Below are 57,671 nucleotides of genomic sequence, written 5' to 3'. Positions count from 1 at the left end.
GTCCCCGGCCGCCGCCCCCGCACCCGGATGGTGATCTGCGTGCCCTCCGGGGTGACCCCGGTCGAACGGCGGGCCATCGTCCAGGCCGCCACCCGGGCCGGCGCCAAGGCGGTCCACCTGATCGAGGAGCCGATGGCGGCGGCCATCGGCGCGGGACTGCCCGTCGCGGAGGCCCGGGGCTCGATGGTCGTCGACATCGGCGGCGGCACCAGCGAGGTCGCCGTCATCTCCCTCGGCGGGATCGTCACCTCGCGGTCCCTGCGGGTCGGCGGCGACCGGCTGGACACGGCCGTCGCGGACCACGTGCGCAAGGAACACGGGCTGCTCATCGGCGAGCGCACCGCCGAGGACGTCAAGATCGGCATCGGCTCGGCGTGGCCCGTCCCGGAGCGGCCCGAGCTGGAGACCCGTACGTTCACCGTGCGCGGCCGCGAGCGGGTCGGCGGCATGCCGAAGACGCTGGAGCTGACCGCCCGGGACGTGCGCTCCGCCCTCGACGAGCCGGTCGAGGCGATCATCGCCGCCGTCCGCTCCACCCTGGAGGAGTGCCCGCCCGAACTGTCCGGCGACGTGATGCAGCACGGCATCGTCCTCACCGGCGGCGGCGCCCTCCTGCCCGGCCTCGACCTGCGCATCGCCTCCGCCACGGGCATCCCGGTCTTCGTCGCGGACGCCCCGCTGGACTGCGTGGCGCTGGGCTCGGGCCAGTGCGTGGAGGATCTCGACTCGCTGGACGGGCTGCTGCGCGGTCAGACCGTCAAGGGTTAACCCCGCGGCAGCGTGGCCACCACCTCGTACGTGTCCCGCGTGCGGGTCGCCGTCAGGGTGCCGCCCAGGCTGCTGACGCGTTCGGCCATGCTCGCCGTGCCCGAGCCCGCCGAGACGGGGGCGCGGCCCGGGGTGCGGGCCGGGAGGCCGTTGCGGACGGCGATCCGCAGCTGGGGGCCGTCCACCCGGATCGCCACGTCGATGGTCTCGCCGTGCGCGTGCTTGGCGGCGTTGGTCAGGCACTCCTGCACCACCCGGTAGACCGCCGCCTGCCGCAGCGGCGACAGCGCGTGCGCGTCCGGGTCCATCGCGAGCCGGACCGGCGAACCGGCCTGCCCGCTCTCGCGCGCCAGCGCCGCCAGCCCCTCGACGCCCGGGGTCGCGGCCCGCTCCCCGCGCTGCACGATGATCTCGTTGAGCACCAGGTGGGCCCGGCGCGCGGTGTCGGCCAGCTCCTCGAAATCCTTCGCGTACGCCGTCTCGCGCGCCCGCACGGAGAGCACCTCGGAGCGCACCGTGAGCAGGGTGAGCTCCCGCCCGACGAAGTCGTGGACGTCGCGGGCGACGGAGGTCCGCTCCTGCTGGACGGCGTTCAGCACCGCCGACTCGGCGCGCCGGGCCTCCAGCTCGCGGACCAGGTCGTGCCGGTAGGCGGCGATCCCGACCGCCGAGGCGAGCACCCCGATCGGCACCACCAGGCTGAGGAAGGCGCTGAGGGTCTCCGCCCGCGGCTCGGGCCAGCCCGGCAGGCTGAACACCGCGAGCGCGAAGGCCACGTAACCGAGGGTGGCGAGGACGCCGGCCCGCCGGCCCCGGTAGCGCCCGACGGAGTACAGGGCGAACTGGATCAGGGTCAGCTCGTGCAGCCAGCCGATGAACAGCAGCGAGGTCGCGAACGCCAGCCACGGCATCCGGCGCCGCACCAGCAGGGTCGAGCAGCCCAGGGTGAGCACGGCGGCGGCCTGGAACCCGGTCAGCGAGTTGTCGGCGGCGGCCAGGCCCGGCAGGTCCAGCGCCATCAGGCCCAGGCAGACCGCGGCGGCGAGGGCGTCCTGCGCCCGCGGCGAGCCGGCCCAGTCCTCCGTGAGCCGACGGCCGCAGGCCACGACCCGGTGGAACACCGAGAGGGCGGGCTTGAGGGGCATGCCCCCATCATCCGTGCTCGGCGGCCGGGATCGGATCCACGAGACGGACATATGACGTGATATGCGGCACTCGGCAGGGGTCTGGACGGAGCCGCCGGCCCCGCCCGCTCCGGGGACGGCTGAGGCCCCCTTCCCCCGGCCGGCGGCAGGGGGAAGGGGGCCTCGTCGAACGGGTTACGCGGCGGGCAGCGCGTCCAGCTGGGCCTGGATGCGGGCGATGTCCGCCTCGGCCTTGGCCAGCCGGCCCTTGATCTTGTCCACGACGTTGTCGGGGGCCTTGGCCAGGAAGGCCTCGTTCCCGAGCTTCGCCTCGGCCTGCTGCTTCTCCTTCTCGGCGGCCGCCAGGTCCTTGCCCAGGCGCTTGCGCTCCGCGGGCACGTCGATGGTCCCCGACAGGTCGAGGGCGACGGTGGCCCCGGCGACCGGCAGGGTCGCGGTGGCGCTGAAGTCCGCGCCCTCCGGCTGGAGGCGCAGCAGCTGGCGGATGGCGGCCTCGTGCGCGGCCAGCGGCGTACCGGCCAGGTCCAGGCGGGCCGGGACCTTCTGGCCGTCCTGGAGGCCCTGCTCCTTGCGGAAGCGGCGGACCTCGGTGACCACGGCCTGGACGCTGAGGACCTCGGCCTCGGCGGCCTCGTCGCGGAAGCCGCTGTCCTTCGGCCACTCGGCGATGACGAGGGACTCGCCGCCGGTCAGCGTGGTCCACAGGGTCTCGGTGACGAAGGGGACCACGGGGTGCAGCAGGCGCAGCATGACGTCGAGGACCTCGCCCAGGACCCGGCCCGAGACCTTGGCCTGCTCGCCGCCCGCGAAGAAGGTCGTCTTCGACAGCTCGACGTACCAGCTGAAGACCTCGTCCCACGCGAAGTGGTAGAGCGAGTCCGACAGCTTCGAGAACTGGTAGTCCTCGTAGTACGCGTCGACCTCGGCCACGGTCTTGTTGAGGCGCGAGAGGATCCACCGGTCGGTGGCCGACATCTGCTCGGGGGCCGGCAGCTCGCCCTCGACGGTGGCGCCGTTCATCAGCGCGAAGCGCGTGGCGTTCCAGATCTTGTTGGCGAAGTTGCGGGAGGCCTGGACCCAGTCCTCGCCGATCGGCACGTCGACGCCGGGGTTGGCGCCGCGGGCCAGGGTGAAGCGGACGGCGTCGGAGCCGTACTCGTCCATCCAGTCCAGCGGGTTGACGGCGTTGCCGAAGGACTTCGACATCTTCTTGCCGAACTGGTCGCGGACCATGCCGTGCAGGGCGATGGTGTGGAACGGCGGGGTGCCGTCCATCGCGTACAGGCCGAACATCATCATCCGGGCGACCCAGAAGAAGAGGATGTCGTACCCGGTGACCAGGACGGAGTTCGGGTAGAACTTCGCGAGGCTCTCCGTCTGCCGCGGCCAGCCCAGGGTGGAGAAGGGCCACAGGCCGGAGGAGAACCAGGTGTCCAGGACGTCCGTGTCCTGGCGCCAGCCCTCGCCCGCCGGCGGCTGCTCGTCCGGTCCGACGCAGACGATCTCGCCGTTGGGGCCGTACCAGACCGGGATGCGGTGGCCCCACCACAGCTGGCGCGAGATGCACCAGTCGTGGAGGTTGTCGACCCAGTCGAAGTAGCGCTTCTCCATCTCCTGCGGGTGGATCGTGACGCGGCCGTCGCGGACCGCGTCACCGGCGGCCTGGGCCAGCGGGGCGACCTTGACCCACCACTGCATCGACAGGCGCGGCTCGACCGTGGTCTTGCAGCGGGAGCAGTGGCCCACGGAGTGGGTGTACGGGCGCTTCTCCGCGACGATCCGGCCCTCGGCCCGCAGGGCGGCGACGATGGCGGAGCGGGCCTCCATGCGGTCCAGGCCCAGGAAGGGGCCGTGGACGGTGATGACGGCGTGCTCGTCCATGACCGCGAGGTTGGGCAGGCCGTGGCGCTGGCCGATCTCGAAGTCGTTCGGGTCGTGCGCCGGAGTCACCTTGACGGCGCCGGTGCCGAACTCGGGGTCGACGTGGCTGTCGGCGACCACGGGGATGGAGCGGTCGGTCAGCGGCAGCTTGACGAGCGTGCCCACCAGGTGCCGGTAGCGCTCGTCGTCCGGGTGGACCGCGACGGCGGTGTCGCCGAGCATCGTCTCGGCGCGGGTCGTCGCGACGACGAGGCTGTCGGCGCCCTCGCCGTAGCGGATCGAGACGAGCTCGCCCTCGTCGTCCTGGTACTCGACCTCGATGTCGGAGATCGCGGTGAGGCAGCGCGGGCACCAGTTGATGATGCGCTCGGCGCGGTAGATCAGCTCGTCGTCGTAGAGCTTCTTGAAGATCGTCTGGACGGCCTCGGACAGCCCCTCGTCCATGGTGAACCGCTCGCGGGACCAGTCGACGCCGTCGCCGAGGCGGCGCATCTGCCCGGAGATCTGGCCGCCGGACTCGTCCTTCCACTGCCAGACGCGATCGACGAACGCCTCACGGCCGAGGTCGTGACGGGACTTGCCCTCCTTGGCCAGCTCGCGCTCCACGACGTTCTGCGTCGCGATGCCGGCGTGGTCCATGCCGGGCTGCCAGAGCGTCTCGTGGCCCTGCATGCGCTTGCGGCGGGTGAGGGCGTCGATCAGCGTGTGCTCGAAGGCGTGGCCCAGGTGCAGGCTGCCCGTGACGTTCGGCGGCGGGATGACGACGGTGTACGCGGGCTTGTCGCTCTTCGCGTCGGCCGTGAAGTAGCCACGCTCTACCCAGCGCTCGTAGAGCATCCCCTCTACCTCGGCCGGCGCGTACTGGGTCGGCAGTTCGGAGCTGGGGGCACTGGGTGTCTGCGTGTTCTCGGTCACGGGGCACAGGATACGGGGGGCGCCACCCCCGTCACGAATCGATACCCGTGGACGGGGAGATGTGCCGCGGGGTGCCGCGGGGGTCCCGGCGGCGTCGTGGTTCGGTAACGCCTGGGGCCCCGGTCCCCCGGGCCGGGCCCGCTTCCGCCAGGATGTGAGGAACAGATAAGCAACCTCACAGGGGGACGCGGGATGAGTTACCACCAGCCAGGTCCGTACGGGCAGCCGCAGCAGCCGGGGCCGTACGGCCAGCAGCCCCCGCCGCCGCCGAACCCGTACGGCCAGCCCGCCCCGCAGCCGGGCTACGGCTACCCCCAGGCCCCGCCGCCGCCCCCGCCGGCGTACCCCCAGCAGGGCGGCTACGCGCAGCCGCCGCAGCCGCCCCAGCCCGCGTACGGCTACCAGCAGCCCCCGTACGGCGGCGGCATACCCCCGCAGCAGCCCCCGAAGAAGTCGAAGGCCGGCGTCGTCATCGGCGTGATCGTGGCGGTGGCGGTCGTCGCGGGCGGCGGCTGGTGGTTCCTGAAGGGCGACGGCGGCTCCGGCACGGCCTCGGCCGGCACCAAGGGCTACAAGCTGGTCTTCCCCGAGGCCGTGGACCAGTACAAGAAGACACCGGCCAAACCCGGCGCGCCCGGCAGCAACCCGGTCCTCAGCCCGGAGGAGAAGGCCAAGGTCGAAGCGGTGGGTGTGCGCAACGCCCAGAGCGCCGGCGCCCAGTACCAGCTCAACGGGGACGCGAAGGGGAAGACGGTCACCACCAAGGGCTACTGGGGCGACATCGCCGACCCCGAGAAGGCCGTCGACGGCTACTTCGCGAGCGTCGGCCAGCCCAACAAGGAAGCCGACGCGGCCGGTCTCAAGTACGAGCTGGTCGGCACGCCGAAGGCGTTCGCTCCGGCCGGCTTCAAGGGCGCCGTCATGAAGTGCGCCACCGTCAAGATGAGCAGCAGCAAGCCCGGTACGAGCAAGACGCCCGGCAGCGTCCAGGTCCCCACCTGCGCCTGGAGCGACCGCTCGACCCTGGTCCCGGTCAACATGGTCGACCCGGCCACGGTCCTGATCGGCGGAGGCGGCTCGCTCGACGAGGTCGCCGCGGTGGCCGCGAAGCTCTACGACACCTCGCGCACCAAGGCCTGATCCGGCCGCGGCACGGGAACACGGAGAAGGGGCGCCCCGGCGGGGGCGCCCCTTCTCCATGTGCGCTTCGGTCAGGCCGACTTCTCGTGCGGGCCCTGGTCCTTCGGGACGATGCGCGGGACCAGCGTCGGATTGACGTTGGAGCGGACCACGTCCGGGGTGATGACCACGCGGGCCACGTCCTTGCGGGACGGGACCTCGTACATCACCGACATCAGGACCTCTTCCATGATGGCGCGCAGGCCGCGCGCGCCGGTCTGGCGGAGGATCGCCTGGTCCGCGATGGCTTCGAGGGCCTCGCGCTCGAAGTCCAGCTCGACGCCGTCGAGTTCGAACAGCCGCTGGTACTGCTTCACCAGCGCGTTGCGCGGCTCGATGAGGATCTGCAGCAGCGCCTCGCGGTCGAGGTTGTGCACCGAGGTCAGGACGGGCAGGCGGCCGATGAACTCGGGGATCATCCCGAACTTCACCAGGTCCTCCGGCATGACCTCCTGGAACTGGTTGCTCTCCTCGATCTCCCGCTTGGAGCGGATCGTGGCGGCGAACCCGATGCCCTTGGCGCCCGCACGCGACTCGATGATCTTCTCCAGGCCGGCGAAGGCGCCGCCGACGATGAAGAGCACGTTCGTCGTGTCGATCTGGATGAACTCCTGGTGCGGGTGCTTGCGGCCGCCCTGCGGCGGCACCGAAGCCGTCGTGCCTTCCAGGATCTTCAGGAGGGCCTGCTGGACGCCCTCGCCCGAAACGTCGCGCGTGATCGAAGGGTTCTCGCTCTTGCGGGCGACCTTGTCGATCTCGTCGATGTAGATGATGCCGGTCTCGGCCTTCTTGACGTCGTAGTCAGCGGCCTGGATCAGCTTCAGCAGGATGTTCTCGACGTCCTCGCCGACGTACCCGGCCTCCGTCAGCGCCGTCGCGTCGGCGATGGCGAACGGGACGTTCAGCATGCGGGCGAGGGTCTGGGCCAGCAGGGTCTTGCCGGAGCCCGTCGGGCCGAGCAGCAGGATGTTGGACTTCGCGAGCTCGATCGCGTCGTCCCGGCCCTGCGCGCCGCCGTTCTCGCCGGCCTGGACCCGCTTGTAGTGGTTGTAGACCGCTACCGAGAGCGCCTTCTTCGCCGGCTCCTGGCCGACGACGTAGCTCTCCAGGAACTCGTAGATCTCACGGGGCTTGGGGAGTTCCTCCCACCGGACCTCGGAGGTCTCCGCGAGTTCCTCTTCGATGATCTCGTTGCAGAGGTCGATGCACTCGTCGCAGATGTACACACCGGGTCCTGCGATGAGCTTCTTCACCTGCTTCTGGCTCTTTCCGCAGAACGAGCACTTGAGCAGGTCGCCGCCGTCACCGATGCGTGCCACGAGGTGCTTCCCCTTCGCCTGGGAGACGCTTGGTTCAGCGACTCCTGGTGCCTCATATCCGACGGTACCTTGCCGGGGGCCCCGAGCGGGGCCCCCTTGACGTGGTTCACATCGCCGAATCCGACGAGGTGTCCACGCCAATTGGCGGCAAGGATCAGGCCGCGTTCATCTTGCGGGTGGAGACGACCTGGTCGATCAGGCCGTATGCCAGCGCGTCCTCGGCCGTGAGGATCTTGTCGCGCTCGATGTCCTCGCGGATCTTGTCGATCGGCGTGGTCGAGTGCTTGGCCAGCATGCTCTCCAGCTGGTCGCGCATGCGCAGGATCTCGTTGGCCGCGATCTCCAGGTCGGAGAGCTGCTCGCGGCCGGTGCCGCCCGAGGGCTGGTGGATCAGCACACGGGCGTTCGGCAGCGCCAGGCGCTTGCCGGGGGTGCCGGCGGCGAGCAGGACGGCGGCGGCCGAGGCCGCCTGGCCCATGCAGACCGTCGAGATGTCCGGCTTCACGAACTGCATCGTGTCGTAGATCGCGGTCAGCGCGGTGAAGGAACCACCGGGGCTGTTGATGTAGATCGAGATGTCGCGGTCCGGGTCCATCGACTCCAGGCACAGCAGCTGCGCCATGACGTCGTTGGCGGAGGCGTCGTCGATCTGCACTCCGAGGAAGATGATGCGCTCCTCGAAGAGCTTCGCGTACGGGTCGTACTCGCGCACGCCCTGCGAGGTGCGCTCGACGAAGCGCGGGATGACGTAGCGGTTGTCCACCTGCGGGCCGGAGTAGAGGCCGCTCGCGGAGAAGCTCGCGGAGAAGTTGTTCTGCATCTGGGTGTTCACCATCCTGGTGGCGTTCTGCGGGCTGAGGTTGCCTGGGCCGTGGGGCCGGCGGGGCCGGCGTACGGGGCTTCGTGCGCCGGGGCCGGGATCAGGCGCCGGTGCCGCCGCCGCCGGGGACCAGGGACGCGGCGGAGATGATCTCGTCGATCAGGCCGTACGCCTTGGCCTCCTCGGCCGTGAACCAGCGGTCGCGGTCGCCGTCGCGGATGATCGCCTCCACGGTCTGGCCCGAGTGGTGCGCGGTGATCTCAGCCATGCGCTGCTTGGTGCGCAGCAGGTACTGGGCCTGGATCTTGATGTCCGAGGCGGTGCCGCCGATGCCGGCGGAGCCCTGGTGCATCAGGATGTCGGTGTTCGGCAGCGAGAAGCGCTTGCCGGCGGTGCCGCCGGTGAGCAGGAACTGGCCCATGGAGGCGGCCATGCCCATGCCGATGGTGACGACGTCGTTCGGGATGTACTGCATGGTGTCGTAGACCGCCATGCCCGCCGTCACGGAGCCACCGGGGCTGTTGATGTACAGGTAGATGTCCTTCTCCGGCTCGGCGGCCAGGAGCAGGAGCTGCGCCGTGATCTTGTTCGCGATGTCGTCGTCGACCTGCTGGCCGAGGAAGATGATGCGCTCGCCGAGCAGCCGGTTGTAGACATGGTCGCCGAGGCCGCCACCGATGGACGGCTCACCCGCGGCGTAAGGCTTCAGATTCGTCACGTATCCACCTGCTCGTCTCCGACGGCCACATGCCGTCTCAGCGTCTCGTTCTGGGGCGCGGACCAACCGGGGGGACGATGCCCGCCGGTGTCGGGTACTCCCGTGCCCTCGTATTCATGGACCCTAACGCGCAGGTGGGACAACGCCATCCCGCTTCCCGAACTGTTCGCTCGGAGCGCAAGGTAACCGGGCCCTTCGAGGAGCGTCACGGGGGCACGGGGAAGGGCCCGGACGCGGCTGCGTCCGGGCCCTCACAGGCACTGCTCCGGGGCCTGGGCCCAGGGGGTGTTACTTGGCCTCGTCGCCCTCGGTCTGCGCGGCCTCGGTCTCGCCGGCCTCGGTCTCGGCGGCGGCCTCCACGGCGGCCTCGTCCTCGTCCTCGTCGGACAGGTCGATGACCTCACCGTTGGTGTCGACGACCTTGGCCTTCTCGACGACGACCGCGAGGGCCTTGCCGCGGGCGACCTCGCCGACGAGCATCGGGACCTGGCCGCCCTCGACGACGGCCTGGGCGAACTGGTCCGGGGACATGCCCGAGGACTGCGCGCGGCGCATGAGGTGCTCGGTGAGCTCCTCCTGGTTGACGCCCAGCTTCTCCTTGTTGACCAGGGCGTCCAGCAGGAACTGGGTCTTGATGCCCTTGACGGCCTGCTCGGTGGTCTCGGCGTCGAACTCCTCGGCCGTCTTGCCCTGGATCTCGAGGAACTTCTCCAGGTTCAGACCCATCTGGCCGAGCTGGTGGTGCTCCAGGTTGTGCTTGCGGGTCTGCACCTCGTCCGCGAGCAGCTTCTCGGGGACCGGGATCTCCACGAGCTCCAGGAACTTCTCCAGGACGCGCTCCTGGGCCTGGGTGGCCTGGTCGTACTGCTTCATGTTCTCAAGGCGCTTGCGGCTGTCCGCCTTGAGCTCTTCGAGGGTGTCGAACTCGCTCGCCATCTGCGCGAACTCGTCGTCCAGCTCCGGCAGCTCGCGGGCGGAGACCTTGGTGACCTTGACGGTGACCTCGGCGTCCTTGCCCTCGGCGGAGCCACCCTTCAGCTGGGAGGTGAAGGTGGCCTCGCCACCGGCCTCCAGGCCCTTGACGGCCTCGTCGATGCCGTCGAGGAGCTCGCCCGAGCCGATGGTGTAGGAGACGTCGCCGGCGACACCGTCCTCCAGCACCTCACCGTCGACCTTGGCCTCCAGGTCGATGGTGACGACGTCGCCGTCCTGGGCGGCGCGCTCGACGTCCTTCGTGGAGGCGAAGCGGCCGCGCAGCTGCTCGACCGACTTCTCGACGTCCTCGTCGGAGACCTCGATGGCGTCGACCTCGACCTCGATGCCGGAGTAGTCCGGGATCTCGATCTCCGGGCGGACGTCCACCTCGGCGGTGAAGGACAGCAGCTCGCCGTCCTTCAGCTCCTTGATGTCGACCTCGGGCTGGCCCAGCGGGTTCAGGTCGGCTTCGTTGACCGCCTCGGTGTAGAACTTCGGGAGGGCGTCGTTGACGGCCTCCTCCAGCACCGCACCGCGGCCGAAGCGCTGGTCGATGACGCGGGCCGGGATCTTGCCCTTGCGGAAGCCCTTCACCGTGACCTGCTGGTTGATCTTCTTGTACGCCGCGTCGAGGCTGTCCTTGAGCTCCTCGAAGGGCACCTCAACAGTGAGCCGAACCCGAGTCGGGTTCAGGGTCTCCACGGCGCTCTTCACGGTTCGGTCTCCTTGTGGCTGACTGCTGGGGGTTCTGCCGTAACGCTGCGATTCAGCGGTTCGACGGATTCGGCCCGGTACATCAGACACACGGGCACGCAGCTTGCATAGTAACCGCAAGCGGCAATCAGCCCACAACGCGATCTTCGAGACGCGATCCCGGTGCGGGCGGTACTGGTGGTCGGGGTGGCCGGATTCGAACCGACGACCTTCCGCTCCCAAAGCGGACGCGCTACCAAGCTGCGCCACACCCCGTCGGTGCGACACGTAGGGTACATGCCCGGAGACCCTCCGACGCGCCCGCTTCCCGCCGGCCGCACGCGCGCGCGGTCCGCGCGGGACGATGCGGGCACCAAAGGGGTGTGCGCTCCACCCGCGCGACCCGCTAGGATGCTGTCCGTGCCACGGTCCCCGGACCTGCGGCGCGCGTACTGCGGGTGTAGCTCAATGGTAGAGCCCTAGTCTTCCAAACTAGCTACGCGGGTTCGATTCCCGTCACCCGCTCTCAGTGCCTCAGGGCCAGGTCGGAGGGTTTTCCCTCGGTCTGGCCCTGCTGTCGTTCCCGGGGGCTTCGCCTAGAGCTTGATGCCCGCGATGGTGTCGGCGAGGGAGTTCAGGAAGCGGTTGACGTCCGGGGCGATGGAGCTGGACGCGAGGAAGAAGCCGAAGAGGACCGCGACGATCGCGGGGCCGGTCTTCATGTGCTTGCCGCGGATCATGATCACCAGAATGACCGCCAACAGAACCACCACTGACAGCGAAATGGCCACTACTGATCACACCTTCGGTCGTCCCCTGGCCGGCCCCGGGGCGTGCGGCCGCGCACACCCCCACACGCACCATCCTCCCACCAACGGGCCCCGGCTATCCGTCCCGTGACGAATCGCCAGTGGTTCTTTCCCGCCAAGGGCATCCGTACTGGGCATATTTCGGGCAAGAGGTACGTGTCAGGGGGCGGTGACGCCGAGGAGGGAGCGGACGTACGCGTACTTCGCGGTCAGCCGTTCGCGGGTGGGGGTGTCCAGGACGGACAGGCGGGCGGGGTCGGCGTTGTGCGCGAGGTCGGCTTCCTTGACGAGGAGGGCGCCGGGGGTGGCGAGGATGCGGGCCGCGTACTCCTCCAGTGGTTCGCCGGGGCGCTTGGTCAGGGCCAGGACCATGGCCTTGACCTCCTCGGGGAGGGCCGCGGAGGCCAGCCGGGCGGGGCTGATCGCCTCGTCCTCGACGGCGTCGTGGAGCCAGGCCGCGGCCTGCTGGGCCGGGGTGCCGCCGCGCAGGCGGACGCCCTCGGCGACGGCCGCGAGGTGCTCGGCGTAGGGCCGGCCGGCCTTGTCGGTCTGGCCCTCGTGCGCCTCGCGGGCCAGGGCCTCCACTTCCTGGAGGGTGAGCGGCTGCCCCGTCATGCGATCTCCTTCGCTGCCGCGCCCAGGGCCTGGGCGGCCCGGCGTACGTCCGCGCGCGTGGTGCGCCAGTTGGAGAACGCGGCGCGCAGGGCGGGGGTTCCCCCGTACACGGTGGGCGTGACGAACACCTCGGCGCCGGCGGCCACGCGCAGGGCGGTGAGGCGCTCGGGGGTGGGGTCGGTGGCGAGGGTGAAGCAGACGACGTTGAGGCGGACGGGGGCGAGCAGGCGCAGGGCCGGGTCCCGGTCCAGTTCCGCGCCGAGGGCGCGGGCGCAGTCGATGTCGCGTTCGACGATCTCGCGGTGTCCGGCGCGGCCGTAGGCGCGGAGCGTGAACCAGGCGGCGAGGGCGCGCAGGCGGTGGGAGTTCTCGGGGGTGAGGTGGACGAGGTCGGGTTCGTCGCCGAGCGGGCCGAGGTAGGCGGCGGCGTTGGCGAAGACGCGGGTCTGGAGGTCGCGGCGGCGGGTGAACTGGACGGCGCTGTCGTAGGGGACGTTGAGCCACTTGTGCAGGTCGACGCAGACGGAGTCGGAGGCGTCGAGTCCGGCGGTGAGGTGGGCGTGCTCCGGGGAGAGGGCGGCGAAGGCGCCGAAGGCGGCGTCGGTGTGCAGCCAGAAGGAGTGCCGTTCCCTGAGGGCGGCGAGGGCCGTCAGGTCGTCGAAGTCGACGGTGTTGACGGTGCCGGCGTTGGCGACGACGACGGCCGGGCCGGGGGTGTCGGCGAGGGCCCGGTCCAGGGCGGCGGGGTCGACGGCTTCCCGGCCGGGAAGGGTGGGGACGCGGACGAGGGAGTTCCGGCCGAGGCCGAGGACGGAGAGGGCCTTGGCGATGGAGGAGTGCGGGGCGCCGGACAGGACGCGGACGGGGCCGAGGGCCGCCGCGCCGTCCTCGGCCGGGGAGACCCCGAGGCGTTCGCCGAGCCATTCGCGGGCGATGGCGAGGCCGACGGTGTTGGACATCGTGGCGCCGCTGACGAAGGTGCCGGTGTGGGCGTCGGAGAGGCCGAAGAGGCCGCGCAGCCAGCCGGTGGTCTCGCGCTCCAGGTGCTGGCCGGCGCCGTCGTAGGCGGAGTTGGAGTTCTGGTCGTGGGCGGCGGTGAGCCAGTCGCCGGCCAGGGCGGCGGGGGTGGCGCCGCCGGTGACGAAGCCGAGGTAGCGGGGGCCCGCGGAGGCCGAGAACCGGGGCGCCCAGCGGGCCTGGAAGGCCGCCAGGGCCGCTTCGGTGCCGACGCCGTGCTCGGGCAGCGGCTCGGGCGAAGGCGGCGCGGCGTCGGCGGGGGCCGGTACGACGGGCCGCGCCTCCAGGGCCGCGAGGGTGTCGGTGGCGGCGCGGCGGGTGGCGTCGAGCAGTGCGGGCAGCCGCGCGAGATCGGCGGCGAGGATGCGGTCCATACCGCGCACGCTAGGCGGCCGCGCCCCTGACGGAACGTGCCAATCCCTGACGGGTGGCCCACCGGCGACCCCCGACGCCCCGCGCGGCGCCCCGGCCCGCCCCGAGCCGGGCCGCGGCCCGCCCGGGACGCCCGGGACGCCCGGGACGCACCGCCACCGCCACGCGCCGGGCCGGCGGTGGCCAGGCCTCTCAGGCCGGGGGGCCGGTTGGGCCGGGGCCCGGGGCGGGTTCCGGGCCAGGGCCCGGACAGGGCCGGGCCGGGCCAGGTGGGGCCGGGGCCCCAGAGCCCGGACAGGCCCCCGGGCCGGTTACGGGGAGCGGCGGATGAGGAGGAGGGCTCTGTCGTCGTTGACGTCCTTGGCGACCTTTTCGATCAGGTGCCAGGCCGCGCCCTCCCAGCCGGCGGCGACGTAGCGGTCGGCTTCGCCGGTGAGGCGGTCCATGCCCTCGCTGATCTCGCGCTCGGCGGTCTCGACGAGGCCGTCGGTGAAGAGCATCAGGACGTCGCCGCGCCGCAGGTTCCCGCGTGCCGGGGTGAACTCCGCGCCGTCGTAGACGCCGAGGAGCGGGCCCTCGCCGGTGACCTCCTGCCAGCGGCCGGTGCCGGCCGACAGCTGGAGGGCGGGGAGGTGCCCGGCGGAGAGCAGTTCGTAGTCTCCGCTCTCCAGGTCCAGGACGAGGTGGATGGAGGTGGCGAAGCCCTCGTCCCAGTCCTGGCGGAGCAGATAGCCGTTGGCCGCGGGCAGGAAGCCGTGCGGGGGCAGGGCCCCGAGCAGTCCGCCGAAGGCGCCGGACAGGAGCAGCGCGCGCGAGCCGGCCTCCATGCCCTTGCCGGAGACGTCGGTGAGGACGATCTCCAGGGTCCGGCCGCCGTTCGTCCGGGCGGCCACCACGAAGTCGCCGGAGAAGGACTGGCCGCCGGCCGGCCGCAGGGCCATCTCCCGGTGCCAGCCGCGCGGCAGGGCGGGCAGCTTGCTCTGTACCCGGATCCGTTCGCGCAGGTCGAAGAGCATGGTGCCGCCGCGCCGCCAGGGCACGCCGACGCGGCTGCGGAACTGGGCGATGACCAGCCCGAAGAACCCGCAGGCCGCCACCACGAGCACGGTCCCGGGAGTGACCCGGCCCGGCCCGCCGCTGTACGGGCCCAGTACCAGGGCCTCCACGATCAGGGCGGTCGCGGCGGCGGCGTACAGGCCGAGCAGGCTCGCGGGCCGCAGCAGCAGGCCCCCGGCCACGATGGGCAGGACCAGCGCCGACGACGAGAACCAGACGGGCATCAGCAGCGTGCCGCAGGCGATCGCGGGTACGGTCAGCAGCAGGCCGGCGAAGGCGAGCCAGTCGGAGGCGTCGCCGCGGAAGTAGTCGACGGCGGATTTGCGCAGGGCGGTGCGGGCCCGGTGCCAGGACAGGCGGGTCCGGGCCACGAGCGTCTCCACGCGTGCCGAGGCCATTGCACCGGGACCCTATCCATCCCGGCTGTGTGCGCGCAGGGGTACCCCCGGACGTAGGTCATCTCCGGGGGTCGAAAACAGTTCGACCGGGACGGATTGCCCTGGTAGGGATGGCCCCATGGCTCTTGATACGCGCGTATTGCAGGCTGATGAGTGGGATGTCTGGTACGACCATCTGGAACTGGCATTCGGTGGCGTGCCGGAGACCCTGGGCGAGCGGGCGCTCTTCCGGGACCTCACCGAGCTGGAACGTTCCCTCGGCGTCTGGGACGAGGAGACCTGCGTCGGCTCGGCCGGCGCCTTCAGCTTCCGGCTCTCGGTACCGGGCGGGGCGCTGGTCCCGGCGGCGGGCGTGACCATGGTCGGCGTCGCGCCGACCCACCGCAGGCGCGGGGTGCTGACCTCGCTGATGCGCCGCCAGCTGGACGACGTCCGGGAGGGTGGCGAACCGCTCGCGGTGCTGACGGCCTCCGAACCGGAGATCTACGGCCGCTTCGGCTACGGCACCGCCGCCTACGACCTGTCCGTGGACGCCGACACCACCCGGGTACGCCTGACCGTGCCGCCGGGTACGGACGAGGTGCGGCTGCGGCTGGTGGACCCGGAGAAGGCGCTGGCGGACTGCGAGCGGGTGTACGCGGCCCTGGTCGCGGACCGGCCGGGGATGCCGGCCCGGCAGCCGGGCTGGGAGCGGCTGGGGCTGCTGGATCCGCAGTCGCGCCGGGAAGGGGCCTCGCCGCTGAAGTGCGTGGTGGCGCAGAACGCGGAGGGCGAGGTCACCGGGTACGCCCGCTACCGGGTCAAGCCGGACTGGGAGCAGAGCGGCTCGGACGGCAAGGTGCTGGTCGAGGACGTGGACGCGCTGCACCCGGCGGCGTACGCGGCGCTGTGGCGCTACCTGTTCGAGATCGACCTGACCTGGAGCGTACGGGCGTACGGGCGGCCCGTGGACGAGCCCCTGCTGCACCTGGCCAGCGACGTCCGCCGGCTGCGGACCCGGCAGCGGGACGCGCTGCACCTGCGGCTGGTGGACCTGCCGGCGGCGCTGGAGGCGCGGACGTACGGGGCCCCGCTGGACCTGGTCCTGGAGGTCGACGACGCGTTCTGCCCGTGGAACACCGGCCGGTGGCGGCTGACGGCGCAGGCGGACGGCCCCGCGCGCTGCGTGCGGACCGCGGACGCGGCGGAGCTGGCGCTGTCGGTGCGCGAGCTGGGCTCGGCGTACCTGGGCGGGATCACCCTGACCTCGCTGGCGGCGGCGGGCCGGGTGAGCGAGCTGCGTCCGGGCGCGCTGGCGACGGCCTCGCGGGCCTTCGCGGGCGAGGTCGCGCCGTGGCTGCCGCACGGCTTCTGAGGCGCTGGCGCCCGTCGTCAGAGTGCGCCTGGTTCTAGCGCCGCTGGCAGGCCGGGCACCAGAAGAGGTTGCGGGCGGCGAGGTCCGCGGTGCGGATCTCGCCGCCGCAGACGTGGCAGGGCAGGTGCGCCCGGCGGTAGACGTAGACCTCGCCGCCGTGGTCGTCGACCCGGGGCGGGCGGCCCATGGCCTCGGGGAGGTGCTCGTCGCGCACGGTGTCGATCCGGTTGAGGCGTACGCCCTCGCGCATGAGCAGCACCAGGTCGGCCCACAGCGCGTCCCACTCGGCGCGGGTGAGGTCCTTGCCCGCGCGGTAGGGGTCGATGCCGTGGCGGAAGAGGACCTCGGCCCGGTAGACGTTGCCGACGCCCGCAACGACCTTCTGGTCCATGAGGAGTGCGGCGATGGTGGTGCGGGAGCGGGAGATCCGCTTCCAGGCCCGGTCGGGGTCGTCGGCGGGCCGCAGCGGGTCGGGGCCGAGCCGCTCGTGTATCGCCTTCTTGGCGCCCTCGCCGAGGAGCGCGCAGGCGGTGGGTCCGCGCAGGTCGGCGTAGTGGTCCGCGTTACGCAGCCGCAGCCGGACCGTGTCGGTGGCGGGCGGGGCGGGGGCGGGGCCGAAGCCCAGCTTGCCGAAGAGGCCGAGGTGGATGTGGATCCAGGCGTCACCGAGTTCCAGGAAGAGGTGCTTGCCGTGGGCCTCGGCGCCCTCCAGCGTGCGCCCGTCGAGCAGGGCCGCGCTGTCGGCGAACCGGCCCTGGGGGCTGCTGACCCGGACCGGGCGGCCGGCGAAGCGCTCGGTGTGGTCCGCCGCGAGGCGGTGGATCGTATGCCCTTCGGGCACGGCACTGCTCCTACGTCCGGACGTGCCCGCGCCGCCGGAGCGGGTCCGGCGGCGCGGGCGCGTACTGCTGCTGTACCGGTCTGCTCCTGGTGCCGCTACCGGTCCTGGGGGTGGTGGGCCGGGATCGGGGGGAGCTCGCCGGTCCGCTCGTACGCGGTGAGCATGTCGATGCGGCGCGTGTGGCGCTCGGCGCCCGAGTACGGGGTCTTCAGGAAGGTGTCGACGAAGCTGACGACCTCGTCCTCGGTGTGCATGCGGCCGCCGACGGAGATCACGTTGGCGTTGTTGTGCTCCCGGCCCAGCTCGGCGGTCTGGACGCTCCACGCGAGGATGGCGCGGATGCCCTTGACCTTGTTGGCGGCGATCTGCTCGCCGTTGCCGGAGCCGCCGATCACGATGCCGAGGCTGCCCTCGTCCGCGGCGGTCCGCTCGGCGGCGCGCAGGCAGAACGGCGGGTAGTCGTCCACCTCGTCGTAGATGTGGGGCCCGCAGTCGACGGGCTCGTGGCCGTTGTTCTTGAGCCAGTCCACCAGGTGGTTCTTGAGCTCAAAGCCGGCATGGTCGGATCCGAGATACACGCGCATGGGTCGAGTGTGGCATGCGGGCGCTCGGAGCCGGCCAGAGGGTGTCGCGTATGTCACGTCTAAACCTCAAGTAAACCCAAAGAGGCCAGACGGGAGGGGCCGGGACCTTGGTCCCGGGGTAGAGGCCCGAGGCAACGATCGGAACAGGGTCTTCCGTACTTCGAGGATGTCGGGATTGAATGCCGGAACTCGAAACCCGAGAACCTAAGGAATCGTCCATGAGCACCACGACGACCCTGAAGAAGGCAGGCGACCCCTCCGGTGAACCCGGTTCGGCGCAGCCCTCCGACGGTCTGAAGGCCGGTCTCAAGAACCGCCACCTGTCCATGATCGCCATCGGCGGCGTCATCGGCGCCGGCCTGTTCGTCGGCTCCGGTGGCGGCATCGCCAAGACCGGCCCGGCCATCCTGCTCTCGTACGCACTCGTCGGCGCCCTGGTCGTCTTCGTGATGCGGATGCTCGGCGAGATGGCGGCCGCCAGCCCGAACTCCGGCTCCTTCTCCGCCTACGCCGACCGCGCGCTCGGCCGCTGGGCCGGCTTCTCCATCGGCTGGCTCTACTGGTTCTTCTGGGTCGTCGTCCTCGCCGTGGAGGCCACCGCCGGGGCGAAGATCCTCGAAGGCTGGATCCCGGCCGTCCCGCAGTGGGGCTGGGCGCTGATCGTCATGGTCGTCCTGACCGCCACCAACCTCGGCTCGGTCGCCTCCTACGGCGAGTTCGAGTTCTGGTTCGCGGGCATCAAGGTCGTCGCCATCGGCGCCTTCGTGATCGTCGGCCTGCTCGCCGTCTTCGGCGTGCTGCCGGGCTCGGACAACCCGGGCGCGGGACTGGCGCACCTCACCGACACCGGCGGGTTCATGCCGAACGGCTGGGGCTCCGTCCTCACCGGTGTGCTGATGGTCGTCTTCTCCTTCATGGGCAGCGAGATCGTCACGCTGGCCGCGGGCGAGTCCGAGGACCCGCGCCGCGCCGTCACCCGGGCCACGAACTCGGTGATCTGGCGCATCGGCATCTTCTACCTGGGCTCGATCTTCATCGTGCTCACGCTGCTGCCGTGGAACGACAAGTCGATCGTCGACAAGGGCTCTTACGTCGCCGCCCTGGACTCGATCGGCATCGCGCACGCCGGCCAGATCATGAACGTGATCGTCCTGACCGCCGTGCTGTCCTGTCTGAACTCGGGCCTGTACACGGCCTCGCGCATGGCCTTCTCGCTCGGTGAGCGCGGCGACGCGCCCAAGGCCTTCGCCAAGGTCACCAAGCGCGGCGTGCCCGCCGTCGCGATCCTGGGCTCGGTCGTCTTCGGCTTCGCCGCCGTCTACTTCAACTACGCCTTCCCCGACACGATCTTCAGCTTCCTGCTGAACTCCTCGGGCGCCATCGCGCTGTTCGTGTGGCTGGTCATCTGCTTCACCCAGCTGCGGATGCGCGGGATCCTCATGCGCGAGGCGCCGGAGAAGGTGACAGTGAAGATGTGGTTCTTCCCGTACCTGACCTGGCTCACCGCCGCGATGATCACCTTCGTCCTGGGCTACATGGTCTACGACAAGGACAACCGCGAGACGGTGCTGCTCTCGCTGCTGGTCGCCGCCGTCGTGCTGGTGATCGGCGTGGTCCGCTCCGCGCTGCGCCGCAGGAACGAGTCCGCCGCCGCGGCCCCGGCCCCGGCCGACGCAGCCGCGTAATGCCCCCCGCGTTACGTCCCCGCGCGCACAGCAGCCCCGGACCGCCGATCGCGGTCCGGGGCTGCTGTACAGGGGGGCGGTACGGGGTTCAGCCCCGGCGGCCCGCCAGCTTCCAGGCGGCGGGCAGGGCGCCCATGGCGAGGGCGGCCTTGAGGGCGTCGCCGAGCAGGAACGGGACCAGGCCCGCGGCGACGGCGGCGCTCAGGGACATGCCGGTGGCGGCCATGAGGTACGGCACGCCCACCGCGTAGATCACGGCCGAGCCCAGCACCATGGTGCCCGCGGTACGCAGGACGGAGCGGTCGGCGCCGCGCCGCGCGAGGGCGCCGACGACGGTGGCGGCCAGCAGCATGCCGAGCACGTAGCCGAAGGAGGCGCCGCCCGCGCCGGAGGTGCCGCCCGCGAACCACGGGACGCCGGCCATGCCGACGGCGGCGTACAGGGCGAGCGAGAGGAAGCCGCGGCGGGCGCCGAAGGCGGTGCCCACCAGCAGGGCGGCGAAGGTCTGGCCGGTGACCGGCACGGGCGAGCCGGGAACGTGCACGGCGATCTGCGCGGCGAGGCCGGTGAGCGCGGCTCCGCCGGCGACGAGCGCGAGGTCGCGCACGCGGCTCGCGGGCAGCAGGTCGGCGAGGACGGCGCCGGGCCGGAAGGAGACGGAAGCAAGGCTCATCGGGGGCTCCGCGAGGTGGTGATCGACAGGACATCGTGAGGCTAGTGCGGGGCCGGGCGCCGCCCCACCGTCGGCCGGGACAAAGCCGTACTCCCCGGTTTGGTGGAGACCGTACAAAGACCCGATTCCACACCCGGGTCGGAGTGATCCGCGTCACGGCCCACGATCGACCGCACGCCCTTTTTGCTCCCACGGGTTCCCTACGGCCAGACTGTAGGTTCCCGCCAATCCCTTGCCCCTTGCCCCTTGTCCCCTGCGCGGCCCCAGCGCCGCGTGGCCGACCGAGAGTACGAGCATCCCCTCATGCGCGACCCCCTGCCCGACCAGAACGTCACCGGGAGCGCCCTGCCCCCGGAACCCCTCAGCCACAGCCTGAAGCAGCGTCACCTGACGATGCTGGGCCTCGGCGGCGTGATCGGCGCCGGCCTCTTCGTGGGCTCCGGCGCCGGCATCGCCGTCGCCGGTCCCGCGATCATCTGCTCGTACCTGCTCGCGGGCGTGCTCGCGATGCTGGTGATGCGGGCGCTCGGCGAGATGTCGGCCGCGATGCCGGCCTCCGGATCCTTCTCCGTGTACGCGGAGAAGGCCCTCGGGCGCTGGGCCGGTTTCTCGGCGGGCTGGCTCTACTGGTTCCTGCTGGTCGTGGTGCTCGCCGTGGAGGCCACCGGCGCCGCGAAGATCGCCAACGGCTGGCTGCCGTCGGTCGACCAGTGGGTGTGGGTGCTGATCTTCATGGTGGTCTTCACCCTCAGCAACCTGGCGGCGGTGCGGAACTTCGGCGAGTTCGAGTTCTGGTTCGCGGCCCTCAAGGTCGGCGCCATCGTGCTGTTCCTGATCCTGGGCACCCTCGCGATCTTCGGCGTGCTGCCCGACACCGACCCCGTCGGCATGGCCAACCTGACCGGCCGGGGCGGCTTCTTCCCGGCCGGCTCGGGCGGGGTGGTGGCCGGCATGCTCGCGGTGGTCTTCGCGTTCGGCGGCCTGGAGGTCGTCACGATCGCCGCCGCCGAGTCGGACGACCCGGCGCGCTCGGTGGCCCGCGCGGTGCGCAGCGCGGTGTGGCGCATCCTCTTCTTCTACGTGGGCTCGATGCTGGTCATCGTGACCCTGCTGCCGTGGGACTCGCTGGAGCCGGGCCAGAGCCCGTACGTGGCGGTGCTGGACTCCATCGGGATCCCGGCGGCCGGGCAGATCATGAACATCGTGGTGTTCGTGGCGCTGCTGTCGGCGCTGAACGCGAACCTGTACGGCTCCTCGCGCATGGTCTTCTCGCTGGCCGAACGGGGCGAGGCGCCGCGGGCGCTGCTGAAGGTGTCGGGCGGCGGGGTGCCGCGGCGGGCGGTGTTCGCGTCGGTGGCCTTCGGGTTCGTCTCGGTGGTGCTGAACCTGCTGTGGCCGGACACGGTGTTCCTCTACATGCTGAACGCGGTCGGCGCGGTGCTGCTGTTCGTGTGGGCGCTGATCGCGGTCTCGCAGCTGCGGCTGCGGCGGATCCTGGAGCGGGAGATGCCGGAGCGCCTGACGCTGCGGATGTGGCTGTTCCCGTACCTGACGTGGGCGGCGCTGCTGGGGATGGCGGCGGTGCTGGTGCTGATGCTGTTCGACGACGCGGCGCGGCCGCAGCTGCTGTGGTCCTCCGGCGCGGCGGCGGCGGTGCTGCTCGTGGCGGGGGTGCGCGAGGTGCGTGAGCGCCGGGCGCGCGGGGCCGCGTAACCGCCCCTCCGCCGTCTTCGGGACCCTCGCGCCACCCGGCGCGGGGGTCCTCGCGTATGCCGGGGCGCGCGTGCGGGGGCGATCACCATCCGTGAGCCGCCTGTCCGCATACCGGACGCAGAATGTCCGGTGAGCGGACGCTCGGCACACTGGTGACCTCGTCCCGCCCCCGCACACCGGACAGGCACACCCCCATGAGCCAGAGCAACACCCTCGCGCCCCCCGAGCCGCCGCGGGCCCCCGCCGGCTCCCCGCTCGGCGGCGGTCTCAAGCAGCGCCACCTCTCGATGATCGCCCTCGGCGGGGTCATCGGCGCCGGGCTCTTCGTGGGCTCGGGCGCCGGGATCGCGGCCGCAGGCCCCTCGATCGTGCTCGCGTACGCCGTCTCCGGGCTGCTGGTGATGTGCGTGATGCGGATGCTCGGCGAGATGTCCGCCGCCAACCCCGCCTCCGGCTCCTTCTCGGTGCACGCCGACCGGGCGATCGGGCCGTGGGCCGGTTTCACGGCGGGCTGGATGTTCTGGGTCCTGCTGTGCGTGGGCGTGGCCATCGAGGCGATCGGCGCGGCGCACATCATGACGGGCTGGTTCCCGGGCACGCCCTCGTGGATGTGGGTGCTGGCCTTCATGGCGCTCTTCTGTGCCGGCAACCTGGGCGCCGTCTCGCGGTTCGGCGAGTTCGAGTTCTGGTTCGCCGCCCTGAAGATCGGCGCCATCGCCCTCTTCCTGGGCCTGGGCGTGCTCGCCATTCTCGGCCTGCTGCCCGGCACCTCCTCCCCCGGCGCCGCCAACCTCGTCCACGACGGGGGCTTCCTGCCCAAGGGCGTCGACGGTCTGCTGGTCGGCCTGCTCGCCTCGGTGGTCGCGTACGGCGGGCTGGAGACGGTGACCATCGCGGCCGCCGAGTCGGACGACCCGGTCAAGGGCGTGGCCAGGGCCGTGAAGACCACCATGTGGCGGATCGCGATCGTCTACGTCGGCTCGATGCTGGTCATCGTGACCCTGCTGCCCTGGAACGACCCGGCGCTCCCCGCGGACGGCCCCTACGCCGCGACCCTGGACCACCTGGGCATCCCGGCGGCCGGCGAGATCATGAACGTGGTCATCCTGATCGCCCTGCTCTCCGCGATGAACGCCAACATCTACGGCTCCTCGCGCATGGCCCACTCCCTCGTCGCCCGGGGCCAGGGCCCCAAGGCGCTGGGCAAGGTCAGCGGCGGCGTGCCGCGCCGGGCGGTGCTCGCCTCCTCCGGCTTCGGGTTCGTCACCGTCCTGCTGTCGTACTGGTACCCGGACACCCTCTTCGCCTGGCTGCTGAACATGGTCGGCGGGGTCATCCTCATCGTCTGGGGGTTCATCGCGGTCTCCCAGTTCGTGCTGCGCCGGCGGCTGGAGCGCGAGGCGCCCGAGAAGCTGGTGGTGCGGATGTGGGGCTTCCCGTACCTGACCTGGGTGGCGCTGGCCGGGGTCGCCGGGGTGCTGGTACTGATGGCCCTGGGCGAGGACACCCGGGTGCAGGTGGTCTTCACCGCCGGGCTGACCGCGGCCCTGGCGGTCACCGGGTACGTCGTACAGCGCCGGGCGGCCGCCCGCGAGGTCGCCCCTTAACTTCCGGACGGTGCGACACCCCCACCGGACGGCGCGTCAGAGGCCGGGCCCCATGCGAGCGCATGGGCCCGGCCTCTGACGTTGCCGGAGGTCCGCCCCAGAGAGGTGACCCTTACTCGTGAGGCGGAATAGATGCTGCTAGCGTGCAGTTGCGCATTAATTGCAATTAGCGATTGGCACGCCGAGGGGACCGGATACACGCATGGCCATCTACACGCTTCCTGAGCTTCCGTACGACTACGCGGCGCTGGAGCCGGTGATCAACCCGCAGATCATCGAACTGCACCACGACAAGCACCACGCGGCCTACGTCGCGGGCGCCAACACCACGCTGGAGCAGCTGGACGAGGCGCGCGACAAGGGCAACTGGGGCGCCCTCAACGGCCTGGAGAAGAACCTCGCGTTCCACCTCTCCGGCCACATCCTGCACAGCATCTACTGGCACAACATGGCCAGCCCCAAGACCGGCGAGGGCGGCGGCGAGCCGACCGCGGCCGACGGCCTGGGCGACCTCGCGGACGCCATCCGCGAGTCCTTCGGCTCGTTCGAGAAGTTCAAGAAGCAGCTGACCTTCGCGTCCTCCGCGACGCAGGGCTCCGGCTGGGGCGTGCTCGCGTACGAGCCCATCAGCGGTCGGCTGATCGTCGAGCAGATCTACGACCACCAGGGCAACGTCGGCCAGGCCTCCGTGCCGGTCCTCGTCTTCGACGCCTGGGAGCACGCCTTCTACCTTCAGTACAAGAACCAGAAGGTGGACTTCATCGAGGCCATGTGGAACGTCGTCAACTGGCAGGACGTGGCCCGGCGCTACGCCGACGCCAAGGCGAACACCCCGCTGCTGATCCCCGCCAAGGGCTGACCGGCACCCCAGAGCCGCCCGCCTCGTGATCGTCTTCTCAACCTTCGCGTGCGGGCGTTTCCAACGGAAGACCCCCGCGAGGACGTGACTCGCGGGGGTCTTCCGCTGTGCGGGCGGGCGGGCGGCTACCGGCTACGGGCTACTCGAAGGACGGGCCCCGCGTACGGGTCCGCTTGATCTCGAAGAAGCCCGGGGTGGACGCCACGAGCAGGGTGCCGTCCCACAGCCGGGCGGCGGCCTCGCCGCGCGGCGCCGGGGTGACGACCGGGCCGAAGAAGGCCACCTCCTGGCCGTCGGCGCCGGGCACCGAGATCACCGGGGTGCCGACCTCCTGGCCGACCCGCTCGATGCCGTCGTCGTGCGAGGCGCGCAGCTCGGCGTCGAAGGTGTCGGACACGCCGTACTTGGCGAGGTCGGCCGGCAGACCCACCTCGGCCAGGGCCTCGGCGATCACCTCGGGGGTGTTGCCGCGGCCCTCGTTGTGGATGCGGGTGCCGAGCGCGGTGTAGAGCGGGCCCGTGATCTCCTTGCCGAACTTCTGCTCGGCGGCCGTCACGACGCGTACGGGGATCCAGGCCTGGGGGCCGAGCATCTCGCGGTAGGACTCGGGCAGCTCGTCGAGCTTGTTCTCGTTGAGGACGCCGAGGCTCATCACGTGCCAGCGCACCTCGATGTCGCGGAGCTTCTCCACCTCCAGCATCCAGCGGGAGGTCATCCAGGCCCAGGGGCACAGGGGGTCGAACCAGAAGTCGACGGGAGTCTTCTCGCGCACCTGCGTGTCGGCCATGTCTCTCCTCATGTCAGCCAAGGCACTGCCATCCAGCCATCCCCCTCCCCAACCGGACCCGGCCGGCGCGCATTCCCCCCGTGGGAGGATTCGAACCGAAACGAGCGATCACGCACGAAGGAGTGCACGTGCCCGGTGAGAACCTGTCCCGCGACGAGGCCCGTGAACGGGCCGAGCTGCTGTCCGTCGACGGCTACGAGGTGTCCCTCGACCTGAGGTCGGCGGTGGACGAGGCCGAGCCGGCCGCGGGTCCCCGGACCTTCCGCTCGGTGACCACCATCCGCTTCCGGGCCGCGACGCCGGGGGCGTCCTCCTTCGCGGACCTGATCGCCCCGTCCGTGAACTCCCTCACCCTCAACGGCCGCGCCCTCGACCCGGCCGCGGCCTTCGACGGGTCCCGGATCGCCCTGGACGGGCTCGCCGCCGAGAACGTCCTGGTCGTGGACGCGAACTGCGCGTACAGCCGGACCGGCGAGGGCATGCACCGCTTCGTGGACCCGGAGGACGGCGAGGTCTACCTCTACACCCAGTACGAGCCGGCCGACGCCCGGCGGGTGTACGCGAACTTCGAGCAGCCCGACCTGAAGGCGCCCTACCGCTTCGAGGTCACCGCCCCCGAGGGCTGGCGGGTGTGGAGCAACGGCGTGGAGGAGTCCCGCGCGGGGGCCACCCGCCGCTTCGCCGAGACCGCGCCGATCTCCACGTACATCACCTGTGTGGTGGCGGGGCCCTACCACTACGTGACGGACAGCTACACGCGCGGGGACCTGACGATCCCGCTGGGTGCCATGTGCCGCAAGGGGCTGGCGAAGCACTTCGACGCGGAGGACGTCTTCCTGGTCACCAAGCAGGGCTTCGACCTCTTCCACGAGATCTTCGACTACCCGTACCCCTTCGGGAAGTACGACCAGGCCTTCGTGCCGGAATACAACCTGGGCGCGATGGAGAACCCGGGGATGGTGACCTTCCGCGAGGAGTACATCTTCCGCGGGAAGGTGACCCAGGCCTCCTACGAGCGACGCGCGAACGTCATCCTGCACGAGATGGCGCACATGTGGTTCGGCGACCTGGTCACCATGAAGTGGTGGGACGACCTGTGGCTGAAGGAGTCCTTCGCGGACTTCATGGGCTCCTTCGGGCTGGTCGAGGCCACCCGCTTCGACCAGGCGTGGGTCACCTTCGCCACCAGCCGCAAGGCCTGGGCCTACCGGGCCGACCAGCTGCCGTCCACGCACCCGGTCACGGCCGACATCCACGACCTGGAGGCGGCCAAGCTGAACTTCGACGGCATCACGTACGCCAAGGGCGCCGCGGTCCTCAAGCAGCTCGTGGCGTACGTGGGCCGGGAGGCGTTCCTGGATGGCGCGCGGCGCTATTTCAAGGCCCACGCGTACGGGAACACCACCCTCGACGACCTGCTGTCGGTGCTCGGGGAGGTCTCCGGGCGGGACATGGCCAAGTGGTCGCGGGCCTGGCTCCAGACGGCCGGGGTGGACGCCCTGACGCCGGTCGTCACCACCGGCGCGGACGGCCGGATCACCGAGCTGGCCGTCCTCCAGGAGGGCGCCGCCCTGCCGGGTGCGGCAGCCCCGTCGGCGGGCCGTCCGCACCGGATCGCGGTGGGCCTGTACCGGATCGAGGCGGGCGCCCTGGTGCGCTACGCCCGGGCCGAGGCGGACGTCGCCGGGGCGCGCACCGCGGTCGCGGAGCTCGCCGGGCTGGAGCGGCCCGACCTGGTCCTGGTCAACGACGACGACCTCACCTACTGCAAGGTCCGCTTCGACGAGACCTCGCTGGCCACGCTCCGCGGCCACCTGGGCGCCATCACGGACCCGCTGGCCCGCGCGCTGTGCTGGTCGGCGCTGTGGAACCTGACGCGCGACGCCCTGCTGCCGGCCCGGGACTTCCTGTCGCTGTTCCTGACCCACGCGGGCCGCGAGAGCGACGTCGGCGTGCTCCAGATGCTGCACGGGCAGGCCCTGAGCGCGGTCACCCACTACGCGGCGCCCGAGCGGCGCGAGGGCGCCGGCCGGGAGCTGGCAGCGGGCGCACTGCACGAGCTGCGGCTGGCCGAACCGGGCTCGGAGCACCAGCTGACCTGGGCCCGCTTCTTCGCGGCGAGCGCGGCGACGGAGGGTGACTTCCAGCTGCTGCTGGGCCTGCTCGACGGGACGGCGCGGATCGACGGGCTCGACGTCGACCAGGAGCTGCGCTGGGACTTCCTGCTGCCGCTGGCGGCGCACGGGGTGGTGGACGCGTCGGCGCTCGGCGCGGAACTGGCCCGGGACGACACGGCGTCGGGCAAGCGGCACCAGGTGCGCTGCCTGGCGGCGCGGCCGTCGGCGGCGGTCAAGGACCAGGCCTGGGCGGTGGTGGTCGAGTCGGACGCGCTGTCGAACGCGCTGGTGGAGGCCACCATCGACGGGATGCAGCAGCCCTCGCGGCGCGATCTGCTCGCGCCGTACGCCGGGCGCTACTTCGAGGTGCTGGAACGGGTCTGGGCGGAGCGCTCGATCCAGATCGGGATCCACGTGGTGAAGGGGCTGTACCCGATGCTCCAGGACTGCGCGGAGACGGTCGCGGCGACCGACGCCTGGCTGGCGGCCCACCCGGACGCGGCGCCCGCGCTGCGGCGGCTGGTGCTGGAGTCCCGCGACGACCTGGCCCGCGCGCTGCGGGCCCAGGCGCGCGACGCGGGCTAAACCGGTCCGCGAGGCTCGGGGCGGAGGCGCGTAGAGGGGCGGGGGCCGGAGATTTCCGGCCCCCGTCGGCGGGTGGGGCCGGGCGCTCCATCGGCAGTCGAACGTCCGTACTTTAGCCCTGCCTTGTCCCGATTTGTCGACGAGCGTGTAACAGACGTTAGCGAGGCCATGGCCTGAGGGAATCACCGCGTCATGAACCAGAACGCACCCCTCCCCCTCACCCACCTCACCGCCAGCCGCCCCCGCGTGCTGAGCCTGGCCCAGCTCCGCGAGCACGGCGTGAGCGCGGCCGAGGCCGCCGGGCGGCCCTGGCAGCAGGTGCTGCCGGGGGTGTTCCTGCTCCACTCCGGACCGGCGACGAGCGAGGAGCGGCTGCACGCCGCCCTGCTGTACGCGGAACGGCGCGGAGGCGGCGGGGGCGAGTCCATGATCACCGGCCTGGCCGCGCTCGCGCTCTACCGGTTCTCCGCCGCCCCCGCCCTGCCCGGCCTCACGCACATCGACGTCCTCGTGCCGAACACCCGGCGCCTGCGCTCCACCGGCGACGTCCGGATCGTCCGCACCCACACCCCGCCCCGCCCCGTGGAGGTGACGGGCCTGCCCGTGGCCCCGGTCGCGCGGGCCCTCGCCGACGCCGTCGCCGGGCTCTGCGACGCGGGCACCGTACGCCGGCTGCTGAGCGAGGCGGTCCGGGCCGGGCACTGCGAACCGGCGGCCGTCGTACGCGAACTGACGGTGGCCCGGCTGCTGAACCGGCCGCACGTCGTGGACGCCGTGGAGTCCCTCCTCGCCGAGGGGCGCGCCCTCGCGGAGGACCGGCTGTACCAGCTCGTACGGGGCTACGAGCTTCCCGAGCCGGTCTGGAACGTGGACCTGCGCCTGCCCGGCGGTCCGCACCTCGGCGGGGTCGACGCGTACTGGCCCGACCAGGCCGTGGCGATCGAGATCGACACCCGCGCCCCCCGCCAGGGCGAGGACGAGGCCTTCGCCGAGGCGGTCCGCAAGCGGGAGACCCTGGAGCGGCTCGGGGTGACCGTCCTGCACCTGACCCCGCGCAAGCTGCGCGACTGGCCCGAGCAGCAGGCCGCCGTCGTGCGGACCGCCCTGACGGCGTCGGCCGACCGCGAGCCCGCCGCCTACCTGGTCGTCCTCCCCCGGTGAACGCCGGTCCCGTACGCTCCGGGCGTCGGCGGCGGGCGGGAGGCGGACGGGCCGGCGCCGCCGCACGGGCCCGCGGCCCGCACCTCCCCGCCCGGGCCCCGCGTCCCTACGCGCGCACGCGCGAGCGCTGAACGGTCGAAATCTGTCACACCGGGCGCGAGACGATCGCCCCCGATGACCGCGCCGTGAGGCCGCGAAGTCGATAAATCAACTCCCACATCCCAGCGAGTCGCCCCGGGTTGTCCCGGCCTGTCCCCACTGGCGGATCTTCCGCATTGGCGAGAGTCCGCCATGTCAGGTCTCGGTCAATGACAACCCTCCCCAAACAGCTGTCACTTGCGCCAAGCTGACCGGTCATCCGGCATCGAAATCCGGACCGTACCTTTCACTTAGCCAGGGATGCTGATGACCCTCGACTCGCCCAGCTCCACCCCCGGGGCCATACCCGGCGCGCGGCGCGCGGCCCGCGTCGCCGCGGCCGCCGGCCTGGTGGCCGCCCTCTGCGCCACCGGCGCCGTACCCGCCTTCGCGGCGGCGGGCTCCACCACCCCGGGGACCAACCCGGCCGTCAAGTCCGCCGATCAGAAGCTGGGGTCGGCCGACGCCGAACTCCTCCAGGAGGCCAAGGCCAAGGGTGACGCCAACGTCACCGTCATGGTCGCCACCGCCCCCGGTCAGACCAAGCAGGTCGCCGACCAGCTCGACGCGGTCCAGGGCGCCTCGGTGGGCCAGACGTACGACAAGCTCGGCTACGTCCGCGCGACCCTGCCGACCGACAAGGCCGAGGCCGCGCTGAAGGCGGCCGGCAAGCTCGACTCCGTCCACGGCATGGACCTGCGGCACGAGATCCAGCTGCCGGACCCGCGCCCCGACGCGGGCAAGGACTCCGGTGCCCGGAAGACGGCCGCCGAGACCTACCCGGGTCCGGGCAAGGACACCCCGGCGAAGAACCCGTACAACCCGTCCTTCGAGACCGGCGCGGTGGACTTCGTCCAGCAGAACCCGCAGGCCGACGGCCGCGGCGTGACCATCGGCATCCTGGACTCGGGCGTCGACATCGCGCACCCGGCGCTGCAGAAGACCACCACCGGCGAGCGCAAGATCGTCGACTGGGTGACCGCGACCGACCCGATCCTGGACAACGACGCCACCTGGCGCCCCCAGGTCACCCCGGTCACCGCCACCGGCGGCTCCTTCACCGCGGGCGGCCAGAGCTGGAAGGCCCCCGAGGGCACCTTCCAGTGGAGCCGCTTCAGCGAGTCGATCACCGCGACCGGTGACGCGAAGGGCGACATCAACCGCGACGGTGACACCACCGACCGGTTCGGCATGCTGTACGACCCGGTGGCCGGCACCGTCCGCGTCGACACCGACCAGGACGGCGACTTCACCAACAACGAGCCGATGAAGCCGTACAAGGACGGCTACCAGGTCGGCTACTTCGGCACGGACAACCCGGCGACCGACGTCGTCGAGCGCATCCCGTTCGTGATCCAGATCCGCAAGGACGTCCCGATGGACCCCTTCGGCGGGGACTGGGTGGGCAAGAAGGCCGACTTCGTCAACATCGGCGTCATCGAGTCGGAGCACGGCACGCACGTCGCCGGCATCACCGCGGCCAACGGCCTCTTCGGCGGCCAGATGAACGGCGAGGCGCCCGGCGCCAAGATCGTCTCCTCGCGCGCCTGCTCCTGGTCCGGCGGCTGCACCAACATCGCGCTGACCGAGGGCATGATCGACCTCGTCGTCAACCGCGGCGTGGACATCGTCAACATGTCCATCGGCGGTCTGCCCGCGCTGAACGACGGCAACAACGCCCGTTCGGAGCTGTACAAGAACCTGATCGACACCTACGGCGTCCAGCTCGTCATCTCGGCGGGCAACGAGGGCCCCGGCGTCAACACCATCGGTGACCCCGGCCTCGCCGACAAGGTCATCTCCGTGGGCGCGGCGGTCTCCAAGGAGACCTGGGCCGCCAACTACGGCTCCGGCGTGACCAAGAAGTACGACATGTTCCCCTTCTCCTCGCGCGGCCCGCGTGAGGACGGCGGGTTCACGCCGACCCTGACCGCTCCCGGCGCGGCCATCAACACCACCCAGACCTGGCTGCCCGGCAGCCCGGTCAAGGAGGCGGGCTACAGCCTGCCGGCCGGCTACTCGATGCTCCAGGGCACCTCGATGTCCTCGCCGCAGGCGACGGGCGCCAGCGCCCTGCTGATCTCGGCCGCCAAGCAGCAGAAGCTCGCGCTCACCCCGGCGGGCCTGCGCGTGGCGCTGACCAGCACCGCGAAGAAGATCAACGATGTCCCGGCCCACGCACAGGGCGCCGGTCTCATCAACGTCGTCGACGCGTGGGAGTCCATCCAGCGCGGCGCCAAGGCCGAGGAGTTCACGGTCAAGGCCCCGGTCGACACCGCGCTCGACCAGTTCCTGAAGACCCCCGGCTTCGGCACCGGCCTCTACGACCGCGAGGGCGGCCTGAAGGTCGGCCAGAAGAAGGTCTACGACGTCGTCGTCACCCGCACCACGGGCGTCAAGTACGGCACCCGGCACAACCTGAGCTGGCGCAACAACGACGGCACCTTCAAGGTCGTCGGCGGCTACGACTACGTCACGCTCCCGCTGAACAAGCCCGTCACCATCAAGGTCGAGGCCAACGTCAAGTCGGCCGGCGTGCACAGCGGCATCCTGCAGCTCGACGACCCGAGCACCGAGGGCGTCGACAAGCAGATCATGGCCACGGTCGTCGCCTCCACCCCGCTGGCGAAGCCGTCCTTCACGCTGTCGGACACCTCCTCCGTGCAGCGCAACAGCCACAAGTCGTACTTCGTGACGGTGCCGCAGGGCGCCAAGACCCTTGAGGTCGCCCTCGGCGGCCTGAAGCCGGGCAGCCAGACGCGCTTCATCTCGATCCACCCGTACGGCACGGGCGTCGAGGACAGCGCGACCACCATGTGCTACCCGAACTACGACAACCCGGCGAACACCTGCCGCCCCGACCTGCGCTCCTACGCGGACCCGCAGCCGGGCGTCTGGGAGATCGAGGTCGAGTCGCGCCGTACGTCGCCGCTGCTCGACAACCCGTTCACGCTGGACGTCTCGGTCCTCGGCGCGGTCTTCGATCCGGCCGTCAAGGTCCTCCCCGAGGTCAAGCAGGGCACCCCGGCGCCGGTCCAGTGGACCGTCAAGAACGACGCCGCGGCCATCTCCGGCGGCACGCTCCAGGGCGGCCCGCTCGGCTCCGCCAAGGTGGCCCGGCCCACCATCGCGGCCGGTGAGACCCAGACCACCGAGGTCACCGTCGGCGAGGGCGTCTCGCGCCTCGACGTCGCCATCGGCAAGACCTCCGACACGGCCGCCGACCTCGACCTGGAGGTCTACAAGGACGGCGTCAAGGTCGGCTCGTCCGCCGACGGCGACTCCGAGGAGGCCGTGAGCCTGAACAAGCCCGCCGCCGGTACCTACACCATCAAGGTGATCGGGTACGCGATCCCGTCCGGCTCCACCACGTACGACTACCGGGACGTGTACTTCTCGGCCGCCCTGGGCTCCGTCCAGGTCGACGAGAACACCAAGGTGAACCTCGCCAACGGTGCCTCGGCGGGCGTCTCGGCGAACGTGCTGGTCTCCAGCGCCGCCCCCGAGGGCCGTCAGTTCTTCGGCCAGGTCCAGCTGCTCAACGCCCGCGGCACCGCCGCCGGTCTCGGCAGCGTCCAGATCGAGAAGGTCCTCCCGTAACTCCCGGGTGTCCCGTGAGTGCGTGACGGACGGACCGACCGCATGACGGAGGGGCGGGCGCCCGCGACGGCGCCCGCCCCTTCGCCGTTCCCAAACGGCCCTGACCAGGTAAAACGGCCATCCGGGGGCCCCGCGGCACGCCCGGCACGGACTCGGCGCGGGGGTTCGCACCGGGGACACCGTCCGTACCTCGGACAATGGATTGGACAAGCCTCGTGGGGTCGAACGCATGATGGCTCCACGCGCGCACGCGCCCACGTACCAAAGAGGAGTCACCGTGAGGGTCGGAATCGTCGGAGCCACCGGTCAGGTCGGCGGAGTCATGCGCGGCATCCTGGCCGAGCGCAAGTTCCCGGTGGACGAGCTGCGGCTGTTCGCCTCGGCCCGCTCGGCGGGCACGGTCGTGGAGTGGGAGGATCGCGAGATCACCGTCGAGGACGCCTCCACGGCCGACTACACCGGCCTGGACATCGTGCTCTTCTCCGCGGGCGGGGCCACCTCCAAGGCCCTCGCCGAGAAGGTCGCCGCCCAGGGCGCCGTCGTGATCGACAACTCCTCCGCCTGGCGCAAGGACCCCGAGGTCCCGCTGGTCGTCTCCGAGGTCAACCCGCACGCGATCAAGAACCGCCCCAAGGGCATCATCGCGAACCCGAACTGCACCACCATGGCCGCGATGCCCGTGCTGCGCCCGCTGCACGACGAGGCCGGTCTGACCGCGCTCGTCGCCACCACCTACCAGGCCGTCTCCGGCTCCGGCCTGGCCGGCGTCGCCGAGCTCGACGGCCAGGTCAAGGCGGTCGCGGAGGGCGCCGCCGGGCTGGTCCACGACGGCGGCGCCGTCGACTTCCCCGAGCCGGGCGTCTACCGGCGCCCCATCGCCTTCAACGTGCTCCCCCTCGCCGGCTCGATCGTCGACGACGGCTCCTTCGAGACCGACGAGGAGCAGAAGCTCCGCAACGAGTCCCGCAAGATCCTGGAGATCCCGGAACTCAAGGTCTCCGGCACCTGCGTGCGCGTCCCGGTCTTCTCGGGCCACTCGCTCCAGGTCAACGCCCGCTTCGCGAACCCGCTGAGCGTCGAGCGCGCCTACGAGCTGCTGAAGGACGCCCCGGGCGTCGAGCTCTCGGAGATCCCGACCCCCCTCCAGGCCGCCGGCAAGGACGCCTCGTACGTGGGCCGCATCCGCGCCGACGAGACGGTCGACCACGGTCTCGCGCTGTTCGTGTCCAGCGACAACCTGCGCAAGGGCGCGGCGCTGAACGCCGTGCAGATCGCCGAGCTCGTGGCCGAGGAGCTGCGCCAGGGCTGATCCGCGCCGCCCCGCACGCGTCCCCGAGGGGGCGGTACCGGACGTTCCGGTACCGCCCCCTCGGGCGCCCGCGGGGGCGGGCGTGTTCGCCCGTGGATGAGGCCGGGCCGCTCGGGCCGCCCCCGTGGAAGGATGGCCGGGCAACGTCACCATCGAAGGAGATGACCGCGTGCCTGGCACGAATCTCACCCGTGAAGAGGCTCAGCAGCGGGCGAAGCTGCTCACCGTCGACTCGTACGAGGTCGAACTGGATCTCAGCGGTGCGCAGGCGGGCGGCACGTTCCCGTCCGTGACCACCGTGCGCTTCCAGTCGGCCGAGGCCGGCGCCGAGACCTTCATCGACCTGGTCGCGCCGGCCGTCCACGAGGTGGTCCTGAACGGCAAGGCGCTGGACGCCGCCGCCGTCTTCCGCGACTCCCGCATCGCGCTGGCGCACCTGGCCGCCGGGGCGAACGAGCTCCGCGTCGTCGCGGACTGCGCGTACACCAACAGCGGTGAGGGCCTGCACCGCTTCGTCGACCCGGTCGACCAGCAGGCCTACCTGTACACCCAGTTCGAGGTGCCGGACGCGCGGCGGGTCTTCGCCAGCTTCGAGCAGCCCGACCTGAAGGCGACGTTCCGGTTCACCGTGACGGCCCCCGAGGGCTGGACGGTCATCTCGAACTCCCCGACGCCGGAGCCCAAGGACCGGGTGTGGGCCTTCGAGCCGACCCCGCGGATCTCCTCGTACATCACCGCGCTGATCGTCGGCCCGTACCACGCCGTGCACAGCTCGTACGAGGGCAAGGACGGGCAGCGCGTCCCCCTCGGCATCTACTGCCGTCCCTCGCTCGCCGAGTTCCTCGACGCGGACGCGATCTTCGACGTGACCCGGCAGGGCTTCGACTGGTTCCAGGAGAAGTTCGCGTACGACTACCCGTTCGCGAAGTACGACCAGCTCTTCGTCCCCGAGTTCAACGCGGGCGCGATGGAGAACGCGGGCGCGGTCACCATCCGCGACCAGTACGTCTTCCGCTCCAAGGTGACGGACGCGGCGTACGAGGTGCGCGCGGAGACGATCCTGCACGAGCTGGCGCACATGTGGTTCGGCGACCTGGTCACCATGGAGTGGTGGAACGACCTGTGGCTGAACGAGTCGTTCGCGACGTACACCTCCATCGCCTGCCAGGCGTCCGCGGCGGGCTCGAAGTGGCCGCACGCGTGGACCACCTTCGCCAACTCCATGAAGACGTGGGCGTACCGGCAGGACCAGCTGCCCTCCACGCACCCGATCATGGCGGACATCCGTGACCTGGACGACGTCTTGGTCAACTTCGACGGGATCACGTACGCCAAGGGCGCCTCGGTGCTCAAGCAGCTCGTCGCGTACGTGGGCGAGGACGCCTTCTTCAAGGGCGTGCAGGCCTACTTCAAGGCGCACGCCTTCGGCAACACCCGGCTCTCCGACCTGCTGGGCGCGCTGGAGGAGACCTCCGGCCGCGATCTGACCGCCTGGTCGACGGCATGGCTGGAGACGGCCGGCATCAACGTGCTGCGCCCGCGGGTGGAGACGGACGCGGACGGCGTGATCACCGCCTTCGCGGTCCGCCAGGAGGCCCCGGCGCTGCCCGCGGGCGCCAAGGGCGAGCCGGTGCTGCGGCCGCACCGCATCGCGATCGGCCTGTACGAGCTCACCGACGGCAAGCTGGTCCGCACGGACCGGATCGAGCTGGACATCGACGGCGAGCTGACGGCGGTACCGGAGCTGACGGGGCGGACCCGCCCGGCGGTGGTGCTGCTCAACGACGACGACCTGTCGTACGCGAAGGTCCGCCTGGACGAGGTCTCGCTGGCCAACGTCACCGCGCACCTGGGCGATTTCACGGAGTCGCTGCCGCGCGCGCTGTGCTGGGCCTCGGCCTGGGACATGACGCGGGACGGCGAGCTGGCCACCCGCGACTACCTGGCGCTGGTCCTCTCGGGCATCGGCAAGGAGTCCGACATCGGCGTCGTGCAGTCCCTCCAGCGGCAGGTGAAGCTGGCCGTGGACCTGTACGCCGACCCGGCGTGGCGGGAGCGGGGCCTGGCGATCTGGACGGAGGCCGCGTGGGAGCACCTGCGGGCGGCCGCGCCGGGCAGCGACCACCAGCTGGCGTGGGCGCGTGCCTTCGCGGCGACCGCCCGCACCGAGGAGCAGCTCGGCCACCTGGCGGCGCTGCTGGACGGCTCGGAGACGGTCGAGGGCCTGGTCGTGGACACGGAGCTGCGGTGGGCGTTCCTGGAGCGGCTGGTCGCGACCGGGGTCGCCGACGAGCCGGAGATCGCGGCGGAGCTGGAGCGGGACGCGACGGCGGCCGGTGAGCGGCACGCGGCGACGGCGCGGGCCGCGCGGCCGACGGCCGGGGCCAAGGCCGAGACGTGGGCGTCGGTCATCGAGTCGGGCGACCTGCCGAACGCGGTGCAGGAGGCCGTCATCGGCGGCTTCGTCCAGATCGACCAGCGGGAGCTGCTCGCGCCGTACGCGGAGAAGTACTTCGCGGTGGTCAAGGAGGTCTGGGAGACCCGGAGCCACGAGATCGCGCAGCAGATCGCGGTGGGCCTGTACCCCTCGCTCCAGGTCTCGCGGGAGACGCTGGACGCGACGGACGCCTGGCTGGCCTCGGCCGAGCCGAACGCCGGCCTGCGCCGCCTGGTCTCGGAGTCCCGGGCGGGCATCGAACGCGCCCTGAAGGCCCAGGCCGCCGACGCGGCGGCCGCCGGCTCCTGACCCCCGGCCCCGCCGGCCCCTGCGGGGGCGGGCGGGGCCGCTGCCTGACTTGCTCAGTCCCGGCGGGCGAAGCGGGCGAGGGCGGTGAGGACGTGGGCGCGGGTGGTGGCGGTGCCGAGGTGGCCCGCGTCGGGGACGACGGTCAGCTGGGCGTCGGGCCAGGCGCGGGCGAGGCGCCAGGCGGTGTCGAGCGGACCGGCCAGGTCGAGCCGGCCGTGGACCAGGACGCCGGGGATGCCCGCCAGGCGGTGGGCGTCGCGCAGCAGGGCGCCCTCCGCCAGCCACGCGCCGTGTGAGAAGTAGTGCGCGCAGATGCGGACCAGCGCCGTCCGGGCGGCCGGCGGGCGGTCGCCGTACGGGCGGGGGGCGCCGTCGGTCTCCCCGGACAGCACCGCGTCCTCCCAGGCGCACCAGTCGGCGGTGGCCTTCTCCCGTACGGCGGTGTCCGGGTGTTCGACCAGGCGCGCGTAGGCCGCCACGACGTCCCCGTCCGGCGGCGTGCCGGGGGCGCCCGCCAGGAAGCGTTCCCAGGGCCCGGGGAAGAACCGGCCGGCGCCCCGGTAGAGCCAGTCGATCTCGGAACGCCGGGTGGTGGTGACCGCGGAGATGACGATCTCCGAGACCCGCTCGGGGTGCGTCTCGGCATAGGCCAGGATCAGGGTCGAGCCCCAGGATCCGCCGTGCAGCAACCAGCGGTCGATGCCCAGGCGCACGCGCAGCCGCTCCATGTCGGCGATCAGGTGCGGCGTGGTGTTGTGCCGCATGTCGGTGCCGGGGAGGCTCGCGTGCGGGGTGCTGCGGCCGCAGCCGCGCTGGTCGAACAGGACGGTCCGGTAGCGCTCCGGGTCGAAGTACCGCCGCGCCTCGGGGCGGCATCCCGAGCCCGGGCCGCCGTGGACGACGAGGGCCGGTTTCCCGGCCGGGTTGCCGCAGGCCTCCCAGTACACGTGGTTGCCGTCGCCCACGTCGAGCAGGCCGGTCTCGTACGGCTCGATCGGGGGGAACAGCTCGCTCGGCTCGCTCATGTCCGGGACTCCCGTCGGGTCGAGTGCGTCAGGTGGTTCAGGTGGGGCGGGCGGCGGTGTGGAGGGCTTGTAGGACCCGGGCGAGGGCCGGGGCGGATTCCGAGCCGCGGCGCAGGGCGGCCGTGACGTGGCGGGTGGGGCGGTCGTGGGGCAGGGGCCGGACCGCGACGCCCTCGGCGCGGCCCGACACCATGCGCGGGACCAGGGCGACGCCCAGACCGGCCTCGACCATCGCCAGGATCGCGGTCCATCCGGACGCCGAGTGGGCCTGCTCCGGCACGAACCCGGCCGCCTCGCACGCGCTGCGGGTGATCTCCGACCAGGGCCCGCTGCCCCCGTAGATCCACGGCTCCCCCGCGAGGTCGGCCAGCCGTACGCCGGACGCGGCCGCCAGCGGGTGCCCCGGCGGCAGGGCCACGTCCAGCGGGTCCTCCAGCAGGGTGACGCGGGTGAAGCGGGGGTCGCCGGCGGCCGGGGCGTGCGCGGCCAGCGACAGCGCGAGGTCGACGGCCCCGGCCGAGAGGAGTTCGCAGGACTCGGCGGCCTCCGTCTCCCGGATCCGGACCTCGATCCCGGGGTGGCTGCCGCGCAGGGCCGCGACGGCGGGGACGACGAGCACGGGCACGGCGGTGGAGAAGGCCCCGATCCGCACCTCCCCGGCCTCCCCGGCCAGGTACCCGGTCAGTTCGGCGTCGGCTCGCTCCAGCTGGGCGAAGACGGCCTCGGCATGCCGCAGGACCAGGTGCGCGGCGTCGGTGAGCCGCACCCTGCGCCCCTGCGCCTCCAGCAGCGGGACCCCCAGCTGCCGGGCGAGGTTGGTCAGTTGCTGCGAGACGGCCGAGGGCGTCATGTGCAGCGCCCCGGCCGTCGCGGTCACGGTCCCCCGGTGGGCCAGGGTCCGCAGGATCCGCAGCTTCTTGATGTCCCAGTCGGTCACACCGTCGAACCTACCGCCGGGCGGCACTCGCCAGCCCGACCCCGCCGAGGATCAGCGCCATGCTCAGCAGTGCCGCCGGGCCGGTCCGCTCCCCCAGGAGCAGCAGCCCCAGCCCCGCCACGCACACCGGCTGGAGGTAGTAGACGACGCCGGCCCGGGCCGCTCCGATGACCGAGACGGCCTTGTTCCAGGCGAAGAAGGCGACGGCGGAGGAGAACACCCCGACGTACAGCAGCGGTCCGACCGTCCCGGCGCGGACCTCGAAGCCGCCCTGGACGGCGACGGAGACCGCGTACGCCGGGGCGAGCATCAGGGCGCCGAGCACGAACGTGGTGATCAGGAAGGCGAGTCCGCCGATCTCGGCGGGCTTGCGCTTGAGGAGCGCGCTGTAGCTGGCGAAGGAGAGCGCGGCCCCGAACATCCACAGGTCGCCGGCGCTGAAGTCGAAGCCGAGCGAGCCGTCCCCGACGAGCAGCAGGACCCCGAAGGCGGCGAGCAGCATCCCGAAGGTGCGCCGTACGCCGAGGCGTTCGCCGCCGAGGCGGGCGTAGAGGGCCATGACGACCGGCGAGGCGGCCATGATCATGCCCATGTTAGAGGCGGAGGTGGTCAGTCCGGCCTGGTGGACGAGCGTGTTGTACAGGGTGACGCCGAACAGGGTGGCGAGGGAGACGTAGCCGAGGTGCCGGCGCAGCAGGGCCCGCTGGCGCCAGGCCTGGCGGGCGGCGAAGGGGGCGACCGCGACGGCGGCGATGATCCAGCGCCAGAAGACGGCCTGGACGGGCGGTACGGACCCGGCCATGCCGCGGGTGGCCACGAAGCTCCCGGACCAGACGACCGTGGCCAGCAGGGCGAGGAGGACGCCGACGCCGGTGGCCGTCCTCGCGCCCGCCCCGGCCCCCTGGCCGCCGGTGTCCTGCGGCTGCTGTTCCTGCGGGACGGTGCGGGCGCGGTCCGTGATGGCCACCGGTGTGTCTCCCCCTCGGGTCGGTCGGAAGCGGTCCGCCCTACCGTCGCACCTCGGCACCGGTCAGGTCCATCGAAACATTTCGATCGGTCTTTTCAGCAAAATCGAACGGTACCTCGGCGGGGGCGGCGGCCTCCTTGGGCGCCCGCCCCGGCAGCTGGCCGAAGACCGTGGCGCCGAAGGCGATGGTCATGCCGACCACCTGTATCGCGGTGAGCGACTGGCCGAGGGCGGCCCAGCCGATGACGGCGGCGGTGAGCGGGGAGAGCGGGCCGAGCAGGGTGACGGAGGTGGCGGAGAGCTTGCCGATGCCGCGGAACCACAGGACGTACGCGGCTCCGGTGTTGATCAGCATCATGTAGCCGTAGCCCAGGAAGGCCTTGCCGTCGAGCGCGGGCGGCGCCCCCTCCACGAGGGCGGCGATCGGGATGATGACCAGGCCGCCGGCGGTGAGCTGCCAGCCGGTCACGGCCAGCGGGCCGACCCCCTCGGGGCGTCCCCAGCGCTTGGTCATGACGGTGCCGGCGCCCATGGAGGCGGAGGAGACGATGCCGGCGACGACGCCGACGAGGTCGAGCTTCGCCTCGGCGGTCAGCACCACCATGCTCACGCCGAGGGCGGCCACGACGGCGGCGAGGACCGTGCGCAGCCGGGCCCGCTCCCCGAGGACGAGGGCCGCGAGGCCGACGACGAACAGCGGCCCGGCGGAGCCGAGGACGGCGGCCACACCGCCCGGCAGCCGGTAGGCGGCGAGGAAGAGCAGCGGGAAGAAGGCCCCGATGTTCAGGGTGCCGAGGACGGCGGACTTCCACCACCAGGAGCCCTTGGGCAGGTTCCGGGAGAGGGCTATGAGCAGCAGTCCGGCGGGCAGGGCGCGCATGGCCCCGGTGAAGAGCGGACGGTCGGGCGGCAGCAGCTCGCTGGCGACGGCGTAGGTCGAGCCCCACGAGATCGGGGCGAGTGCGGTCAGGGCGATGGTGGCGACGCGGTTCACGGCGACTCCTCGGCAGGCGGCGACCGGGGGCCCCATTGCCGCCCAACTAGATCGCTCGTAAGTAGCTTACCGCTAAGCTACTTTTCCGCAAGCCACTTTCTTGCGAACGAGGAAACGGAACTTGGATACTTCGGACATGAACCGGGTCAGCAGCAGGGAAGCAGCAGCCAGGGACGCCGTCGACGCGATCACCGCGCAGTGGTACGGGGTCAGACCGGACCTGGACACCGTCCCCATGGGCGTCTTCGGCCGGATCTACCGGATCACCAAGGCCATGAAGGACGCGATGGAGCGGACCTACAACCGCTACGGGATCTCCACCGGCGAGTTCGACGTCATCGCGACGCTGCGCCGCTCCGGGGCCCCGTACACCCTCTCCCCGCGCCAGCTGTCGGCCACGCTCATGCTCACCACCGGCGGGATGACGGGGCGCCTGGACAAGCTGGAGAGGGCCGGCCTGCTCACGCGCAGCCCGGACCCGCACGACCGGCGCGGCCTCCAGGTGACCCTGACCGAACGCGGACTCACCCTCATCGACGAGGCCGTCGGGGCCGGCCTGGAGGTCCAGGCCGCCGTCCTCAAGGGGCTGGACACCGAGGAGGTCGAGCTGCTGACGGGCCTGCTCCGCAAGCTCCTGGCCAACGTCCCGTAGGCCGCCGGCAGGCGCCCGGCGCGGGACGGCGGCGGCCGGAGCCGGCCGGCGAGCGGCCGGGCGGGGACGCGCGAGGGCGCCGGAGGTCGCGCCCGGGCGGCCGGAGCCGGCCGGGCACGCCCTCCGGCGCCCCGGAAGCCGTCAGGAGGGCCCGTCCGCTCGGGGCGGGCCGCCTCCGTCCTGGAGTTACTGCTGCTTGCGCGACTTGTCGCCGACCATCACGAGGCCCGCGATGACCAGGAACAGCACGATCGGCGCGGCCACGTACAGGCCGAGCGTCTCGCCAATGCTCAGGCCCGGACCCGGGTCGTCACCGTCGTCGCGGGTGAGCGCGAGGGCGGGAGACGTCATCAGCAGCATCATCAGCGTCGATCCGGCCGTGACGGCGCCGGCGCGCAGAGCGTTCTTCTTGTCCACGGTGCAAACGTAGCGAACACCTAAAGCGGGCGCGCGCCCGGGGGTGCCGTACGGGTTCGCGCGCCCTCCCGCACCGCGCTCAGCAGGGCGTTCGCCCGGGGCGAGGCCATCAGCGCCTCCAGGGTGAGCGGCCGGCCGCTCCCGTCGGCGACCGGCAGGCGCCAGTTGGGGTACTGGTCCCAGGTGCCCGGCAGGTTCTGCGGCCGCCGGTCCCCCACCGCGTCCGGCAGCCACACCCCGACCAGCCGGGCCGGGGTGCCGAGCAGGAAGGCGTACAGGGACCGGACGGCGGCCTCCTCGTCCTTGGTCTCCAGCCCGAGCGCGTCCAGGGTCCGCAGCCACAGCGCCGTATCGGCGGCGTCCTCGGCGCGCTCCTCCTCCAGCGGGCGGGTCAGCAGCCCGAGCCGGTCGCGCAGTTCGACATGCGCCCCGGCCAGCTTGGCGGCGGTGGGCGGCAGGTCGTGGGTGGTCGCGGTGGCCAGGCAGTCGGCGCGCCAGGCCCCGGCCGGCAGCGGCTCGCCGTCGCCGGACCAGTCCCGCTCGAACCACAGCACCGAGGTGCCGAGGACCCCGCGCCGGGCCAGGTCGTGGCGCACCCGCGGCTCCACCGTCCCGAGGTCCTCCCCGATCACCAGCGCCCCGGCCCGGTGCGCCTCCAGCACCAGCACGGCCAGCATCGCCTCGCCGTCGTAGGAGACGTACGTCCCCTCCGCGGGCGGCGCGCCCTCGGGGATCCACCAGAGCCGGAACAGGCCCATGACGTGGTCGACGCGCACCGCGCCCGCGTACCGGAACACCCCGCGCAGCAGGGCCCGGAAGGGGGCGTACGCGGACTCCTCCAGGGCGTCGGGCCGCCACGGCGGCAGCCCCCAGTCCTGGCCGCGCGCGTTGAAGGCGTCCGGCGGGGCGCCCACCGAGATGTGCCGGGCGTGGAAGGGGCCGGTCACGGCGTCCGAACCCTCGGGGTGCACGCCGACCGCGAGGTCGTGCACGATGCCGACGGCCATCCCGGCCCCGCGCGCGGCCCGCTGGGCGGCCCTCAGCTGCTCGTCCGTCAGCCACACCAGCCAGGCGTGGAAGTCGGCCCGCCGCGCCGGGTCCTCCCCGGCGGCGGTGGCGCACCACGCGGCGTGCCGCTCCAGCGGCTCGCCCTGCCCGGCGCGGAACTCCGCGTACGCGGCCTCCCGTACGGCGGAACGCGGGACGGCGTACAGCAGTTCCAGGGCGGCGCGCTTGAGCTCCCAGACGGCGTCCCGGTCGATCAGCGCGCCCTTCTCCAGCACCTCCCGGCTCAGCCGCGCGCCCCGGTCGGCCAGCTCGTCGAGGGCGTCGCGCCCGGGGCAGTCGGCGTACTCGGGGACGTCCTCGATCCGCAGGTGCACCGGGTCGGGGAAGCGGCGCGAGGCGGGCCGGTACGGGGACGGGTCGGTCGGCGTGCCCGGAACGGCCGCGTGCAGCGGGTTGACCTGGAGGAACCCGGCGCCGTGGGTGCGGGCCGCCCAACGGGCCAGCTCCGCCAGGTCCCCGAGGTCGCCCATGCCCCAGGAGCGCTCGGAGAGCAGCGAGTACAGCTGGACGAGCAGCCCGTGGGCCCGCTCGGGCGCGGCCGGGGCCCGCTCCGGGGCCACGATCAGGGTGGCCGCGCCGCGGCTCCCGTCGGGGGTCTCGGCGGTGAGCCGGTGCACCCCGAAGGGCAGGCCCGGCTCCCAGTCCCGTTCGGCCGTCCCGTCCTCGGGGACCACCCGCAGCCGGGTCCCGGGCGGCAGCGCGGCCAGCGCCGGCGGTCCGGGCTCGCCGTGCCACTGCACCACGGTCGGCGGCAGCAGCCGCCCGGACCGCTCCCGCCCGGCCGCCTCGGCGGCGCCGGGGTCCTCGACGGGCACGCCGAGGACGCCGAGGACCGAGCGGACCGTGGCCGGCGGGACCTCCACCGTGACGTCCGCGGCGGGCTGGTAGGCGGTGGCGACGCCGTGCAGGGCCGCGAGCCGGGCGAGGTCGTCCATGGATCTCCCTTGTGGTGCGGTCGGGTCGTCCGGGCGGCGCTCTAGCGGCCCGCCGCGGACGGGGCGGGGGTGGTCGGTTCGCTCGTCAGCGGGGCCTCCTCCAGCAGCGGGGGTTCGCTGGTCAGCGGCGCGAACGCGGCGCCGGCCGGCGGGGGCTCACTGGTGAGGGGGCCGTCCGCCGGCCCGGTCGGGGCGGGCAGGTGGGCGAGCGGGGCGTGGACGGGGGCGGTGGTGCGGACTTCGGCGGTAGGTGCTTCAGCGGTACGGGCTTCGGCGGTAGGGGTGTTCATGGCAGCACTCCTTCGTGCGGGTCCGTCGGACGCGCCCATGCAACACCCCCGGGGAACACCGCAGCCATACCCAGTCGGCGGCATCGCATTCCTGCCTGATCCCGGTCAGACCACCCGCGCCGATTGACACTTCGGCCGCACGGGTGGTGGGCTCTGGCTCGTTCGTACGAGCGGGGAACGACTCGGGACGGGAGGCTCCGTGCGGCTCAGGGGCAGGACGCGGAGCACCGCGGCGGCCGTCGTCGTCATCGGGAGCCTGCTGGGCGGGGCCGTCGCGGCGACCCCGCAGAGCCACACCGGGACGCCCGAGGCCGCCAAGGCGCCGCGTCCGGGCGCCGCCCCCGCCGCCGCGCCCCTGCCCGTCCCCGTACCGCTCCTCGACCCGGCTACCGATCCCGTGCGCACCGCCGCCGAGGGGCCCGCCGTGTGGCCCCGGCCGCAGTCGGCGGTGGCCGATCCGGGGCGGGAGCTGCCGGTGGGCGCGGAGGCCGTGCTGGTGGCCCCGGCCGGGGTGGACCCGTACGCCGTCGAGGTGGTGCGCACCGCGCTGCGCGGGGCGGGCGTACGGACCCTGCACGAGCGGGCCCCGGGGGCGGCGCTGCCCGAACGGGCCCTCGTCGTACGCCTCCAGGGTGCGGACGCGGAGACGGCGCTGCGCGCGCTCGGCGCCGCCGCGGCCGGTGACCTGCCGGACGGGGGCTACCGGCTGGCCGTGGGCCGCACCGGCGGCCGGGACACGGTCGCGCTGGCCGGCGTCGGGGAGGACGGGCTGTTCCACGCCGCGCAGACGCTGCGTCAGCTGCTCGGGGCGGTCCCCGGGAAGGTGCCCGGGATGCTGGTGCGGGACTGGCCGACCGCGCCCGTGCGCGGGGTCACCGAGGGCTTCTACGGGCAGCCCTGGCCGCCCGAGCAGCGCCTCGCCCAGCTGGACTTCCTCGGCCGCACCAAGCAGAACCGGCTGCTGCTGGCCCCCGGCGACGACCCGTACCGCACGACGGCCTGGCGCGAGGAGTACCCGGCCGGGGAGCGGGCGGAGTTCCGGGCGCTCGCCGAGCGGGCCCGCGCCAACCGGGTGGTCCTCGGCTGGGCGGTCTCCCCCGGCCAGTCCATGTGCCTGGCCTCGGCGGACGAGCGGGCGGCGCTGCTGCGCAAGGTCGACGCCATGTGGGACCTGGGATTCCGGGCGTTCCAGCTCCAGTTCCAGGACGTCAGCTACACGGAGTGGGGCTGCCGGGCCGACCGGGTCCGGTACGGGAAGGGCCCGGCGGCGGCCGCGAAGGCGCACGCCGAGGTGGCGGGCGAACTGGCCGCGCACCTGGCCGCCCGGCATCCGGGGGCGGCGCCGCTGTCGCTGCTGCCGACCGAGTACTTCCAGGACGGCGCCACCGCCTACCGGACGGCCCTGGCCGGGGCGCTGGACCCCCGGGTGGAGGTGGCCTGGACGGGCGTGGGCGTGGTGCCGCGCACCATCACCGGCAAGGAGCTGGCCGGGGCCCGCTCCGCGCTCGGGCACCCCCTGGTCACCATGGACAACTACCCGGTCAACGACTGGCATCCGGACCGCGTCTTCCTCGGCCCCTACGCCGGGCGCGACCCGGCGGTGGCGGGCGGCTCGGCGGCGGTGCTGACCAACGGGATGCCGCAGGGCACCCTGTCGCGGATCCCGGTGTTCACGGCCGCCGACTACGCCTGGAACCCGCGCGGCTACCGGGCCGGGGAGTCCTGGGCGGCGGCCGTGCGCGATCTGGCGGGCCCCGACCGGCGCACCCGGGAGGCGCTGGCCGCGCTGGCCGGCAACACCGCCTCCTCGGGGCTCAAGCTGGAGGAGTCCGCCTACCTGAAGCCGCTCGTGGAGGAGTTCTGGCGGGCCCGCGCGGCCGGGGACCCGCAGGCCGGCGAGCGGCTGCGGGCCGCCTTCACCGTGCTGCGCGAGGCTCCCGCCCGGCTCCCCTCCCTCGCCGCCGAGGCGGGTCCCTGGCTGGAGCGGCTCTCCCGGTACGGGGCCGCGGGCGAGCACGCCGTGGACCTGCTGCGGGCCGAGGCCCGGGGCGACGGCGCGGCGGCCTGGCGGGCCTCGCGGGAGCTGGCGCGGGAACGGGAGGCGCTCGCGGGCAAGGGCGGCGCCCGGGTGGACACCTCGGTGCTCGACCCCTTCCTGAAGCGGGCGGCCGAGGAGTCCGACGCCTGGACGGGCGCGGCCCGCCGGGAGGGGACCGTGGAACGCGGGCCGGGCGCGTGGACCGTGCGGCTGGACGGCCCGCGCACCCTCGCGGCGGTCACCGTGATGACCGATCCGCCGGACCCGCGGGCCGGGGTGGCGGTGGTGGAGGCGCACGTGCCGGGCGAGGGCTGGCGCCGGATCGCCGACGCGGCGGCCTCCGGGTGGACCCAGGCCGACGCGGCCGGGCTGCGGGCCGACGCCGTCCGGCTGTCGTGGACCGGCGCCGGCCCGGAGGTCCGGGCGGTGGTGCCGTGGTTCGCGGACGGGCCGCGGGTGCGCTTCGAGCCGGGCGACGGGGCGCCGGCCGACGTGGAGACCGGCGGGGCGCCGCGCACGGTGACGGTGGAGCTGTCGGCGAGGGGCCCCGCCGAGGTGCGCGGGCCGTTCACGGTGAGCGCTGCGCCGGGGGTCCTCGTACGGGCCCCGCAGGAGCTGGTGGTGGCGCGCGGGGCGCGGGTGGCGGTCCCGCTGGAGGTGACCGTACCGGCGGGCACCCCGGCCGGGGAGCGGGAGATCACCCTCGGCTTCGCCGGGGAGGCGCACCGGGTGACCGTACGGGCGGTGCCGCGCACCGGCGGCCCGGACCTGCTGCGCACCGCCCGGGCCTCCTCCTCGGCGGACGAGGACCCGCGCTTCCCGGCGGCCGCGGCGGTGGACGGCTCCGAGACCACCCGGTGGTCCTCGCCCGCGGTGGACGGGGCGTGGTGGCGGGCCGAACTGGCGGCGCCGGCGCGGGTCGGCCTGGTGACCCTGCACTGGCAGGAGGCGTATCCGTCCGCGTACCGGGTCGAGACGTCGGCGGACGGCGCGCACTGGCGCCCGGCCGTCGCCGTGACCTCGCGGGGCGGGGTGGACTCCGTCCGGCTGGACGCCCCGGACACCCGGTTCCTCCGCGTCACCTGCGACCGCCGGGCGACCCGCTTCGGCTGCAGCCTGTGGTCGGCTTCGGCCTTCGCGGTGGCTCCGTGAGCGGTGCCGGTCCTCTTCGGCACCCGCCCCTAGGACGCGGCTATGACGCGGCGGCCCCGATGCGTTCCAGCGCGTCGTCGGCCCCGTACGGCTGGAGGTAGGGCATCCAGCGGGGGTCGCGGTGGCCCGTTCCGATGATCCGCCAGGCGAGACCGGACGGCGGGGCCGGCTGGTGGCGCAGTCGCCAGCCCAGCTCCAGCAGGTGCCGGTCCGCCTTCACGTGGTTGCAGCGGCGGCAGGCGGCGACCACGTTGTCCCACGCGTGCTGGCCGCCCCGGCTGCGCGGGATGACGTGGTCGACGCTGGTGGCCACGGCCCCGCAGTACATGCACCGGCCGCCGTCGCGGGCGAACAGGGCGCGGCGGGTGAGTGGAACGGGCCCCCGGTAGGGGACCCGCACGAAGCGCTTGAGCCGGACCACGCTGGGAGCGGGGACGGCTCTCGTCGCGCTGTGCAGAAAGGCGCCGGATTCCTCCAGGGAGACCGCTTTGTTCTCCAGGACGAGGACGAGCGCGCGGCGGAGCGGTACGACGCCGAGGGGCTCGTACGACGCGTTGAGGACCAGGACGTGCGGCACGGACTGCCTCCTTGTACGCCGGCGGCGCGTGGCTCGCGCCGGGACGATCTGCTCTCCAGTCTCCCCTTACGGCTGGTCGAAGCGCCACCACGCGCCCGTAACGGGTACGGGGTGTTTTCAACCACACCCCGTTCCTCCCCGGGTGAGCCCGGTCTCTCCCCCCGCTCACGGCAACGGCGTCGGGCGTGTGCCCCGTTAGTGTGGTTGGTCTGTCCCGCACGTCCTGTCCCGCGGGCAGACCGCTACGCCTGGAGGTTCCCCGCCGTGTCCTCGCCCGCCACCCTGCTCCCGTTGGCAGCGAACACCACCGATGACCCCGCCCAGAGCGTGACGAACGCCGCGAGCTTCATCGAGGAGAACTGGGCCACCTGGCTGAGCATCGGCCTGCGGATCCTGTTGATCGTCGTGATAGCGGCCCTGCTGCGGTCCGTGGTGCGCAAGGCCCTGACCAAGCTGATAAGCCGGATGAACACCAGCGCGGAGGCCGTCGAGGGCACCGCGCTGGGCGGTCTGCTGGTCAATGCCGAGCGGCGGCGCCAGCGTTCCGAGGCGATCGGGTCGGTGCTGCGTTCGGTGGCCTCGTTCCTGATCCTCGGGACGGCCGCGCTGATGGTGCTGGCCGCGCTGAAGATCGACCTGGCGCCGCTGCTGGCGAGTGCCGGTGTGGCGGGCGTGGCGATCGGTTTCGGTGCCCGCAACCTGGTGACGGACTTCCTGTCCGGAGTGTTCATGATCATGGAGGACCAGTACGGCGTCGGGGACAAGATCGACGCGGGGGTCGCCTCCGGCGAGGTGATCGAGGTCGGGCTGCGCGTCACGAAGCTGCGCGGCGACAACGGCGAGATCTGGTACGTCCGCAACGGCGAGATCAAGCGGATCGGCAACCTCAGCCAGGGCTGGGCGACGGCGGGCGTGGCCGTGCAGGTCAAGCCGTCGGAGAACCTCCCGCGCATCCGCGAGGTGGTCCAGCAGGTCGCGGACGGCCTGGCGAAGGAGTCCCCGTGGGACGAGCGGCTGTGGGGCCCGGTGGAGGTGCTCGGCCTGGACGAGGTGCTGCTGGCCTCCATGACCGTGAAGGTCTCCGCGAAGACCATGCCGGGCCAGCAGTTCGCCGTGGAGCGCGAGCTGCGCTGGCGGATCAAGGAGGCCTTCGACGCGGCGGGCATCCGGATCATCGGCGGTATGCCCGAGGCCGGCGAGCCGGAGGCGGCCCCGGACCCGTCCGCCTCCGTGGCCCCGCCCTCGGCGCTGGCCAACCCGGTCTCCCCGCAGTCCCTGGCCACCACCCCGATACCGCCGCCGGGCGGGCCGCGGATCTCCAAGTAGCCGCCTCGCCCTCCGTCATACGCGCACTGCCCCGCCGGTCACCTCCGGCGGGGCAGTGCGCGTATGCGGGGCGCGCGCCACAGCACCTGAGCGCCGACGTGACCATTGACACACCGCCGCGGCTGATAGGAAACTTACCTAACAGTTCACTCCGGTGAGGGAGAAGCCCCCCATGCCCGCCGCCACACCCGGAACGCCCAGCCTGCTGCGCGCCATGAACGACCGCGCCGCCCTGGAGCTGCTGCTCACGCACGGCCCCCTGTCCCGGACCCGGATCGGGCACCTCACCGGCCTCTCCAAGCCCACCGCCTCCCAGTTGCTCGCCCGGCTGGAGGCCGCCGGGCTGGTCGTGGCCACCGGCACCGACGGCGGCCGGCCCGGCCCCAGCGCGCAGCTGTACGCCCTCAACGCCCGGGCCGCGCACGTCGGCGGGCTCGACGTCACCCCCGAGGGCGTCCACGCGGCCGTCGCCGACCTGACCGGCGCCGTGACCGGCCGCTTCGCGCTCCCCTACACCGAGGGCGCCGACGCCGTCGGGCAGGTCACCGCCGCCCTGGACGGGGCCGTCGCGGCCGCCGGGCTGCGCCGCGCCGACCTGCACCGCCTCGTCGTCGGCACCCCGGGCGCCTTCGACCCGCAGACCGGCCGGCTGCGCTACGCCAGCCACCTCCCCGGCTGGCACTCCCCCACCCTGCTCGACGAACTGGCCGCGGCCCTGCCCATGCCGGTCGAGTACGAGAACGACGTGAACCTCGCCGCCGTCGCCGAGCAGCGCCTCGGCGCGGCCCGCGGCCACGAGGACTTCGTCCTGCTCTGGAACGAGGAGGGGCTCGGCGCCGCCCTGGTGCTCGGCGGACGCCTGCACCGCGGCTGGACCGGCGGCGCGGGCGAGGTGGGGTTCCTGCCCGTGCCCGGCCACCCCCTGGTCCGGCAGGTCACCCGGGTCAACTCGGGCGGCTACCAGGAGCTGGCCGGCGCCCAGGTGCTGCCCCGGCTCGCCCGTGACCTCGGCATCGAGGTGCCCCGCGACACCGCCCCGCCGGAGGCCGCGGCCGCTCCGCCGGACGACACGGCCACTCCGCCGGACGCCCCGGCCGCCCCGCACGGGCCGCAGGTGGCCGCCGCCGTCGCCCTGCTGCGGCGGGCCGCCGCCGAGCCCGGGGACCCGTACCCGGCCTTCCTCCAGGCGTACGCCACCGTCCTCGCGACCGGCCTGGCCTCGCTGGTCGCCGTACTCGACCCGGAGATCGTGGTCCTGTCCGGCGCCGTGATCAGCGCGGGCGGCGAGCCGCTGCGCGCCCTGCTGGAGGCCGAACTCGCCGAACTGGCCCCCTCGCGGCCCCGGCTCGTCATGGGCGAGGTGCGCGAACGGCCCGTCCTGCGCGGCGCCCTGGAGAGCGCCCTCGCCGACACCCGCGAGGAAGTCTTCGACACCTCCCGCTGACCCCCCGCCCCCTCGCCCCCCTTGTCCCACTCCCTCGGCACCGCCCCCGGAAGTTCCTCCCCCAGAGAGCGAGCACCGCCATGCCCAGAACCGGACGACTGACCACCGCGGCCACCGCCCTGGCCGCCCTCGCCGTACTCGCCACGGCGTGTACGGGCCAGAACGCCACCGGCGCCGCCGACGACCCGAAGGCGGGCGTCTCCCTCAACTTCTGGCACGGCTGGTCCGCGCCCGGCGAGGTCAAGGCGATCGAGGAGAACGTCGCCCGGTTCCGCGCGGCCCACCCCAACATCAAGGTCACCATCACCGGCAACATGACCGACGACAAGATCAACCAGGCGCTGCGCACGGGCGGCGACAAGGCCCCCGACGTCGTCTCCTCCTTCACCACCGACAGCGTCGGCACGTTCTGCAACTCCGGCGCCTTCGCCGACCTGAACCCCTTCCTCCAGAAGTCCGGGGTCGACAAGACGAAGGTCTTCCCCAAGACGCTGCTGGAGTACACGCAGTACAAGGGCGACCAGTGCACGCTCCCGCTGCTGAACGACGCCTACGGCCTCGTCTACAACAAGACCGCCTTCGCGGCCGCCGGAATCAGCGAACCCCCGAAGACCTGGAGCCAGTTCACCGAGGACGCGCGGAAGCTGACCAAGCCGGCCGGGGACTCGTACGAACAGCTCGGCGTCATGCCCACCTTCCACGGCTACGAGACCACCCCCATGCGCCTGGCCGCCCAGTGGAGCCCCACCTACTTCGGCGCCGACGGCAGCTCGAACCTGGCGAAGGACCCCGCCTTCGCGAAGATGCTGACCGCGCAGCGGGACCTGGTGGACTCGCTCGGCGGCTACGAGAAGCTGGAGCGGTTCCGCGCCACCTTCGGGGACGAGTGGAGCGCCGAACACCCCTTCCACAAGGGCCTGGTCGCCATGCAGGTCGACGGGGAGTGGCGAGCCGCCATGGCCAAGGAGGCCGGGGTCACGTTCGACATAGGCACCGCCCCGCTGCCCGTCCCCGACGACCAGGTCGCCGACTACGGCAAGGGCTACCTCTCCGGCACCGTCATGGGCATCGCCTCGGCGAGCCGCAAGCAGAACGCCGCCTGGGAGCTGGTGAAGTACATGACCACCGACACGGAGGCGGTGGTCGCCTTCGCCAACGCCATCCACAACGTGCCCTCGACCCTGGCCGCCCTGGACTCGCCCGACCTGCGGGTCACCCCCGAGTTCAAGACCTTCCTCGACATCTCCCGGCACCCCCGGTCCAACACCACCCCGGCCCGGGCCGACGGCGGCACCTACCAGCTGACCTTCCAGGACTTCGCGTACAAGACGGAGAAGGGCGACGTCACCGACATCCCCGCGGGTCTCGCCGCGACCGGCCGGCAGATCGACACGGACATCGCGAAGGCCGAGTAGCCGCGATGACCACCACCGCGCCCGCCCTGCAGGCCAAGCGCCGCCGCTCCGCCCTGCGCAGCGCCGCCTTCATGTCGCCCTGGCTGATCGGCTTCGCCGTCTTCTTCGCCTACCCGCTGCTGTCCACGGTGTACTTCTCCTTCACCCGGTACGACGGCTTCCGGGCACCCGTCTTCAACGGCCTGGACAACTGGAGCTACGTCTTCTCGGACTATCCGCTGTTCTGGCCCGCGATGCGCAACACCCTGTGGCTGGTCGTGGTCATGGTCGGCTGCCGGGTCGTCTTCGGCCTCGGTGTCGGCCTGCTCATCACGAAGATCAAGACCGGCGCCGGGATCTTCCGGACCCTGTTCTACCTGCCCTACCTGGCCCCGCCGGTGGCCGCCACCCTCGGCTTCGTCTTCCTGCTCAACCCCGGCACCGGCCCCGTCAACACCCTGCTCGATGCCGTGGGGCTGCCCACGCCCGGCTGGTTCACCGACGCCGACTGGTCCAAGCCGGCGCTCACCGCCCTCGCCCTGTGGGGCATCGGCGACCTGATGGTGATCTTCATGGCCGCGCTGCTCGACGTACCCAGGGAGCAGTACGAGGCCGCCGAGCTGGACGGGGCCGGGGGGTGGGCCCGCTTCCGGCACATCACGCTGCCGAACATCTCCCCGATCGTCCTGTTCGCCGTGGTCACCGGGGTCATCCAGGCCATGCAGTACTACACGCAGCCGCTGGTCGCCGGGAAGGTGGCCGCCGGGGTCATCGGCGGCTCCGGGCAGCACTTCGAGCCCGGCTACCCCGACAAGTCCACCCTCACCCTGCCCCAGCTCGTCTACAACGTCGGCTTCCAGCGCTTCGACTACGGCAGCGCCTGCGTCGTCGCCCTGGTGCTGTTCGCCCTCTCCATGGCCTGCACCGCGCTGCTGATGCGCCGCCGTGGCGGACTGATCGGAGCCGGTGACTGAGATGACCCTGACCGAGAACCGTCCCGCGACCCGGACGTCCCGCGGGCGGAGCGGCCCCGCCCGGGCCCGTACCCGTACGCGTACCCGTACCGCCGTCCTGCACTGGGTCGCCGTGCACTCCCTGGCAGTGGCCGCCGCCCTGTTCTTCGTGCTGCCCTTCGTCTTCCTCTTCCTCACCTCCCTGATGAGCGACCAGCAGGCCCTCACCCGCGACCTGTGGCCCCGCACCTGGGAGTGGGGCAACTACGCCCAGGTCTGGCACACCCCCGGCTTCCTCACCTGGTGGCGCAACACCCTGCTCTACGCGGGCCTCGGCACCCTGCTGACCGTGGTCTCCTCCGTGCCCGTCGCCTACGCGCTCGCCAAGTTCCGCTTCCGCGGCCGGCGGCTGTCGCTGCTCCTGGTGATCGCCATGATGATGCTGCCGCCGCAGGTGGTCGTCATCCCGATGTACCTCTTCTGGGCCAAACAGCTCGACCTGTCCGGCACCCTGTGGCCGCTGATCATCCCCATGGCCTTCGGCGACGCCTTCTCGATCTTCCTGCTGCGCCAGTTCCTGCTGACCATCCCCGACGAGTACCTCGACGCCGCCAAGGTGGACGGCTGCGGCGAACTGCGGACCCTGCTGCGGGTGGTGCTGCCGATGGCGAAGCCGGGGATCGCCGCCGTCGCCCTGTTCCAGTTCTTCGCCGCCTGGAACGACTACTTCGGCCCGCAGATCTACGCCTCGGACAACCCGGCCGCCTGGACGCTGAGCTACGGCCTGGAGTCCTTCAAGGGCGCGCACCACACCAACTGGAACCTCACCATGGCGGCGACCGTGCTCGTCATGGCCCCCGTGATCGTCCTCTTCTTCTTCGCCCAGAAGGCGTTCGTCGAAGGGGTCACCCTGACCGGAGTGAAAGGCTAGACCCCGATGAAACTCGCAGTGGTGGGCGGCGGTTCCACCTACACGCCCGAACTGATCGACGGCTTCGCGCGGCTGCGCGACACCCTGCCCGTGAGCGAACTCGTCCTCATCGACCCCGCCGCCGACCGCCTGGAGCTGATCGGCGCCCTCGCCCGCCGGATCTTCGCCCGCCAGGGCCACCCCGGCCTGATCACCACCACCGCCGACCTCGACGCGGGCGTCGCCGGGGCCGACGCCGTCCTGATCCAGCTGCGCGTCGGCGGACAGGCCGCCCGGCTCCAGGACGAGACCTGGCCGCTGGAGTGCGGCTGCGTCGGCCAGGAGACCACCGGCGCCGGCGGCCTGGCGAAGGCCCTGCGCACCGTCCCCGTCGTCCTCGACATCGCCGAACGGATCCGGCGGGCCGCCCCCGACGCCTGGATCATCGATTTCACCAACCCCGTCGGGATCGTCACCCGCGCCCTGCTCCAGGCCGGGCACAAGGCCGTCGGACTGTGCAACGTCGCCATCGGCTTCCAGCGGAAGTTCGCCGCGCTGCTCGGCGTGGCCCCCGCCGAGGTCCACCTCGACCACGTCGGCCTCAACCACCTCACCTGGGAGACCGGCGTCCGGCTCGGCGGCCCCGGCGGCGCCGACGTCCTGCCCCGGCTGCTCGCCGAGCACGGCGCGGCCGTCGCCGCCGACCTGCGCCTGCCGCGCACCGTGCTCGACCGGCTCGGCGTGGTGCCCTCGTACTACCTGCGCTACTTCTACGCCCACGACGAGGTGGTGCGGGAGCTCGGCGAGAAGCCCTCGCGGGCCGCGGAGGTGGCCGCCATGGAACGCGAACTCCTCGCCCTGTACGCCGACCCCGCGCTCGACGAGAAGCCCGCCCTGCTCGCCAAGCGCGGCGGCGCCTTCTACTCCGAGGCCGCCGTGGACCTGGCCGCGGCCCTGCTCGGCGACGGCGGCCCCGCCGTCCAGGTCGTCAACACCCGCAACGACGGCACCCTGCCCTTCCTCCCGGACGACGCCGTCATCGAGGTCCAGGCCCGCGTCGACGGCGGCGGCCCGGTACCGCTGCCCGTGCCCCGGCTGGACCCCCTCTTCGCCGGGCTGGTCGCGCACGTCACCGCGTACGAGGACCTCGCGCTGGACGCCGCGCTGCGCGGCGGGCGCGAGCGGGTCTTCCGGGCGCTCCTCGCGCATCCGCTGACCGGCCAGCTGGAGCGCGCCGAGGGACTGACCGACCGGTTGCTCGCGCACAACAAGGAGCACCTGCCATGGGCGTGAACCGCCCCGCCGCCGTCCTCGCCATCGACGCCGGCAACAGCAAGACGGACGCCGCGCTGATCGGCGCCGACGGCACCGTCCTCGGCACCGGCCGCTCGGGGGGCTTCCAGCCGCCCCGGACCGGCGTCGAGGCGGCCGTCGACGTGCTCGGGCTGGCCGTCGCGGAGGCTGCCGAGGCCGCCGGGCTGGCGCCGGGCACACCGTACGCGGAGCGGGTCTCGGCCTGTCTGGCCAACGCCGACCTGCCGGTGGAGGAGCGGCAGCTCGCCGGGGCGGTCGGCGCGCGCGGCTGGGGCACGGCGACCGAGGTGCGCAACGACACCTTCGCGATCCTGCGGGCGGGCCTCGCCGGCTCCGGCCCGCCCTGCGGGGTCGCGGTGGTGTGCGGGGCGGGGATCAACTGCGTCGGCCTGCTGCCCGACGGCCGGACCGCCCGCTTCCCGGCGCTCGGGGTGATCTCCGGCGACTGGGGCGGCGGGGGCGGCCTCGCGGAGGAGTCCCTGTGGTGGGCGGCCCGGGCCGAGGACGGGCGCGGCGGCCCGACCCGGCTGGCCCGTGCGCTGCCCCGGCACTTCGGGCTGGCTTCGATGGCCGCGCTCATCGAGGCCCTGCACCTGGGCGCGGTGCCCCGGCGGCGGCTGCACGAACTGGTGCCGGTGCTGTTCGCGGTGGCCGCCGGGGGCGACGCGGTGGCCTTGGCGCTGGTGGAGCGGCAGGCCGCGGAGGTGGTGGCGCTGGCCTCGGTGGCGCTGGAGCGGCTGGGGCTGCTGGGGCAGGAGGCGCCGGTCCTGCTGGGCGGCAGCGTCCTCGCGGCCCGCCATCCGCAGCTCAACGGCCGGATCGTGGAACTCCTCGCCGCCCGTGCCCCGCTGGCCCGCCCCTCGGTGGTCACCGCTCCCCCGGTGCTGGGCGCCGCCCTGCTGGGCCTGGACGCCGTCGGCGCGCCCCCCGAGGCCCACGCGAAACTCCGTGCTCATTTCGGGTGAACCTGCGCCGGGCGGCGCCGGGCCGGGAACCACGGGGGCCGGGCGGGCGTATTGACGGTGAAGGGGAAGCGGGGACCGCGGGGGGCGGCCCCGGGAGGAGGATCGCCAAGATCGGGCTCCGGGTGCTGTGGCCGGGCGGCACTACGGCCATACTGCTGCGAGCAGAGGGACCGAGGGGGAGGTCACGGTGGCCATCACGACACGCGCGTCCGCGCCCGGGGGCGGTGCCTCCGGAGCGCCCGCCGGGCCGGATCCGGGCCCGGCGGCGCCACCGCCGGGGCGGAGCACCGCCTGGGCGGAGGGCGTGGCGCGGCTGCGCGCCGCGGCCACGACCGAGCCGGGCCGGCTGCGGATCATCGGGGCGGTACTCGCCGCCCTGGTGGTCCTGTTCGGCATGGTCGCGGTCTGGGAGGTCTCCGGCCGGGTCACCGCCGCGGACGACGTGGTGGGCCACAGCCAGCCGCTGAGCGCGGACGCGGCGAGCATCTACCGCTCCCTCGCGGACGCCGACACGGCCTCCTCCAGCGGGTTCCTCGCGGGCGCCCAGGAGCCCCGCGAGGTCCGGCAGCGCTACGAGAAGGACATCGCGAACGCCTCCAGACTGCTGGTCAGCGCCGCCGCCAACACCGCGGCCGGCGGGGACTCGCGCAAGGAGATCGCCCTGCTCGGCGAGCAACTGCCCCGCTACACCGGCCTCATCGAGCAGGCCCGCGCCACCAACCGGCAGGGCCTGCCGCTGGGCGGCGCGTACCTGCGCTACGCCAACGAGCAGATGAGCACGGTGCTGTTGCCCGCCGCCCAGCGCCTGTACGAGGCGGAGACCGGCCGGCTCTACGCCGACTACGACGCGGCCCGCTCCTGGCCGCTGGCCGCCGCGGGCGCGGGGGTGCTCGCCCTGGCCGGGCTGGGGTGGGCGCAGCGGCGCACCTACCTGCACACGCACCGGGTGTTCAACCACGGGCTGCTCGCGGCGACGGCCGCCGCGGCCGTGGTGCTGCTGTGGCTGGCGGTGGGCCACACGGTCGCGCGGACGGGACTGGGCGAGGCGCGGGCCCACGGGCAGGAGTCGCTCAAGGTGCTCAACGACGCCCGGATCGCCTCGCTCCAGGCCCGGGCCAACGAGAACCTGACGCTGATCGCGCGGGGCGCCGTACTGGCCGGGGACAACAAGTCCGACAAGTACGACGTGGACTACGCGCGGGACATGAAGCAGCTCGACGACGGCCTGGCGCGGGCGCTGCGACTGGCCGACGACGCGAGCGGCCGGGAGCCCGTCTCGGCGGCCCTGGCGGGTGTGGCGCAGTGGAAGCAGCGGCACGCGGCGGCCCGGGAGAGCGACATGAGGGGCGACTACGAGCTGGCCCTCCCACAGGTCATCGGGGACGAGCGGCACAAGGACAGCAGCGGGGCCTCGTTCGACACGGTGGACGCCTCCCTGGAGCGGGCCGTGGCGCACGAGCAGGAACAGTTCACCCGGGCCGCCCGGGACGGGCTCGGCGCGCTGGACGGGCTGATGACGGGCTCGGCGGCGCTGGCGGCCCTCGGCGCGGCCGCCGCTCTCCTCGGCATCGGCCGCAGGCTTTCGGAGTACAGGTGAGTGCGATGCGGATACGGCGGACACGGACGGGGCGGCGGCTGCGCGGCTGGGGCGGCGTGAGCGCGATGGCGGCCGCCTGCGCGGTGACGGCCGCCGCGGTGCTGCCACTGGCCCAGGCCGCTCCGGGCGCGGCCCGGCCCGCGGCGGTACGGGAGCCGGCCCGCGCGGCGGCCGCGCCGCTGGCCCCCGCCGACACCTGCCAGGACCCGGAGGCGAGCCTGGCCCCGTCCGGGCTGGACGGCCCGACGATCGAGCGGATCCGCACGGCGGGCAAACT

45 protein-coding genes and 2 tRNA genes (2 of these 47 cut by a window edge) are annotated in these 57,671 nt (G+C 72.8%); 24 read left to right on the top strand and 23 right to left on the bottom strand.

All coding sequences use genetic code 11. From position 1 onward, the window contains the following. Positions 1-768 carry the 3' portion of a rod shape-determining protein gene (locus ACZ6ZT_RS06630; protein ID WP_469716168.1) on the top strand. Its footprint begins 288 nt before the window's first position, so only the last 768 of its 1,056 coding nucleotides appear in the window; the start codon falls outside the window, past its left edge; the stop codon is at positions 766-768. Here ACZ6ZT_RS06630 and ACZ6ZT_RS06625 read toward each other — a convergent pair. Continuing rightward, positions 765-1,913 carry a sensor histidine kinase gene (locus ACZ6ZT_RS06625; protein ID WP_469716166.1) on the bottom strand — a complete coding sequence of 383 codons (1,149 nt, stop codon included), beginning with the start codon at positions 1,911-1,913 and terminating at the stop codon, positions 765-767. The two genes, ACZ6ZT_RS06630 and ACZ6ZT_RS06625, sit on opposite strands and share 4 nt — an antisense overlap. Positions 1,914-2,087: 174 nt before the next feature. Continuing rightward, on the bottom strand, positions 2,088-4,709 hold the full coding sequence (locus tag ACZ6ZT_RS06620) for a valine--tRNA ligase (protein WP_469716165.1): 2,622 nt from the start codon (positions 4,707-4,709) through the stop codon (positions 2,088-2,090). A 192-nt stretch (positions 4,710-4,901) separates the two neighbouring features. Between ACZ6ZT_RS06620 and ACZ6ZT_RS06615 the strand changes: the two genes are divergently transcribed. Further along, positions 4,902-5,849 (top strand): hypothetical protein, encoded by a 948-nt coding sequence (locus tag ACZ6ZT_RS06615; protein WP_469716164.1) that lies wholly within the window; start codon positions 4,902-4,904, stop codon positions 5,847-5,849. A gap of 71 nt (positions 5,850-5,920) precedes the next feature. Here the strand turns inward: ACZ6ZT_RS06615 and clpX are convergent, their stop codons facing one another. From clpX to ACZ6ZT_RS06590, 5 genes are all read right to left on the bottom strand, one after another. After that, positions 5,921-7,207, bottom strand: a complete 1,287-nt coding sequence (gene clpX / locus ACZ6ZT_RS06610; RefSeq protein ID WP_351816679.1) for an ATP-dependent Clp protease ATP-binding subunit ClpX — start codon at positions 7,205-7,207, stop codon at positions 5,921-5,923. 154 nt (positions 7,208-7,361) lie between these two features. After that, the gene (locus ACZ6ZT_RS06605) at positions 7,362-8,042 is read right to left on the bottom strand and encodes an ATP-dependent Clp protease proteolytic subunit (RefSeq protein ID WP_469716161.1); all 681 of its coding nucleotides are present in this window, start codon (positions 8,040-8,042) and stop codon (positions 7,362-7,364) included. 85 nt (positions 8,043-8,127) lie between these two features. After that, on the bottom strand, positions 8,128-8,745 hold the full coding sequence (locus ACZ6ZT_RS06600) for an ATP-dependent Clp protease proteolytic subunit (protein ID WP_030229632.1): 618 nt from the start codon (positions 8,743-8,745) through the stop codon (positions 8,128-8,130). Positions 8,746-9,033: 288 nt separating this feature from the next. Further along, entirely contained in the window at positions 9,034-10,434 is a 1,401-nt protein-coding gene (tig, locus tag ACZ6ZT_RS06595; RefSeq protein WP_469716159.1) for a trigger factor, read from the bottom strand. Positions 10,435-10,612: 178 nt separating this feature from the next. After that, positions 10,613-10,689: transfer RNA gene (locus ACZ6ZT_RS06590), tRNA-Pro, on the bottom strand. 178 nt (positions 10,690-10,867) lie between these two features. On the opposite strand from ACZ6ZT_RS06590, the gene ACZ6ZT_RS06585 reads away from it, so the two are divergent. Beyond that, positions 10,868-10,938 (top strand) — tRNA-Gly (locus ACZ6ZT_RS06585). 71 nt (positions 10,939-11,009) lie between these two features. Here ACZ6ZT_RS06585 and ACZ6ZT_RS06580 read toward each other — a convergent pair. The 4 genes from ACZ6ZT_RS06580 to ACZ6ZT_RS06565 form a co-directional block, all read right to left on the bottom strand. Further along, the gene (locus tag ACZ6ZT_RS06580; protein ID WP_469716158.1) at positions 11,010-11,204 is read right to left on the bottom strand and encodes a hypothetical protein; all 195 of its coding nucleotides are present in this window, start codon (positions 11,202-11,204) and stop codon (positions 11,010-11,012) included. A gap of 177 nt (positions 11,205-11,381) precedes the next feature. Continuing rightward, positions 11,382-11,837 (bottom strand): HD domain-containing protein, encoded by a 456-nt coding sequence (locus ACZ6ZT_RS06575; RefSeq protein ID WP_469716157.1) that lies wholly within the window; start codon positions 11,835-11,837, stop codon positions 11,382-11,384. Then, positions 11,834-13,228 carry a pyridoxal phosphate-dependent decarboxylase family protein gene (locus tag ACZ6ZT_RS06570; protein WP_469716156.1) on the bottom strand — a complete coding sequence of 465 codons (1,395 nt, stop codon included), beginning with the start codon at positions 13,226-13,228 and terminating at the stop codon, positions 11,834-11,836. The genes ACZ6ZT_RS06575 and ACZ6ZT_RS06570 overlap by 4 nt, the downstream gene beginning before the upstream one ends. A 309-nt stretch (positions 13,229-13,537) precedes the next feature. Then, positions 13,538-14,680: a SpoIIE family protein phosphatase gene (locus ACZ6ZT_RS06565; RefSeq protein ID WP_469716154.1), complete on the bottom strand. Its 1,143-nt coding sequence runs from the start codon at positions 14,678-14,680 to the stop codon at positions 13,538-13,540. Between the two features lie 118 nt (positions 14,681-14,798). On the opposite strand from ACZ6ZT_RS06565, the gene ACZ6ZT_RS06560 reads away from it, so the two are divergent. After that, complete coding sequence (locus ACZ6ZT_RS06560) at positions 14,799-16,034, top strand: GNAT family N-acetyltransferase (RefSeq protein WP_469716152.1); 1,236 nt, start codon at positions 14,799-14,801, stop codon at positions 16,032-16,034. A gap of 34 nt (positions 16,035-16,068) precedes the next feature. On the opposite strand, the gene ACZ6ZT_RS06555 is transcribed toward ACZ6ZT_RS06560, so the two are convergent. Both ACZ6ZT_RS06555 and ACZ6ZT_RS06550 read right to left on the bottom strand, forming a co-directional pair. Further along, entirely contained in the window at positions 16,069-16,875 is an 807-nt protein-coding gene (locus tag ACZ6ZT_RS06555; RefSeq protein ID WP_469716150.1) for an Fpg/Nei family DNA glycosylase, read from the bottom strand. A gap of 95 nt (positions 16,876-16,970) precedes the next feature. Next, complete coding sequence (locus ACZ6ZT_RS06550) at positions 16,971-17,459, bottom strand: ribose-5-phosphate isomerase (RefSeq protein ID WP_469716148.1); 489 nt, start codon at positions 17,457-17,459, stop codon at positions 16,971-16,973. Positions 17,460-17,677: 218 nt separating this feature from the next. Here ACZ6ZT_RS06550 and ACZ6ZT_RS06545 point away from each other — a divergent pair, with 218 nt between their 5' ends. Further along, entirely contained in the window at positions 17,678-19,144 is a 1,467-nt protein-coding gene (locus ACZ6ZT_RS06545) for an amino acid permease (protein WP_469716146.1), read from the top strand. Between the two features lie 88 nt (positions 19,145-19,232). On the opposite strand, the gene ACZ6ZT_RS06540 is transcribed toward ACZ6ZT_RS06545, so the two are convergent. Then, positions 19,233-19,817: a biotin transporter BioY gene (locus ACZ6ZT_RS06540; protein WP_469716144.1), complete on the bottom strand. Its 585-nt coding sequence runs from the start codon at positions 19,815-19,817 to the stop codon at positions 19,233-19,235. 303 nt (positions 19,818-20,120) lie between these two features. On the opposite strand from ACZ6ZT_RS06540, the gene ACZ6ZT_RS06535 reads away from it, so the two are divergent. From ACZ6ZT_RS06535 to ACZ6ZT_RS06525, 3 genes are all read left to right on the top strand, one after another. Beyond that, entirely contained in the window at positions 20,121-21,530 is a 1,410-nt protein-coding gene (locus ACZ6ZT_RS06535) for an amino acid permease (RefSeq protein WP_469716142.1), read from the top strand. Between the two features lie 194 nt (positions 21,531-21,724). After that, a complete protein-coding gene (locus tag ACZ6ZT_RS06530; protein ID WP_469716140.1) occupies positions 21,725-23,137 on the top strand; it encodes an amino acid permease in 1,413 nt (470 codons plus the stop codon). 202 nt (positions 23,138-23,339) lie between these two features. Then, on the top strand, positions 23,340-23,996 hold the full coding sequence (locus ACZ6ZT_RS06525; RefSeq protein ID WP_469716138.1) for a superoxide dismutase: 657 nt from the start codon (positions 23,340-23,342) through the stop codon (positions 23,994-23,996). A 139-nt stretch (positions 23,997-24,135) separates the two neighbouring features. On the opposite strand, the gene ACZ6ZT_RS06520 is transcribed toward ACZ6ZT_RS06525, so the two are convergent. Continuing rightward, a complete protein-coding gene (locus ACZ6ZT_RS06520) occupies positions 24,136-24,783 on the bottom strand; it encodes a mycothiol-dependent nitroreductase Rv2466c family protein (protein ID WP_469716136.1) in 648 nt (215 codons plus the stop codon). Positions 24,784-24,911: 128 nt separating this feature from the next. On the opposite strand from ACZ6ZT_RS06520, the gene pepN (ACZ6ZT_RS06515) reads away from it, so the two are divergent. The 5 genes from pepN (ACZ6ZT_RS06515) (at position 24,912) to pepN (ACZ6ZT_RS06495) (ending at position 36,439) form a co-directional block, all read left to right on the top strand. Next, positions 24,912-27,485, top strand: a complete 2,574-nt coding sequence (gene pepN / locus ACZ6ZT_RS06515) for an aminopeptidase N (RefSeq protein WP_469716134.1) — start codon at positions 24,912-24,914, stop codon at positions 27,483-27,485. A 192-nt stretch (positions 27,486-27,677) separates the two neighbouring features. Beyond that, complete coding sequence (locus ACZ6ZT_RS06510) at positions 27,678-28,646, top strand: hypothetical protein (RefSeq protein ID WP_469716133.1); 969 nt, start codon at positions 27,678-27,680, stop codon at positions 28,644-28,646. Between the two features lie 405 nt (positions 28,647-29,051). Beyond that, positions 29,052-32,384: a S8 family serine peptidase gene (locus ACZ6ZT_RS06505; protein ID WP_469716131.1), complete on the top strand. Its 3,333-nt coding sequence runs from the start codon at positions 29,052-29,054 to the stop codon at positions 32,382-32,384. Positions 32,385-32,661: 277 nt separating this feature from the next. Beyond that, the gene (locus ACZ6ZT_RS06500; RefSeq protein ID WP_469716130.1) at positions 32,662-33,693 is read left to right on the top strand and encodes an aspartate-semialdehyde dehydrogenase; all 1,032 of its coding nucleotides are present in this window, start codon (positions 32,662-32,664) and stop codon (positions 33,691-33,693) included. 169 nt (positions 33,694-33,862) lie between these two features. Further along, on the top strand, positions 33,863-36,439 hold the full coding sequence (gene pepN, locus ACZ6ZT_RS06495; protein WP_469716128.1) for an aminopeptidase N: 2,577 nt from the start codon (positions 33,863-33,865) through the stop codon (positions 36,437-36,439). 53 nt (positions 36,440-36,492) lie between these two features. On the opposite strand, the gene pip is transcribed toward pepN (ACZ6ZT_RS06495), so the two are convergent. From pip to ACZ6ZT_RS06475, 4 genes are read right to left on the bottom strand one after another with little or no spacing between them, the layout of a single operon-like run. Continuing rightward, on the bottom strand, positions 36,493-37,464 hold the full coding sequence (gene pip, locus ACZ6ZT_RS06490) for a prolyl aminopeptidase (protein ID WP_469716126.1): 972 nt from the start codon (positions 37,462-37,464) through the stop codon (positions 36,493-36,495). A gap of 37 nt (positions 37,465-37,501) precedes the next feature. After that, the gene (locus ACZ6ZT_RS06485; RefSeq protein ID WP_469716125.1) at positions 37,502-38,401 is read right to left on the bottom strand and encodes a LysR family transcriptional regulator; all 900 of its coding nucleotides are present in this window, start codon (positions 38,399-38,401) and stop codon (positions 37,502-37,504) included. 10 nt (positions 38,402-38,411) lie between these two features. Further along, positions 38,412-39,368 carry a DMT family transporter gene (locus tag ACZ6ZT_RS06480; RefSeq protein WP_469716123.1) on the bottom strand — a complete coding sequence of 319 codons (957 nt, stop codon included), beginning with the start codon at positions 39,366-39,368 and terminating at the stop codon, positions 38,412-38,414. Between the two features lie 40 nt (positions 39,369-39,408). Then, positions 39,409-40,398, bottom strand: coding sequence for an EamA family transporter (locus tag ACZ6ZT_RS06475; protein ID WP_469716121.1), 990 nt, complete (start codon positions 40,396-40,398; stop codon positions 39,409-39,411). Positions 40,399-40,498: 100 nt separating this feature from the next. Here ACZ6ZT_RS06475 and ACZ6ZT_RS06470 point away from each other — a divergent pair, with 100 nt between their 5' ends. Beyond that, positions 40,499-41,014 (top strand): MarR family winged helix-turn-helix transcriptional regulator, encoded by a 516-nt coding sequence (locus ACZ6ZT_RS06470; protein WP_469716120.1) that lies wholly within the window; start codon positions 40,499-40,501, stop codon positions 41,012-41,014. A gap of 186 nt (positions 41,015-41,200) precedes the next feature. On the opposite strand, the gene ACZ6ZT_RS06465 is transcribed toward ACZ6ZT_RS06470, so the two are convergent. Genes ACZ6ZT_RS06465 through ACZ6ZT_RS06455 form a run of 3 tightly spaced genes read right to left on the bottom strand, consistent with a single transcriptional unit; the run spans position 41,201 to position 43,724 of the window. Continuing rightward, positions 41,201-41,431: a hypothetical protein gene (locus ACZ6ZT_RS06465; protein WP_266577283.1), complete on the bottom strand. Its 231-nt coding sequence runs from the start codon at positions 41,429-41,431 to the stop codon at positions 41,201-41,203. A gap of 20 nt (positions 41,432-41,451) precedes the next feature. Continuing rightward, on the bottom strand, positions 41,452-43,434 hold the full coding sequence (locus ACZ6ZT_RS06460; RefSeq protein ID WP_469716118.1) for a 4-alpha-glucanotransferase: 1,983 nt from the start codon (positions 43,432-43,434) through the stop codon (positions 41,452-41,454). 41 nt (positions 43,435-43,475) lie between these two features. Next, complete coding sequence (locus tag ACZ6ZT_RS06455; RefSeq protein WP_469716117.1) at positions 43,476-43,724, bottom strand: hypothetical protein; 249 nt, start codon at positions 43,722-43,724, stop codon at positions 43,476-43,478. A 199-nt stretch (positions 43,725-43,923) separates the two neighbouring features. Here ACZ6ZT_RS06455 and ACZ6ZT_RS06450 point away from each other — a divergent pair, with 199 nt between their 5' ends. After that, entirely contained in the window at positions 43,924-46,914 is a 2,991-nt protein-coding gene (locus ACZ6ZT_RS06450) for a beta-N-acetylglucosaminidase domain-containing protein (RefSeq protein ID WP_469716115.1), read from the top strand. A 40-nt stretch (positions 46,915-46,954) separates the two neighbouring features. Here ACZ6ZT_RS06450 and ACZ6ZT_RS06445 read toward each other — a convergent pair whose 3' ends face one another. Continuing rightward, positions 46,955-47,491, bottom strand: a complete 537-nt coding sequence (locus ACZ6ZT_RS06445; RefSeq protein WP_385004518.1) for an HNH endonuclease — start codon at positions 47,489-47,491, stop codon at positions 46,955-46,957. Between the two features lie 282 nt (positions 47,492-47,773). Here ACZ6ZT_RS06445 and ACZ6ZT_RS06440 point away from each other — a divergent pair, with 282 nt between their 5' ends. The 9 genes from ACZ6ZT_RS06440 to ACZ6ZT_RS06400 all read left to right on the top strand — a co-directional run. Then, positions 47,774-48,817: a mechanosensitive ion channel family protein gene (locus ACZ6ZT_RS06440; protein WP_469716591.1), complete on the top strand. Its 1,044-nt coding sequence runs from the start codon at positions 47,774-47,776 to the stop codon at positions 48,815-48,817. A 172-nt stretch (positions 48,818-48,989) separates the two neighbouring features. After that, positions 48,990-50,261 (top strand): ROK family transcriptional regulator, encoded by a 1,272-nt coding sequence (locus ACZ6ZT_RS06435; protein ID WP_469716113.1) that lies wholly within the window; start codon positions 48,990-48,992, stop codon positions 50,259-50,261. An 80-nt stretch (positions 50,262-50,341) separates the two neighbouring features. Then, positions 50,342-51,676, top strand: a complete 1,335-nt coding sequence (locus ACZ6ZT_RS06430; protein ID WP_469716111.1) for an extracellular solute-binding protein — start codon at positions 50,342-50,344, stop codon at positions 51,674-51,676. A gap of 5 nt (positions 51,677-51,681) precedes the next feature. Next, the gene (locus ACZ6ZT_RS06425) at positions 51,682-52,629 is read left to right on the top strand and encodes a carbohydrate ABC transporter permease (RefSeq protein ID WP_469716110.1); all 948 of its coding nucleotides are present in this window, start codon (positions 51,682-51,684) and stop codon (positions 52,627-52,629) included. Next, entirely contained in the window at positions 52,622-53,539 is a 918-nt protein-coding gene (locus ACZ6ZT_RS06420) for a carbohydrate ABC transporter permease (RefSeq protein WP_469716108.1), read from the top strand. Before ACZ6ZT_RS06425 ends, ACZ6ZT_RS06420 begins: the two co-directional genes overlap by 8 nt. A gap of 6 nt (positions 53,540-53,545) precedes the next feature. Further along, a complete protein-coding gene (locus tag ACZ6ZT_RS06415) occupies positions 53,546-54,811 on the top strand; it encodes a 6-phospho-beta-glucosidase (protein WP_469716107.1) in 1,266 nt (421 codons plus the stop codon). Further along, the gene (locus ACZ6ZT_RS06410) at positions 54,802-55,797 is read left to right on the top strand and encodes an N-acetylglucosamine kinase (protein ID WP_469716106.1); all 996 of its coding nucleotides are present in this window, start codon (positions 54,802-54,804) and stop codon (positions 55,795-55,797) included. The genes ACZ6ZT_RS06415 and ACZ6ZT_RS06410 overlap by 10 nt, the downstream gene beginning before the upstream one ends. 187 nt (positions 55,798-55,984) lie before the next feature. Further along, entirely contained in the window at positions 55,985-57,394 is a 1,410-nt protein-coding gene (locus tag ACZ6ZT_RS06405) for a hypothetical protein (protein ID WP_469716104.1), read from the top strand. A gap of 5 nt (positions 57,395-57,399) precedes the next feature. After that, positions 57,400-57,671: the 5' end (the start) of a glutamate ABC transporter substrate-binding protein gene (locus ACZ6ZT_RS06400; RefSeq protein ID WP_469716102.1), read on the top strand. The gene runs 721 nt beyond the window's last position; 272 of the gene's 993 nt are visible here — the first part of the coding sequence; the start codon lies at positions 57,400-57,402; the stop codon falls past the right edge of the window.

This window comes from Streptomyces sp. NPDC102258 (assembly GCF_055584685.1).
Note: the sequence above shows the minus strand (reverse complement) of the source record. Positions and strands in the feature narration are given on the sequence as shown.

What these genes read in the sequence shown, in the direction of transcription:
- ACZ6ZT_RS06530 (WP_469716140.1), top strand. Translation starts at nt 21,725, where the DNA reads ATGAGCCAGAGCAACACCCTCGCGCCCCCCGAGCCGCCGCGGGCCCCC.
- ACZ6ZT_RS06475 (WP_469716121.1), bottom strand. Translation starts at nt 40,398, where the DNA reads ATGGGGCCCCCGGTCGCCGCCTGCCGAGGAGTCGCCGTGAACCGCGTC.
- ACZ6ZT_RS06615 (WP_469716164.1), top strand. Translation starts at nt 4,902, where the DNA reads ATGAGTTACCACCAGCCAGGTCCGTACGGGCAGCCGCAGCAGCCGGGG.
- ACZ6ZT_RS06625 (WP_469716166.1), bottom strand. Translation starts at nt 1,913, where the DNA reads ATGCCCCTCAAGCCCGCCCTCTCGGTGTTCCACCGGGTCGTGGCCTGC.
- ACZ6ZT_RS06550 (WP_469716148.1), bottom strand. Translation starts at nt 17,459, where the DNA reads ATGCGCGTGTATCTCGGATCCGACCATGCCGGCTTTGAGCTCAAGAAC.
- ACZ6ZT_RS06430 (WP_469716111.1), top strand. Translation starts at nt 50,342, where the DNA reads ATGCCCAGAACCGGACGACTGACCACCGCGGCCACCGCCCTGGCCGCC.
- ACZ6ZT_RS06535 (WP_469716142.1), top strand. Translation starts at nt 20,121, where the DNA reads ATGCGCGACCCCCTGCCCGACCAGAACGTCACCGGGAGCGCCCTGCCC.
- ACZ6ZT_RS06455 (WP_469716117.1), bottom strand. Translation starts at nt 43,724, where the DNA reads ATGAACACCCCTACCGCCGAAGCCCGTACCGCTGAAGCACCTACCGCC.
- ACZ6ZT_RS06505 (WP_469716131.1), top strand. Translation starts at nt 29,052, where the DNA reads ATGACCCTCGACTCGCCCAGCTCCACCCCCGGGGCCATACCCGGCGCG.
- ACZ6ZT_RS06510 (WP_469716133.1), top strand. Translation starts at nt 27,678, where the DNA reads ATGAACCAGAACGCACCCCTCCCCCTCACCCACCTCACCGCCAGCCGC.
- ACZ6ZT_RS06545 (WP_469716146.1), top strand. Translation starts at nt 17,678, where the DNA reads ATGAGCACCACGACGACCCTGAAGAAGGCAGGCGACCCCTCCGGTGAA.
- ACZ6ZT_RS06410 (WP_469716106.1), top strand. Translation starts at nt 54,802, where the DNA reads ATGGGCGTGAACCGCCCCGCCGCCGTCCTCGCCATCGACGCCGGCAAC.
- ACZ6ZT_RS06470 (WP_469716120.1), top strand. Translation starts at nt 40,499, where the DNA reads ATGAACCGGGTCAGCAGCAGGGAAGCAGCAGCCAGGGACGCCGTCGAC.
- ACZ6ZT_RS06605 (WP_469716161.1), bottom strand. Translation starts at nt 8,042, where the DNA reads ATGGTGAACACCCAGATGCAGAACAACTTCTCCGCGAGCTTCTCCGCG.
- ACZ6ZT_RS06435 (WP_469716113.1), top strand. Translation starts at nt 48,990, where the DNA reads ATGCCCGCCGCCACACCCGGAACGCCCAGCCTGCTGCGCGCCATGAAC.
- ACZ6ZT_RS06460 (WP_469716118.1), bottom strand. Translation starts at nt 43,434, where the DNA reads ATGGACGACCTCGCCCGGCTCGCGGCCCTGCACGGCGTCGCCACCGCC.
- ACZ6ZT_RS06520 (WP_469716136.1), bottom strand. Translation starts at nt 24,783, where the DNA reads ATGGCCGACACGCAGGTGCGCGAGAAGACTCCCGTCGACTTCTGGTTC.
- ACZ6ZT_RS06560 (WP_469716152.1), top strand. Translation starts at nt 14,799, where the DNA reads ATGGCTCTTGATACGCGCGTATTGCAGGCTGATGAGTGGGATGTCTGG.
- ACZ6ZT_RS06415 (WP_469716107.1), top strand. Translation starts at nt 53,546, where the DNA reads ATGAAACTCGCAGTGGTGGGCGGCGGTTCCACCTACACGCCCGAACTG.
- ACZ6ZT_RS06575 (WP_469716157.1), bottom strand. Translation starts at nt 11,837, where the DNA reads ATGACGGGGCAGCCGCTCACCCTCCAGGAAGTGGAGGCCCTGGCCCGC.
- ACZ6ZT_RS06425 (WP_469716110.1), top strand. Translation starts at nt 51,682, where the DNA reads ATGACCACCACCGCGCCCGCCCTGCAGGCCAAGCGCCGCCGCTCCGCC.
- ACZ6ZT_RS06525 (WP_469716138.1), top strand. Translation starts at nt 23,340, where the DNA reads ATGGCCATCTACACGCTTCCTGAGCTTCCGTACGACTACGCGGCGCTG.
- ACZ6ZT_RS06540 (WP_469716144.1), bottom strand. Translation starts at nt 19,817, where the DNA reads ATGAGCCTTGCTTCCGTCTCCTTCCGGCCCGGCGCCGTCCTCGCCGAC.
- ACZ6ZT_RS06565 (WP_469716154.1), bottom strand. Translation starts at nt 14,680, where the DNA reads ATGGCCTCGGCACGCGTGGAGACGCTCGTGGCCCGGACCCGCCTGTCC.
- ACZ6ZT_RS06570 (WP_469716156.1), bottom strand. Translation starts at nt 13,228, where the DNA reads ATGGACCGCATCCTCGCCGCCGATCTCGCGCGGCTGCCCGCACTGCTC.
- pip (WP_469716126.1), bottom strand. Translation starts at nt 37,464, where the DNA reads ATGAGCGAGCCGAGCGAGCTGTTCCCCCCGATCGAGCCGTACGAGACC.